This window comes from Blautia sp. HCN-1074, assembly GCF_037890165.1.
Classification (GTDB): Bacteria; Bacillota; Clostridia; order Lachnospirales; family Lachnospiraceae; genus Blautia_A.
Map to the genome: position 1 here is coordinate 115,343 of NZ_JBBKBP010000008.1, position 55,699 is coordinate 171,041.

The window sequence follows — 55,699 nt, forward strand, 5'->3', positions numbered from 1 at the left end:
TTGTGGCAAGATCGGATAATGGAGAGTATAAGGAAAGTACAATAGAGCTGACTCTCGGAACCAGACCGGATAACGAATAAAAAATATATGGTATCCATATGAAAATTCAAAAAGGCATCGCCGTATGGTGGTGCCTTTGTTACTGTTCACTCCGTTCTCAGTAACGTGCCTTTTTCTGAATTTGGTTGTTTATAAAAGTTTTATTTTGTGATAGAGACAGAGTATGGTATAATCCTATATAAGCAAATCAAAACCACTGACAGGCGTCTATTAATGAACTGGGTATAATTTGCTTTTGAATGTGAATAAACATGGAAAGGAGTCATTATGAGCGAGAACTATAATGATGATGAAATAATAGATAACGATACAGATGATGGAGAAGAGAAGAAAGATAAAGCAGAGAAATTCTGTTTCCTTTGCCGCAGACCGGAGAGTAAGGCTGGCCCGATGATTGAACTGCCGAATAATATCCACGTCTGCACAGATTGTATGCAGAAGAGCTTTAATTCTATGAATCAGCAGTTCAATGACGGAAAATTTAATTATTCAGATCTTCTGAATATGCCTAATGTAAGCATGATCGATCTGAGCAGTTTCCAGAATCCTGTTCAGCAGCCGAAGAAGGCCAGGAAGAAAAAGAAAGAGGAGAAGCCGGTTCTGGATCTTAAGAACATTCCGGCTCCACATAAAATCAAAGAAACTCTTGACCAGTATGTGATCGGTCAGGACAAGGCTAAGAAAGTAATGTCTGTGGCTGTTTACAATCATTATAAGCGTGTGGCGACGGACACTATGGATGAGATCGAAATCGAGAAGTCCAACATGCTGATGATCGGACCTACCGGATGCGGTAAGACCTATCTTGTAAAGACACTCGCGAAACTTCTTGATGTACCGCTTGCTATCGCTGATGCAACGTCTCTTACAGAAGCCGGATATATCGGTGATGATATAGAGAGTGTTGTTTCCAAGCTGCTGGCGGCGGCAGACAATGATGTGGAGCGTGCAGAACATGGCATTATTTTCATTGATGAGATCGATAAGATCGCGAAGAAAAAGAATACCAATCAGCGAGATGTCAGTGGTGAGGCTGTGCAGCAGGGAATGCTGAAACTTCTTGAGGGAAGTGAAGTGGAAGTCCCGGTAGGAGCAAACAGCAAAAATGCGATGGTGCCGCTTGTAACGGTAAATACACGTAATATTCTGTTTATCTGTGGCGGCGCTTTCCCGGATCTGGAGAACATCATCAAGGAAAGACTGAATAAACAGGCATCCATTGGCTTCTATGCAGATCTTAAAGACAAATATGACAATGATCCACATATTCTTCAGAAAGTAACCGTGGAGGATATCCGTAACTTTGGAATGATACCGGAATTTATCGGACGACTTCCGATTATTTTCACTCTGGATGGCCTGACTGAGGATATGCTGGTGAAGATTCTGAAAGAGCCTAAGAATGCGATACTTAAGCAGTATCAGAAGCTTCTGGCACTGGATGAAGTAAAACTGGAGTTTGAAGACGGAGCACTTCACGCGATTGCAGCAAAGGCATTAAAGAAAGATACAGGTGCCAGAGCACTTCGCGCGATTCTGGAGGAATACATGCTTGATATCATGTATGAGATTCCAAAGGATGACAGCATAGGTGAGGTAGTGATCACGAAAGAATACATAGAAGGAAATGGGGGTCCGAGAATCCTTCTTCGTGGTCAGGAACCTGTACTGCTGGAGGGCGTTCACTGATTGTAAATATCCGTTTGGCTGTAGCCGCGAAACAACGGGTAATTATAGATGAATAAGCAACTGTAAATTAATTTGGAAAGGGGCAGATATTATGGCAGCAGAAATTATTGACGGATTGGTTAAAACACTTTCAAAAACAACCAAAGAAATCGGAAAGGCCACCAAAGAATTAGGCGCCCGCGCAGAACAGGGCATCGAAGCACAGAAAATCAGAAATAAGATTGCCAGTGAAGAACGCATCATTGAGAAGATTAAGGTGGATATCGGTGATGTCATTTACAGAAGACACTCTCAGGGTGATGGAATTGACAGTGAACTGAGCGCTTTGTGCCAGGAAATCGACCAGCACTATCTGAAAGTCAGAGAATACAAAGACAGTGCTGCTAATATAAAAGGGCAGAAGATCTGTCCTTCCTGCGAGCGGGAAGTTGATATCAATGTAAGCTTTTGTCCATATTGCGGAACTCCATGTCCGACTCCGGAACCGGCAAAGGATGTAGAGGGTGACACGGTATCTTCTGAGGAAGACTCTGAAGATGGGAGTTGTGGGACTGAGAAAGCGCAGGAAGAAGTACAGCCAGAAGAACCAAAAACAGAAGAGTCTGCAGAAGCAAGTTCAGCACAGGAACAGCCAGTGGAGGAATCAACAGTGGAAGAAGAGACAGTGGAAGAACCGGAAGCAGAAAAAGTAACAGAAGAAGATACAGATAAATAACAGAAGAAAGCCGCTGCCAGAGAAATGCATTTATTAATTTCGATACAGCGGCTTCCCGTATGTGTCCCTAAGTACAGCGAATATTAAGTAACCTGAGTTTGTTGTTGCTCATTCCGTGTCCGGCAACACACTTCGCAATGCACAGTAACCTGAATTTTACAAAACTGTAAAAAAATTACATTATAATTAAAAATGTATTGCAAAAGACAGGGGTATATGATAACCTTATATCGTATCAGAGAGTACAAAAACCGTTACTGGGAACGAAGTAAACAGTAACCCAAAAATCAGGAACAGGAGAGGTAAAGATGAAAAACAGAAAATTATATCAGTTATTTGTCGCAAGTGTGATCAGTGCAACAATGATGACCTCAGGTGTTTGTGTCAATGCAGCTGATTTTGATGACGATACATCTGCAGTGGCAGAACAGACAACTGATGCAGGAGAAGAGATTCCGGATGTAGATGATACTTCTGAATTTCAGTCAGATGCAGCAGAGGCAACTGCCGCAGTAGCTGTCAATTCTACAAATTTTCCGGATGCGAAATTCCGTCAGTATATTTTAGACAATATTGATACTAACAAAGATAAAAAACTTGCTGCTTCAGAAATCAGCGCTGTTACCAAAATCGATATAACAGGATTAGGCGTTGCGAATCTGAAAGGCATTGAGAGATTTACAGCTCTTACAGAACTGTATGCTTCCGGCAATAAGTTAAAAACGGTAAGTCTGACAAAGAATACCAAACTGACTGCCATAAATCTGAGTAAGAACAGCTTAAGCGGAACATTAGACCTCAGCAAATGTACAAGCCTGCAGACAGTAAGATATTCGAACAACAGTCTGACAAAAGTAACAATGCCATCAAAGAAATATCTGAAGAACTTAGATTATATCGATGCAAGTTACAACAAATTTACAACTCAGACAAATGCAGGACTGAATATCGGAGACAGCGAGGCACTTCCGAATCTGTCAGAGGTTGATGCATCTCACAATGCGATTACATCCTTTAACTGTGCCGGATTTAAAGGAATCCTGGATCTGCGAAATAATAAGATCACTACATTGGCATTATCCAATGCGACAGAAGGATGTCAGGCAACATCACTTTTCCTTGATGGAAATACATTAAGCAAAACATCTTCCGTAGATTTCACACCGGAATGGATCAGTGAGCCACAGCAGTTCAGCTGTGATTCAAAAGTGGCATCTAAAATAAAGATGGTTAAGGCGAAAGCTTCAGCAGGCACATCATGGAATCAGATATCATTAAGTATTGGCTCCAGCTCTGAGGATGCTACTTATAAGCTTGAGAGAAAAGCAGGAAATGGCGCATATACAACGATTAAAACATGGGGCGAAGGAGAACTTGACGATCCTGAATTCGGCGAGACCTATGATGACACAACAGTTACTGCAGGAACAAGTTATACATATAAACTTACAGCGACTGTAAAGATTAAGGATAAGAATAAAAATGATAAATCCTGGTCTAACTCAGTAGAGGTGAAAGCAAAAGCTGCATCAGCGAAACCAACAGTTACTGTGAAATCATCTAAAAAAGGATATGTAACTGCCAGCTGGAGTGCTACGGATGTAGAAGGATACGATGTATATTATGGAACATCAAAAACTTCTATTAAAAAAGCATTAGCGAAAGGAACAACCAAAAAGAGTGCATCCAAGAAACTTACAAGTGGAAAGACTTATTATTTCAGAGCACGCGCTTATAAAACTGTAAATGGAAAGAAAGTATATACAGACTACAGTTCTGTAAAGAAAATAAAAATTAAATAAATGACATTTAAGAGCCGGCAGATGTGAAAGCAGATATCTTTTACAGAGCCGGCTTTTTGTATCACAGGAACATTACGGAGTAATTTCCATGATATAAAAAGCCCTCCGGGCAGGATTGTTTCTTACACTGCTCTCAGACAGCCGGCGAAAGCGGAGCATTGATATCCGCCTGAAGGGAATAGGAGGGATATTTTTGAGGAGACTTTTTAAATTCGGGTATAAGATAACCATTTGTTTTGTAATGATGCTGATACTGCAGACAGGAATGATAACAGCAGTATATGGTGCTGCCAAAAAACCGGAAACCCCTGTGCTGAGTGGAAAGGCCGGTGGAAATGAAGTAATGATTACATGGAATAAAGTAAAGCGGGCTTCCGGATATCATATTTTTTTATACTATAAAGCCTATGGAAAGTATAAATGTGTGGGCAGAATTAAAGACAAGAATATCACGAGTTTTAAACTGACAGGTTCTACAGATAAAATATATACATATAAAATACGTTCCTATCTGAAATCGGGCAGTGAAACTTTGTATAGCCCGTTCTCAAAAACATTAGAGATAAAAACAGCACCCGGAAAACCAGTTATTACCAGGACACAAGTAAAAGAAGAAGGAGTTTCTGTGCAGTGGAAAAAAATCAATTCAGCACAGGGATACCAGGTGTTCAGATCAGAAAAAATGAATGGTGGATATAAGAGAATCAAAGTGATTTCCGGTAACAGTACATTTAGTTATCTTGACACAGAAGCTGTCTGTGGAAAGACTTATTATTACAAAATACGGGCATATGTAAAAAATCAGGGAAATGTAGTATGCTCTGAATCAAGTGATTCTGCAAAAGCGGTTCAGCGGACAACGATCATGATCGGAGATTCAAGAACAGATATGATGAAAGATGTTGTTGAGAATGATAAGATTACATGGATCTGTGAAGTTGGTATGGGATATAAATGGCTCAGAGATACAGCACTGAAAGAATTACAGGAACAGATGAAAGGAAATGAGGACATTTTTATCTGGCTTGGTGTAAATGATGTATATAATATTTCAAACTATATCAGCCTGCTAAATGAAGAGGTACCAAAGTGGAAAGCAAAAGGAGCGAATGTGTATATTGTGGCGGTGGGACAGGTGACTAAGGATCCTTATGTGACAAATGAAGAAATCGAAGAATTTAATTCCAGGATGAAAAATGAAGTTGCCAATGTGAAATATCTGGATCTCTATTCTTATTTAAAGAAAAATGGATATCGAACGACAGATGGAACGCATTACGATAACGAGACTACATGGAAGATATACAGATATCTGATGTCTTTTGTATCATGAGAGAGCCTGTTATATTGCCTTCATTCAGACAAACCTGTTGCAAATGTGATGCATATCTTGCAGAAAGTCTTTTTTCAGGCATGCTCTGGTGTAGATAGTATGCAGATTACAGAAATGATTTTTCAAACATATTCTGGTATATAAAAGAAAAATGGGAAGTCTTGTTAAAAGACTTCCCATAAATAAAAAAATAATGCAGAAGATGGGACTTGAACCCACACGATATTGCTACCACAGGCACCTGAAGCCTGCGCGTCTGCCAATTCCGCCACTTCTGCATTTCTTATTTATCAATCGCTCTCTCGCGACTGCTCATTTATAATAACCGATACATGGATAAAAGTCAATAGGTTTTTTGAAATTTTTTTAATTTTTTTTACAGTAGCTTCAAAACAGACAATTTCTGAGTTTAACCAAATCAAGTAAGTCCCCTGCATCAATTGCGAAGAGCAATAAGCAGTGGGTGGGGACTTGCTTGTATCAGAAGGGGTACAAGCCCCTTCTGATAAACTGCGAAGCAGTTATTTGGTTATGAGCAAGTAGCGAAAGCGGATTGCGAATATCCGATTGACATTGGAAATCTGACAATACAAAAAGTTTTTTGGCGCAAACTTAATTATTTTTAGCGTCTCATAAGGTTGAAAAAAGCACTTTGCTGTGATACAATCTTGAAGATTTAGGAAAAAATAAGTGATAGACACAATATAAAGATAAGAAAGGGAGATTGTATGAAAGCATTTCTGATATTAGAAGATGGCCATGTGTTCAAAGGTACAAGCATTGGTTCAACGAGAGACGTTATCAGCGAAATCGTCTTTAATACTTCCATGACTGGTTATCTGGAAGTAATGACCGACCCTTCCTATGCAGGACAGGCAGTATGTATGACTTATCCCCTCATTGGGAATTACGGAATCTGTTATGATGATCAGGAGTCATCAAAGCCATGGGTGGACGGCTTTATTGTCCGCGAATTATCCCGTGTCCCAAGTAATTTCAGAAGCGTGGACACGATTCAGCATTTCTTAACAAAGCATGATATTCCAGGTATTGCCGGAATTGATACCAGAGCCTTGACGAAAATCCTTCGTGAGAAAGGTACCATGAACGGTATGATCACCGTCAATGAAAATTATGATTTAGATACAATTATCCCCCAGTTAAAAGCATATACAACAGGTAAGGTAGTAGAGAAGGTAACATGCCGCGAGAAAGAAATCTTAAAAGGCGATGGCCCGAAAGTAGCACTTCTTGACCTGGGAGCAAAGAGAAACATTGCACGTTCCCTGAATGAAAGAGGATGTGAGGTTACAATTTATCCGGCACTGACACCTGCGGAAGAGATTCTGGAGGCAAACCCGGATGGCATTATGTTAAGTAATGGCCCTGGAGATCCAAAGGAATGTACTTCTATTATAAAAGAAATAAAAAAATTATACGATTCTGAAGTTCCGATCTTTGCAATCTGTCTTGGACATCAGCTGATGGCACTTGCAACAGGTGGAGATACCCATAAGATGAAATACGGACACAGAGGCGGAAACCATCCGGTCAAAGACCTTGCAACAGGACGTGTTTACATTTCTTCCCAGAACCATGGCTATGTAGTAGATGCTGAGGGACTTGAAGAGAAAAACATTGCAAAACCTGCATTTGTTAATGTCAATGACGGCACAAACGAAGGTATGGCATACGAAGGAAAGAACATCTTTACTGTACAGTTCCATCCTGAAGCATGCCCGGGACCGCAGGATTCCAGCTACCTGTTTGACAGATTTATGGATATGATGGGAGGAAATAAATAATGCCAAGAAATAAAGACATTAAAAAAGTACTTGTAATTGGTTCCGGCCCGATTATCATCGGCCAGGCAGCAGAGTTTGACTATGCAGGAACACAGGCATGCCGTTCCCTGAAAGAAGAAGGCATTGAGGTTGTTCTTCTTAACTCCAACCCTGCAACCATCATGACAGATAAAGATATCGCTGACAGAGTTTATATCGAGCCTCTGACAGTAGAAGTAGTAGAACAGCTTATCCTGAAAGAGAAACCGGACAGCGTCCTTCCTACACTGGGCGGCCAGGCAGGATTAAACCTTGCCATGGAGCTGGATGAGAAAGGTTTCCTGAAAGAACACAATATAAGACTGATCGGTACCACAGCTCTGACCATCAAGAAAGCAGAGGACCGTCAGGAATTTAAAGATACCATGGAGAAGATCGGTGAGCCAATCGCAGCATCCAAGGTTGTTACAACAGTAGAAGATGGTCTTGCATTTACAAATACCATCGGCTATCCGGTAGTTCTCCGTCCTGCTTACACACTCGGTGGAAGCGGCGGCGGTATCGCCCATAATGAATATGAACTCCGTGAAATCCTGGAGAATGGTCTTCGTCTTTCTCGTGTAGGTGAAGTTCTGGTAGAGCGCTGCATCGCAGGATGGAAAGAGATTGAATATGAAGTAATGCGTGACAGCGCAGGAAACTGCATCACAGTCTGCAACATGGAGAACATTGACCCGGTTGGTGTCCACACAGGTGACTCTATCGTAGTTGCTCCGTCTCAGACACTGGGAGATAAAGAATATCAGATGCTCCGTACTTCAGCCCTGAACATCATCACAGAGCTTGGAATCACAGGCGGATGTAATGTTCAGTACGCTCTGAAACCGGACAGCTTTGAATACTGTGTAATCGAGGTTAACCCGCGTGTAAGCCGTTCCTCTGCACTTGCAAGTAAGGCAACAGGTTACCCGATCGCAAAGGTTGCAGCAAAGATTGCCCTGGGTTATACACTGGATGAGATTCCGAATGCGATCACAGGAAAGACATATGCAAGTTTCGAGCCAATGCTTGACTACTGTGTAGTTAAGATTCCGAGACTTCCATTTGATAAATTTATCACTGCAAAGAGAACCCTTACTACTCAGATGAAGGCTACAGGTGAGGTTATGAGTATTTGCCATAACTTCGAAGGTGCCCTGATGAAAGCAATCCGTTCTCTGGAACAGCACGTAGACAGTCTGATGTCCTATGATTTCACACAGCTTACAGACGAGGAACTTCTTGCAGAGCTGGAAATCGTAGATGACCGCAGAATCTGGAAGATTGCAGAAGCAATCCGTCGTGGTATGCCGCAGTCCATGCTTCATGACATCACACAGATTGATATCTGGTTCATCGATAAGATTGCAATCCTTGTAGGTATGGAAAATGCTCTTAAGACCAGAAAGCTTACAAAAGAGCTTCTCCTTGAAGCAAAACGCATGGAATTCCCGGACTACATCGTTGCACGTCTGACAGGCAAAACGGAAGAAGAGATTAAAGCTCTCCGTGAAGAATATCAGATTAAAGCAGCATATAAGATGGTTGATACCTGTGCCGCAGAATTTGCGGCAGCAACACCATATTACTATTCTGTATACGGTGATGAGGGTACAGAGAACGAAGCAATCGCAACACCGGACAAGAAAAAAATCCTTGTACTTGGTTCCGGTCCGATCCGTATCGGTCAGGGTATTGAGTTCGACTTCTGTTCCGTGCACTGTACATGGGCATTTGCAAAAGAAGGCTATGAGACCATCATCATCAACAACAATCCGGAAACAGTTAGTACAGACTTTGATATTGCAGACAAACTGTATTTCGAGCCTCTGACACCGGAAGATGTTGAGAATGTAGTAAATATTGAGAAACCGGACGGAGCAGTTGTACAGTTCGGTGGTCAGACAGCTATCAAATTAACAGAAGCACTGACAAAGATGGGGGTTAAGATCCTCGGAACATCTGCTGAGAACGTAGATGCAGCAGAAGACAGAGAACTTTTCGACGAGATTCTTGAAAAATGCGAGATCCCGAGACCAAAGGGACAGACAGTATTTACTGCTGAGGAAGCTAAGAAAGCGGCAAATGAGCTGGGCTATCCTGTTCTGGTTCGTCCTTCCTATGTACTTGGCGGTCAGGGCATGAGAATCGCTGTAAGCGATGAGGATGTAGAAGAGTATATCGGTGTGATCAATCAGATCGCACAGGAGCACCCGATCCTTGTTGATAAATATCTGATGGGTAAGGAAATCGAAGTCGATGCTGTATGCGATGGCGAGGATATCCTGATCCCTGGTATCATGGAGCACATTGAGCGTGCCGGAATCCACTCCGGTGACAGTATCTCCGTATACCCGGCAAAGACCATCAGCGAAAAAGCAAAAGAGACAATTGCAGAATACACCAGACGTCTTGCAAGAGCACTGCATGTTATCGGTATGATCAACATCCAGTTCATTGTTCTTGGAGATGATGTATATGTAATCGAGGTTAATCCTCGTTCCAGCCGTACTGTACCGTACATCAGCAAGGTAACAGGAATTCCGATCGTTCCTCTTGCAACGAAGGTAATCCTTGGATACAAGCTGAAAGATATGGGCTATGAACCGGGACTTCAGCCGGAAGCAAAACACTATGCGATCAAGATGCCTGTATTCTCATTTGAGAAGATCCGTGGCGCTGATATCAGTCTTGGACCGGAAATGAAATCTACAGGTGAGTGCCTTGGTATTGCTGAGACATTTAACGAAGCACTTTATAAAGCATTTATCGGAGCTGGTATCCGTCTTCCGAAACACAAAAACATGATCATCACTGTTAAAGACGAAGACAAACAGGATATCATCCCGATCGCAAGAAGATTCGAAGCACTTGGCTACAGAATCTATGCTACACTGGGAACTGCAAAAGTCCTCAAAGAAAACGGAATCAAGGTAATCCGTACAAATAAGCTGGAGCAGCCTGCACCAAACCTTATGGACCTTATCCTTGGTCATAAGATCGACGTTGTCATCGATACTCCGCCACAGGGCGTAGAGCATCAGAAAGATGGTTTCGTCATCAGACGTAACGCCATCGAGACAGGTGTCAATGTCCTTACTTCTCTGGATACAGCAGAAGCACTGGCAACCAGCCTTGAGAATACAGACCTGAATAATTTATCTCTTATTGATATTGCTACGATCGCAAGGCGATAATTTTACAGCAGATAAATGATATAGTATAAAATGAAAAGACAGCAGTTGCATTTTCTTTGTGGAAGATGGCAGCTGCTGTCATATTTTATCTTATATGAGGATTGCTATAGTACGAAAATTGCAAATTACAGTTGTGCCGGCATCATGGTGTGTAATATAATCATATAAGCAGATAAAAGAAAATAGATGAATGCTGTAAGAAAGGAAAGATTATGGATTTTATTGAACTGTTAAAGGTCATTTTCCTTGGGATTGTGGAGGGAATCACAGAATGGCTCCCGATCAGCAGTACCGGACATATGATCCTGGTGGATGAGTTTCTGAAACTGAATGTGACAGAGGATTTTAAGAATCTGTTTTTCGTAGTGATCCAGCTTGGCGCGATTCTCGCGGTTGTAGTTCTCTACTGGAACAAATTGTGGCCGTTTTATATCAGACCAATTTCAAAGAAGCAGCAGGCAGTGCTTAACAGGCATGGTGCAGTGTCCAGAGGAATTCTTACTTTTGTGGAGAAATTCTGTGATAAAGAGAAATGGGTGCTCTGGTTTAAAATTATAGTAGCCTGTATACCGACGATTGTTATCGCACTTCCGTTTAATGATGTCATTGAAGAGAAATTTAATAACTATGTAGTAGTTGCCATTGCACTGATCGTATATGGTATCCTCTTCATTGTCATTGAGAACTATAACAAGAGAAGAAGACCAACCTGTACAAATCTGGAAAATCTGTCATTTAAGACTGCATTCATCATCGGTCTGTTCCAGGTACTCTCCGTAGTTCCGGGTACATCCCGTTCAGGTTCCACTATTATCGGAGGTATTCTTGCAGGAACCTCCCGTACAGTAGCAGCAGAATTTACCTTCTTCCTGGGAATCCCGGTCATGTTCGGAGCCAGTCTGCTGAAAATCCTGAAATTCGGTTTTTCCTTCACAGGAACAGAGGTGATGATCCTGATCGTGGGAATGGTAGTGGCATTTGTAGTTTCCATTATCGCGATTAAATTCCTGATGGGATACATAAAGAAACATGATTTCAAGGTATTCGGATGGTACAGAATCGCACTTGGTATTCTGGTGCTTGGATACTTTATCGGAAAAACACTTCTTGGTTAATGCATAAGAAAAGCCTTGCTGTATAAGCGGCATGTACGTCATAAGCGTATATCCCGGACAGCAGGGCTTTTTATCATGTTACAGGATTCCTATATGCAGATCATTTCACCGGTATAAGAGGTGTCATAACCTGTCAGATGATGAATCTCAGTTTTGAAATCTTCAGACTGTACAATTTCCACAAGAGCAGAGAACCCCGGATTTTTCACTGATTTCGCAGGAATTGCCAGATACATCTGCATATCAGTTACAGGGACGAAATCAAGTCCCGGAAAATAACGTGCGATCATTTCTTCTCCCAAAGCAACATTCGCTCTGTGCTCAAAAACAGCAGATGCAGATGACATATCAGAGACAGCTTCATTTCTGTATCCGCTGATCTTTTCAGAAGAGATTCCCCGTTCTTTTAACAGACGGTCCAGATAAACCCTGCGGGCACTTCCTTTTTCACGATTCATAAAAACAACTTTCGGATTCGTCAGGTCCTCTACAGAAGAAATTTTTTCAGGATTTCCGGCCTGTACATAGAAGCCGACAGAGTATTTATATAAAGAAAGAAGTACCAGAGGGATTCCGGGAACCAGGTGACGGATATCATCTACATCCAGACTGGTAGCAGCGATATGTGCCTTTTCGAAATACAGGGAATAAAGTCCGTTATAGTCATTCATATGAGACTGCAGGACAGGAAGCCCATCAGGATGAGCGGACATTTTGCCGAGAAGAAGTTCCAGGGTAGCAGAAGTCTGGCCGCCTAAAATGATACCACTGGAATGAAGCAGATAATCCCTCTTCAGCAGAGAACTCTCAGGTTCAAAATTAACAGAAGTGTACGGAATATCCTGCCCGCTTCCGAAATTGCCGGAACTGCTTCTGTTAAGATACTGTGTCAACTGTTCTTCACTGACCCTGAGCTGTTTTCCGATTTTGGAAGATTCCAGCTCACCGCGCTTGATAAGTTCATAGACCGTCGTCTTTTTGATCTTCAGACGGTCTGCGACCTCCTGAGCTGTGTAAAGTTTATTCATCAATACCTACCATGACATTAGTAGCCTTGATCACTGCATAAGCATCAGAACCTACTTTCAGGTTTAATTCTTCAACTGCTGCACAGGAGATGGTTGCTGTAATAATGTTTCCGCCGCCGATATCAATAGAAACGATGGAGTTTACAGCTCCGTTATTGATACTTACTACTTTCCCCTTTAACTGATTGCGTGCACTTAATTTCATGATAATTACCTCACTGTTTATTATTTTTTTCTATAGATTTATCTGATACCCGATCAAAGGCCGGAAAGTTGTTTATGCCGGTAAAAATAAGGCTTTCGACCTTTTGTCATTTACATGATAACATATACAAATAAAATTGACAAGAATACAAAAGTTTTGTACAATAGATACAAAATGAAACAAAACTGAACAAAACAAAACGAAACTAAATGAAAGACGGTAAAAATATGAGAAAGAAATTAATTGCAGCAATGATGGCAGGAGTACTGAGCGCAGGAATGCTCAGCACAGGAGTTTTCGCAGCGGATACAGACTTAAAAGGTGAAGTCAACACATTCATCGCAGCGAGCTTAAGCAATGCAATGGAAGAAATCCAGAAAGACTTCAATGAGACATATCCTGATGTTGAAATCCTCTACAATGCAGACAGCTCAGGTACATTACAGACACAGATAGAAGAAGGCGCACGCTGTGATATCTTTTTTTCAGCAGCTGATAAACAGATGAATGCTCTGGTAGACGAAAATTTGGCTAAGAAAGATACTGTAGAAGATATCCTTGAGAATAAAGTCGTTCTGATCAAACCTAAGGATGGAGAAACAAAAGTTACAGGATTTGAGAACATTACAGATGCAGCCAATATTGCACTTGCAGGTGACAGTGTTCCGGTTGGACAGTATGCCAGAGAGATTTTTGACAACCTTGGAATTACAGATGAAGTAAATAAGATGGAGATCAATGAAGGTAAAAATGTATCTGAAGTTCTTGCTGCAGTAAGTGAAGGAAGTAATGAGATCGGTATCGTTTATGCTACAGATGCAGCTTCCGTTGCAGATAAAGTAGACGTTATCGCAGAAGCTCCGGCAGATGCACTGAAGACACCTGTTCGCTATCCGGTAGGCCTTATCGAAGACAAAGAGGCATCTGAAGATGATACAGCAGCTGCAGAAGCATTTCTTGAGTACATCAAATCTGATGACGCTATGAAAGTGTTTGAGAAATATGGCTTTACAGCATACAAAGTAGATGATATTTCCGAAACAGATGATAAAGATGCAGAAACAACAGAAGAAACAGATGACACAGAAACAAATGCTGAGACAGAGACAACAGAGGAAGCTAAATAAGAATGAGTGAATTTCTGGCAGAAATAAACTGGAGTCCTTTATGGATTTCACTGAAAACAGGTTTCGCGGCTACTGTGATCGCGTTCTTTCTGGGGATATTCTTTGCGAGACTGGTAATGAAGATGAAACCTGTTTCCAGAGGCATACTGGATGGTATCCTGACCATGCCTCTGGTACTTCCCCCGACAGTGGCCGGTTTCATCCTGCTTCTGCTGTTCAGCCTGAGACGTCCGTTGGGGGCATTTCTGCTGGATAATTTTGACATTAAGATCGTACAGACCTGGAAGGGCTGCGTGATCGCAGCATCTGTAATTGCGTTTCCGTTGATGTACAGAAATGCACGCGCTGCATTTGAACAGGTGGATGTGAATCTGATCGCAGCAGGCAAGACACTTGGTATGAGTGACAGAAGAATCTTCTGGACAGTTGTCATGCCGACAGCAGGACCCGGAATTGCTTCCGGTACGGTGCTTGCATTTGCCAGAGCAATCGGAGAATACGGCGCAACATCTATGCTTGCAGGAAATATTCTTGGCAAGACAAGAACTGTTTCTGTCGCCATTGCTTCTGAAACTGCGGCAGGAAATTATGGAATGGCCGGTTTCTGGGTAGTTGTAATCTTGATCATTTCATTTGTGATCGTTGCGGCAATCAATATTGTTTCCGGTAAGGGAATGAAGATGGGCAGGTGGATGTAATGGCAGTCAGTGTGGATATTGAGAAGAAACTTCATGGCTTCACTCTGAAAGTAAAGCTGGAGAGTGATGGTTCTCCAATGGGAATCCTTGGAGCATCCGGAAGCGGAAAAAGTATGACTCTGCGCTGTATTGCAGGAATCCAGACACCGGACTCAGGAAGAATTGTTGTAAATGATAAAGTTCTTTTCGATTCAGAAAAAAAGATCAATCTGAAACCGCAGGAGAGGAAGGTTGGCTATCTTTTTCAGAACTATGCACTTTTTCCTACCATGACTGTAGAGAAGAATATTGCATGCGGATACAGAGGGGATAAGAAACATCTTAAGGCAAAAGTGGCAGATTACATAGAGCGCTATCAGCTTAACGGGCTGGAGAAACGTTATCCGGGACAGCTTTCCGGAGGTCAGCAGCAGCGTGTCGCACTGGCACGAATGATGATCGGAGAACCGGAAGTCATCCTTCTGGATGAACCGTTCTCAGCACTGGATGGATATCTGAAAGATATCATGCAGCGTGATATGCAGAACTTTCTTAATGAGTACACAGGTGATATGATTCTGGTCACTCACAGCCGTGATGAGGCTTACAAGTTCTGCGGACATCTGACAATTCTGGACAGCGGTCAGGCGCTTACTACAGGAGAAACAAAGAAACTCTTTGAGCGCCCCGGTATTCTGCAGGCAGCCAGACTGACAGGATGTAAAAATTTCTCAACTGTACAGAAGATGGGAGAACACAGCATTTATGCAGTGGACTGGGATCTGATGTTGCAGACCAAAGATGTGGTGCCGGATGATGTTACCCATGTGGGAATCCGCGGTCACTGGATGAAAGGTGCATCTGAAGGCGGAGAGAACCACATGGAAGTGGAAGTTATGGAATATATTGAAACGACCTTTGAACATCAGTATTTACTGAAGAACAAGAAAGGCGGAGACTGTCAGCCGGTCTGGTGGATGTGTCCGAAAGGAGATTTCGAAGAAGACCCGCAGGCAAAAGTCCCGAAATATATCTGCTTTCCGACAGAGCATCTGATGTTGCTGAAAGATATAAAATAAGAACTATAAAAGTCAGTGGAGACTCGTAAGCATCGCAGAAGACTTACCTGATTTGGTTAAAAATGAAAAGTGCTGTATCTTCATTTCCAGGAAAGAAGATACAGCACTTTTTGCAATCTGAATTATGACAGATTACTGTTGAAAAGATAATCAATATAAGACACAGCTTCTGATAAATGAGGGGAGTTGGAAATCACTCCCAGATAAACAGTGCCGTTCATGCCTGCATTTTTTAAATAGACAGATTCGGAAATATCCAGTCCCATGGGATATTCCTTTGTCTCAGCTGAGTAAGTAACAGAAGGGTCCAGATATATATCTACTGAATTATCGTTCAGGATTTTTGTATTTGTCTGAAGAAATGGAGAAACTTCCTTATATAATCCGGGATTTTTTTGCTGAAGCAGTTTCTCAAGATCGCAGAGATAACCATTTTGGGAAAAGGCGTCAAATGCTTCTTTGTTCATGAATACAACATCAAGTGATTCACTGTCAATTGCTCCAAGGATCTTCATACGGGAGGCGTAGGTGTATTCGTGGTTAGGATTATTTTCGTTATCTGTAAGATATAAACCTTTGTACAGACGAACCTCATTTCTGGAATCATTAATTTTCTGTGCGTCAAGAAAACCATTTCCAAGCTGTTCGCTCAGTTCTTCATCTGGAACGAAATTTACAAAGGCAGCAGACAGAATCTGATTTTTTTCTGTAAGGTGTCCATACAGAATATATCCTATGATGTATATCACAATACATACAAAAATAATCGGCAGTTTATAATAATCCCAGATATACCTGATTTTTGCTTTTGTGCCTGGCAGACTGGAAATTCTGGTATGAGTGGAAGTCATAAACGAGTCTCCTTTATAAAAATCATGTACGTAAAGGGCTGGAAGTTTCTGAAATACTTTTTTCCTCCAGAAGTTTCATAATGTTGGAAAGAAGACAGGAGCATAAAAATGCACAGAGTCCTTCGCCAAAGATAATTGCCGGTGTGAAGAAACGGATTACAACCACTGTCATTATAAAATAGATAACCATCATCAAAACTGTACAGAGGAGAAAACGCATTCCTGTGATAATGGAGTTTTTAAACATGGCAGGAATGGAGTTTTCAAAGCGCGCCATTAATGGGAAAATGTAGAGAAGAACAATGGCATAGGCAATTACTGCAACAATAAAAACAGCTGTTATGATGGTCCAGAAAACATTTTCAAATCGCAGATGGTATAACACATAGCCGTCTATGCCAAGGATGATTCCGATTCCCAGTAAAATAAGCCATACGATTGTGCTCTGTCGGAAATTACTCTTAAAGGAATGAAAGAAGTCTTTGGTGATGTTTCCTTCTTCATTTCGTGCCATTTTCAGAGTGACATAAAAAAGTGCAGTTGTGGAAGCACCGGCGGTAACAACAGGAATACAGCAGATGAACCATAAAATGTTCAGGTAAACGCTGAGTGCTGTTTTGGTTATAAACTGCATAACTGTATTATCCGGATTGAAGAAATTTTTCATAATATAATTACCTCCTGTCAGATTGGGAGCTGGATCAGTCTCCGGTGGAGTCTCGATAAATGAGGCTGGTTTCTGTGTATATGGTGCGATAGTTCAGAGACGGATTTTTGATCCGGGATATCAGAAGATGAACAGCGGAAAATCCCATGATCTGGCTGTGAATGTGGATGGTAGTCAGAGGCGGCATAACAATCTTTGATTCCGGAGAATCATCAAAACCACAGATATAAACATCTTCAGGAATGGAATATCCCAGTTTGCGAAGCACATGCATGGTATCAATGGCAACAAAATCGTTGGCACATATGATTACTTCCGGAAGCTTTTCTAATTTCACGAAACACCGGGTAAGATAATCCTGATAATCTTCGGAACCGGGATTTTCTACCCCTTCTTTGTTTTCCAGCATGCAATAATCTTCATTATAATCCAGCCCAAGAAGAAACATGGCGTCACGAAATGCCATATAACGTTCCCAGAAGGACTGGCAGTGAAAACGTTCTCCTACAAAACCAAAACTCTTTTTTCCTCGTCGGATCATTTCCTGTATAAAACTGTAGATACAGGACTGGTTATCCATATAAAGCCGGTCTGCCTTTAAGGGGGCAGCAAGACCTGCGACTGGTGAATCAACAAAGAGAACAGGAATATCCAGATTGCAGACCATCTGACTGTAGGCGTGATCGAAAAGTTCATAACAGATGATTCCTGAAGTTCTGGAAGCGTCGAAGGTGACCGGAAGCTTCTGGCTCTTTAATTCATTTCCCAGAATACGGTGCATGGAAAGGCTGTATCCCATCTGAGAGATTTCTCTCTGGAATTTGTCAAGCATGGTAGAAGAAAAGTGGGAATCTCCCAGAAACTTCGTTGTCAGCAGTGCGATTTCCTTATTATTAGACTGTGAATCAGAAGCATTGTTCTGATTTGTGATATCTTCCAGTGTTGCAGCGTAGGAAAACTGTTTATATCCCATTTCTACTGCTTTTCTGAGAACCTTTTCTTTTGTGGCATCAGCCAGGATGCCGGTATTATTGATTGCTTTTGAAACTGTATTTCTGGATAGGCCGAGGGCATCGGCAATATCCTGTATGGTTACTCGTTCAGGCATAATTACCTCCTGTTTTTTAATAATTTTATGGAGTTATTTCTTATATATATAACTATTGTAATGTAAAATGGATGAAATGTCAAATGATAAATGTAAAAATGTAAAATAAAAGAATGTCACAAATGTAACAGAATATAGATAAAAAGTATAAATATACAATAGGAAATAAAAATATAGTTGTGCAAAGTGTAAAAGCTATATTGACAAATGTAAAAATATATGGTAAAACAATGTTATAAATCAAAAAGATGATTTTACAGATGAACAAACGATGATTGTAAAAAAGTCAGAAGAATAGTTACAAATGTAAAATTATCAGGAGAAGGAGAAAGGAGGAGATTCTGAAACTATGAGTGGAAAAACTATGAGTGTTTCAGAAAAGAAACAAGGAGAGAAAAAGCAGGGACTTCATAACACACTGGTCTATGTGAAACAGCACTGGCAGCTTTATGTGATCTTTCTGTTTCCGGCACTTATCCTGACTCTGATATTCAAGTATATACCGATGGGCGGAATCCTGATCGCATTCCAGAGGTATAACCCGATCAGAGGAATTATGGGAAGTGAATGGGTAGGACTGACATATTTCAAACGGTTTTTGTCATCTCCGGATTTTATGAGATATCTGGTAAATACACTGAAACTTAGTATTTACGGATTATTGTGGGGATTTCCAATACCGATCCTGCTTGCATTTCTGTTAAACAGAATTGAGAGTAAAGGAATTAAGAAAAAAGTCCAGCTTATCCTTTATATGCCAAACTTTGTTTCTGTAATTGTACTGTGCGGTATTGTAAGAATTTTTCTTTCCGTAACAGGTCCGGTAAACCTTTTACTGGGCACAAGCATTAACTTTATGACAATGCCGGAGGCATTCAGATCCATTTATATTATCAGTGGTATCTGGCAGGGTGCAGGATGGGCGTCCATTATGTATACGGCTTCACTTTCCAATGCAAGTCAGGAACTGAAGGAAGCGGCCGTCATTGATGGTGCCAACATTTTCCAGCAGATTAAGGCTGTAGAGTGGCCGGCGATCAAAGATATGGTAGTCATCCAGTTTATTCTCCAGGCCGGTAACATTATGAGTATTGGATTTGAAAAAGCATATGCACTTCAGACAGACCTGAACCTGCCTTCTTCAGAAATCATTGCTACATATGTATACAAAAAAGGTCTGTTGGATGGAGATTACAGCTTTTCTACAGCTGTAGGTCTGTTTAATACAGTGATTAATGTAATCCTGCTGATCATAGTAAATAAAGTTGTTGCAAAAATGAATGACGGTAAAGGTTTATAGGGAGGAAGAATATCATGAAGAAAAAAAGCAGATTTGCCAGATACTCCCTGCAGGATAAGGCATTATTATTAACAGGATATATTTTATTAGGACTTTTTGTAATTGCGATCGTAGTTCCAATGTGTTATATCGTAGTAGCATCCTTTATGGACCCGATCACTCTTCAGAATAAAGGAATTACCTTTGATTTCAGCAAATGGACACTGACAGCTTATCAGAGAGTTATTTCCAATGCACAGATCTGGATCGGGTTTAAAAATGCGGTAGTTTATTCAGTTATTTTTACAATTGTATCTGTACTGATCACACTGTTTGCAGCTTATCCTATGTCCAGAGCCGATTTTAAGGGAAGAGGATTTTTCAATGTTATCTTTATGATCACTATGTTCTTTGGAGGCGGATTGATCCCTACATACTTGCTGATCAGCAACCTGGGACTTCTGGACAGCATGTGGGCGGTTATCCTGCCTGGTGCTTTCAGCGTATGGAATATGATCATTGCCAGAACATTTTATCAGGGAATTCCTTCTGAACTTCGTGAGGCAGCAGAAGTAGATGGTGCCAATGAGATGGTATATTTCTTTAAGATCCTTCTTCCGGTATGTACACCGGTTATTGCAGTGCTGGCATTATGGCAGTTTGTAGCAATGTGGAACAGTTACTTTGATGCAATGATCTATCTGAATGATTCTGCAAAACAGCCATTGCAGCTGGTTCTCCGTTCTATTCTTATCCAGAACCAGCCGGAGTCAGGAATGATCTCAGATATGCAGAGTACCGCAGCAAGAGCACAGCTCGCAGAACTTCTGAAATATGCAACAATTATTATATCAAGTTTACCATTGTTGGTAATGTATCCGTTTTTCCAGAAATATTTTGATGCCGGTATTATGGCTGGCTCTATCAAGGGATAAAGAGAGGAGAAGAGTATGAAAGCAAAAAAAATAAAAGCATTTATGGCAGCAGCACTGGCAGTTTGTATGGTAGCTTCCATGACAGGATGTGGAAAGAGTAAAGTGGCACTTAATGACGGAGAATTTCAGGAAGTAGACAAGGCAGAACTGGAATTTCCACTGAAAGAAAAAACAGAGATTTCCGGTATGACAAGCTATCCGGCAAACACAGAGTCTGACCCGAATAAGAGAACCATCTTCAAACGTCTTCAGGAAAAAACAAATGTTGAAGTAAAATGGAATGCAATCCAGTCAGACCAGTGGAGTGATAAGATCTCTCTTGCAATGGCAAACCCCAAGGAATTATCGGATTTCGTATTTTCAGCAGGTTTCAGTGACAGTGATCTTCTGAAATATGCAGACCAGGGAATCATCATTGCTCTGGAAGATTACATAGATGCTTATATGCCGAATCTGAAAGCTGTTTTTGACAAGTATCCGGAATACAGAACCATGTGTACAGACACAGAAGGACATATCTGGGCACTTCCATGGATCGAGCAGCTGGGTTCAGGCAAAACAGCAATCCAGACAGTGGGAAATATGAGCTTTATCAATAAGAAATGGCTGGATTTCCTGAATCTTGAAGTTCCTGAAACTGTAGATGAATTTGAACAGGTTCTGATCGCATTCCGTGACCATGCCTCCGAACTTCAGGAAGAATTTGGTATTGATGGAAGTATTATCCCAATGTCCTGTATCGTAAATGACGGAGATCAGGACCCATCTATCCTGATCAACGGATTTGGAGAAGGATACGGAGATGCAGATAAAACCAGACACATCGCAGTTACAGACGATAAGAAAGTCATCTGCTCTGCCACACAGGATGGATACAAAAAAGGTATCGAATGGCTGAACAAACTCAATGACGAAGGTCTGATCGATCCGGAAGCATTTACACAGGAATGGTCCACTTATGTATCCAAAGGAAAGTCCGGAAGATACGGCGTATGCTTTAGCTGGGATGTAGCAAACATTGACAATCTGGAAGACTGGGTTCCGCTTCCTGTTCTTACAGCAGATACCAGAAACCTGACACCGCAGAATGGTTCCTTTACAAGTGGATTTGACCGTGGACGTTGTGTTGTAACAGCAGTTGCCAAGAATCCGGCACTTGTATGTGCATGGTTAGACCAGATGTATGATCCGATACAGTCCCCGCAGAACAACTGGGGAACTTACGGCGAAGATGATGACTTTGATATCTTCGAAATGAGTAAGAACGCAGAAGGCGGAGATATGCTGAAACATGCACCTCTTGGAGATGCTTCCCCTGTAGAAGTAAGAGAGGCAGAGTCTGTAGGAGGACCGCTGGCAGTTCTGGATGAATATTATGATAAATATGTAACCTGCCCGGATGATGCACAGTATCGTCTTGACTGGATTGAAGACTACTTTACTCCGGACATGCACACAGAATATGTATATCCGAACGTATTTATGAACAGAGAAGATACAGAAGAATTGTCCAACCTTCAGGCTGATATTCAGAAAACGATCAATGCAAAGAAATCTGACTGGATCATGAACGGATTTACAGATGCTGACTGGGATGAATATCTCAAGAGTCTGGATTCCTATGGACTGGAAGATTATCTGAAGATTTATCAGAAGTATCTGGATGCATATTATGCTGAACAGAAATAGAAACCTGTTCCTTTGATGGCACTGTCAGGCAATTTGCCTGTGGGAAAAATAATGAAAATGTGAATGATTTCTCCCGGTCAGATAATGTCCGGGAGAGACAGCGAGAGGTTAGAATTTATGAAGAGTATTTTAGATAAGGCAAGAGAATACGAAGCAGTGAATGGTCGGAAAATACCCTCAGAGAAAAGACCGGCTTTTCATATAAGCCCATATGTAGGATGGATGAATGATCCAAACGGTTTTTCCTGGTATAAAGGACAGTATCATTTATTTTACCAGTATAATCCATATAAAACACAGTGGGACAGTATGCACTGGGGACATGTGGTCAGTAAAGATCTGCTGCATTGGGAATATCTTCCGGCAGCTCTGGCTCCGGACGAAGAATACGATAAGATTGGATGCTTTTCGGGCAGTGCAGCAGAACTGCCTGACGGACAGCAGCTTCTGATCTATACATCTGTAGATCATGAAACTCTGGAAGATGGCACTGTAAGAGATATACAGACACAGTCAGTTGCTGTGGGAGATGGAACAGACTATAAGAAATATGAAAAGAATCCTGTACTTACCGGACAGGATGTGCCGGAAGGCGGAAGTAAGGTGGATTTCCGTGATCCAAAGATATGGAAGGGAAAGGATGGGCTTTTTTACTGTGTGGTCGGCAACCGTCCTTCAGATGGAAGTGGACAGATTCTCCTTTACAGCAGTGAAGATGGATTTCAGTGGAAGTTTGTAAGTATACTTGCAGAGAATAAAAATCGATATGGGAAAATGTGGGAATGTCCTGATTTCTTTAAACTGGACGGCAAATATGTTCTTCTGACCAGTCCGCAGGATATGCTGGCTGAAGGAATGGAATATTACAGTGGAAATGGAACCCTTTGTATTATCGGTGAAATGGATCCTGATACGCATACATTAAAAGAAGAGAACCATCAGTCTGTTGACTATGGCATTGATTTCTATGCAATGCAGACTGTAGAAGCACCGGACGGACGTCGTATCATGATTGGATGGATGCAGAACTGGGATACTCTTTCTCATCGATGCGAAGAGTCAAAATGGTTTGCGCAGATGAGTCTTCCCAGAGAATTATCTGTGAAGAATGGAAGACTGTATCAGAAACCGGTACGGGAACTGGATGCAATCAGAAAGAATAAAACGGAATATAGGAACGTTGTAGTCAAAGACAAGCCGGTTATGCTTAAAGGGGTACAGGGACGTACTATAGATATGGAACTTGCCATCAGCCCGGAAGACAAAGAAACAGGTTATGGAAAATTTATAGTATGTTTTGCGCAGAATGAAAAATTCCATACAGAATTAAGTTTTTGTCCTGAAGATTCGGTGTTAAAGCTGGATAGAAAACTTTCCGGAAGCAGAAGAGCAGTAGTTCACGAGAAAAGCTGTCTGGTAAATAGAAAGACAGATGAATTAAAACTTCGTATGATTCTGGACAGATATAGTGTGGAAGTATTTGTGAATGACGGTGAACAGGTAATGTCCATGGTAATCTTTACAGAACAGGAAGCAGATGGAATTTCCTTCCAGGCGAATGGAAAGGTAAAAATGGACATTACAAAATACGATCTGGTATAAAATATCAGAAATTGCAGAAGGATAAAGGAATTCCTGTAATGGGAATTCCTTTATTATATTATAGAGAGTTATAGAGAAAATTATTCTGCTTATTATACAAAAGCAAGTAACGATAGCAATCCTCGTAAATATTTGTCTGCTTCGAAAAGTTACTTGCTTTTAGGATTATGACAGATGATTCTTGGAATATTTAATATAATCCACAACCATCATCGCCAGTTTAAATGTCAGTGCATCCTCAAACGCGCGGATATCCAGTCCGAATTTTCTCTGAAGCTTCTCAAAGCGGTACACCAGAGTATTTCTGTGTACATAAAGCTGTCTGGAAGTCTCAGAGAGATTCAGGTTATTTTCAAAGAAGGTACGGATAGTGATCAGGGTTTCTTCGTCAATAGAATCCAGAGTTTCCTCTTTGAATATCTCGTCGATAAACATTTCGCATATGGAAATAGGAAGCTGGTAGATCAGTCTGCCGATTCCAAGCTGGTTATATCCGAATACATTCTTATCTGCGTAGAAAATCTTGCCTACTTCAAGGGCTGTATGTGCTTCTTTGTATGCATCGGGAAGCCGGGAAATATCCTCTGCCAGATTACTGTAGGCAACCCATGCAAAAGTCATTGCTTCTGTGTTTAACATATCTACAAGCATATATGCAATTGATTCCAGATCTTCATAAGTTTCTGTGGACTGTAATTCTCTGATGATGATAATCCCTGTATCATCAATAGCAGTGATGAAATCTCTGGTACGGGCAGAGAAAATATTCCGGATCGTAGCGAGGGCGTTTTCATCTTTGGTCTGTTTGGTTTCTACAAGAAATACGGCACGCTGAACAGAAGTTGCAATGTGCAGTTTCTTGGCGCGGTTAAAGGCATCTACATCAGAATAACTACCAAGGAGAAGATTCTGCATAAAGGTATTCTTGTCGCTTTTTTCTGCATAGGCAGCCAGGAGACTCTGTACCTGGCATACGGCCAGCTCTCCGATAGTAGCAGTATTCTCTGCTTTTCCCCATACGATCAGAATGTAGGAGACAGAATGATTCTCCATGATCTTATACAGGCAGTAGCTTGTATTGGAAACACACAGGGCACTGCTTTGGCGAAATTCTTCCAGCTTTGATTCTGCAGGAAGTTTTTTGTCACAGGTAGAGAGAAAGATATGGTTATCAGAATCCAGCAGACAGAAATCAAGCTGGCTGATATTCTTCCAGTCTGTCAGGCATTTCTGTAAAATCTGTTGTATTTTCATTAGGTCAGTCCTTTCTTTTGGGGTATAAGTCAGCTTATAGCAATCCTTGTAAATTGTCCGATTGAGGTAATCAGGCAGACAATTCTATATTATAACATAAAAACCCGGGGAAAACTCCCCGGGTTTATTAAAAGATTCCTGAAATTAGTTGCAGATTGTAAGTTCTGTTTCTTTATCAAAGAAATGAGATTTTTCCATATCGAATGCGAATTTGATCGGATCGCCAGTCTTAGCTGTTGTACGAGGATCAACTCGTGCTGTAACCTGAGTTCCGTTTACATCGAAGTATAAGAATACTTCAGCTCCGAGAAGCTCGTAAACTTTAACTACGGATGTCATCGGTGCGCTTGGAGAAGCTTCGATGAACATCTGTGAATCATGGATATCTTCCGGACGGATACCAAGAACAACAGTTTTTCCTACATAACCGCCATCTTTAAGAGCTTTTGCTTTAGCAGCCGGGACAGCCAGTTCATGCTCGCCGACTTTAGCGACAAGGCTGCCGCCTTTTTCTGTGATAACAGCGTCCAGGAAGTTCATCTGCGGAGATCCCATGAATCCTGCAACGAATAAGTTGCCTGGTTTCTGATACAGGTTCTGCGGTGTATCTACCTGCTGAACAACACCATCTTTCATAACAACGATTCTGGTACCAAGAGTCATAGCCTCTGTCTGATCATGTGTTACATAGATGATTGTAGCGCCCAGTCTCTGGTGGATTTTGGAAATCTCGATACGCATCTGTACACGAAGTTTAGCATCCAGGTTGGAAAGAGGCTCATCCATAAGGAATACCTTAGGATTACGTACGATAGCACGTCCCATAGCAACACGCTGTCTCTGACCACCGGAAAGAGCCTTCGGTTTACGATCAAGAAGTTTCTCAAGGTCAAGAATTCTTGCAGCTTCACGAACTGCTTTATCAATCTGATCTTTCGGAACTTTACGAAGTTTAAGTCCGAATGCCATGTTATCATATACTGTCATATGAGGATACAGAGCGTAGTTCTGGAATACCATTGCGATATCACGGTCTTTAGGCTCTACATCGTTCATAACTTTGTCACCAATCTTTAATGTACCGCCGGAAATTTCTTCCAGACCGGCAACCATACGAAGTGTAGTAGATTTACCACATCCTGAAGGTCCTACGAAAATGATGAATTCTTTATCTTCGATTTCCAGATTGAAATCTTTAACTGCCTGGAAACCATTTGGGTAAGTTTTGTTAATGTGCTGTAATGATAAGCTTGCCATGATTATTCCTCCAAAATAGATTCATATTGTTTTTGCTGATTGATTACTCGTTTTTTTCATCTGTAGATAGTATAGCGAAAAGGAGGGGGGATGGCTAGGGAAGAATCGTACAAAGATTTTTTGGGTTTTTTGACATTCTGACGAAAAGCCGGAATCAGTATCCGGGGATTCCGTCAAACTGTCAAAAGACATGAGAAAAACGCAGGACAAAATGACGAAATTCTGTCTGCGTTTTTCTGGATTTGTGTCAGATATCAGGAAGCATTTTGTGCAAATTCTGTATTGACCAGTTCTTCATATGGAGTGCGTTCCTTCAGTTCTCCTGCGTCCTCCAGAATGTCCTGAAGCAGCTCAAATCCCTCCTGCCCGAAGACCAGATTCTCTTTCCAGGTATCCTGATCATAATAACGCTTTACGATGGCCGTGATGGTATCCAGATCCGTCTCCGGGAACTGTGGCTCGATCACTCTGGCGATTTCCTCCGGAGTATGCTTCTGGACGTAATCCATGCCTTTTTGAAGGGCATTGGTAAATTTCTGCATGATATCCGGATTCTTTTCCATATAACTGGTTTTCGCACTGTAGGAAGTATACGGTACATAACCGGAATCCACACCAAGGGAGGCAACAACATAACCGGCTCCCTGCTTTTCAAGTGCAGTGGCGGACGGTTCAAACTCCACTGTAAAATCCGCCGAATTATCCCCTGTAAAAGCAGCAGCAGTAGCACCGAAGTCGATGCTCTGATCAATAGAAAGGTCTTTCTGAGGGTCAAGGCCATTCTGCTTCAGAATATATTCAAATACCATTTCCGGCATGCCACCTTTTCGGCCGCCAAGAACTTTCCTGCCCTTCAGATCTTCCCATTTAAAATCCGGCATTTCTTCTCTTGCCACAAGGAAATTTCCGGCCCGTTGGGTAAGCTGTGCAAAGTTTACAACAGGATCAGTAGCTCCTTCCTGATAGGCATAGATAGATGCTTCTGCTCCCATAAATCCGATATCCGCCTCGCCGGATATGACGGCAGTCATAGTTTTATCTGCCCCAAAGCCAGTTATAAGCGTCATATCAAGCCCCTCATCTTTAAAATATCCCTCTTCGATTGCCACATACTGCGGTGCATAAAAGATGGAATGGGCTACTTCATTTAAGGTAACTTTTGCAAGCTTCGCCTCATCTTTCTTTGCAGCAAACACTCCCAGCGGCAGTGCAGTCACCGCCAGAACGACTGCTGTCGCCAGTGAAATCCATTTTTTATTTTTCATGCAGACACTCCTTTACCGACTTCTTCTGTTAGAGTATGCATAATTAATTAATTGGTGACCAGGGGGGACATACAAAGTATCGCAAAACACAGCCTCCATGATTCCTTTTGTTAGGATATGCCCCCAAAATCAACTGCTAATCACGATCAACTTTCCCATTAGTTAAAAAATATGAATTTTATTTAATAACAATTCAATTGTGTCCAATTTTCAATCATGCTATGATTTAATCACAAAAGCTTTTGAAATTTCAATCAGGAGAGAATTAGGATGAATATTGGAAGTGTGATAAAAAAATATAGAAAAGTGTCTGGTTTCACCCAGGAGGAAATGGCAAACCGCTTAGGAGTAACTACCCCAGCGGTGAATAAATGGGAGAACGGAGTTTCCCATAGTTAAAGATACCACACCAAATATGATGAACCCACGCTTATACACTACCAGCTATAATAAGCCGTAAGGACAGCAATTTGACACTGCTGTCCTTTCTTTATATAAAATTGCAGTACACAGAAAAAAGCTGTAAAATAATAAATATATTTGTCCTTGTAACAATTCTCGGACATTTGCCTGTTATACTATCTGCAAAAAGAAAAGGAAGTGACAATATGAAGCAGATTTTAATTGTCGAAGACGATAATCTTTTGAATAAAACGCTTACTTATAATTTGGAATTGGACGGTTACACAATAACTTCTGTTCTGAATGCAAGGACAGCCGCTGAATCATTAAAAACAAACATTTTTGATTTGGTATTGCTGGATATAAATTTACCAGACGGAAATGGTTATGACCTATGCCGTCTTATCAAGCCAGAGCATCCTGATACAGTAGTTATATTTCTAACTGCCAACGATCAGGAAAGCGATCAGATACGAGGATATGAAGCTGGTGCAGTGGATTATATCACGAAACCTTTTTCGATTAGTGCTTTGCAGCGAAAGATCAAAGCCATGTTCGCTATGTTGGAACATCACAAACCAGCTAAGGATATTTACGAGGATGGTAGCCTGTTTCTGGATTTTTCGGAACAATTTGCAAGTTTGAACGGGAAACCATTAGCGCTTTCTGCGATGGAATATAAAATGCTGAACCTATTTCTTAAAAATCCGAAGCAGGTACTTACCCGCCAACAACTTTTGGAAAGGCTGTGGGACATTGATGAAAAATATGTAGATGAACATACCCTTACTACTTCTATCAGCCGCATTCGCAGTAAGATTGAAGCGGATGGCGACACATATATCAAAACGGTTTACGGTATGGGGTATCAATGGACAGGAGGCGAAAAGAAATGAAACTGAATAACCTTTCTGCTAAGAAAATTTGTAGACTGATTAGTGCTGGCATGGTTTTCTCTATGCTGGTAATTACCGGTATTCTCGGCGGTATAATGCAGGATATACGAATTTTCATAGCAGGTGGAACATTGACACTCTGTGCATTTTTCTGGATTTGGCTATTGGTGCTGTCTTTTGGAAAACGCCTTTCTCATTTTACTTCTAATTTGTGCCGGACGCTGGACAACATGATTGATGGAAACGAGGAATTACAAAAGTCAAATGATAGTGAAACTCTTTTTGCCCGTATCAACCACCGCTTAATCCGGTTGTATGAGATTATGCAGGAAAATCGGCACAAGGTAGACATGGAACGACAGGAGCTTCAAATGCTGATTTCTGATATTTCGCATCAAGTCAAAACGCCTGTCAGCAATTTGCAAATGGTAACGGACACACTTTTAACAAAGCCTGTTTCAGAAGAAGAACGGATGGACTTTTTGCAAGGCATACGCAGTCAGACTGATAAACTGGATTTTCTGTTCCAAGCACTGGTTAAAACATCCCGGTTAGAAACCGGAGCAATACGATTAGAAAAGAAAGACAGCAGCTTATTCCATACGCTTGCACAAGCTATGAGCAGTATTGTATATGCCGCAGAGAAAAAAGAAATTGCTGTATCCGTGGATTGCCCGGAAAATTTGATAATCTCCCATGACAGCAAGTGGACAAGCGAAGCCCTTTTCAATCTGCTGGACAATGCAGTAAAATACACTCCGTCAGGTGGAAAGATTTCTGTATCAGTGGTTCAGTGGGAAATGTACGTAGAGGTCAAAGTGACCGACACCGGCAGGGGCATTTCAGAAAGCAATCAGGCTGCCATCTTTCGGCGCTTCTATCGTGAGGAAGAAGTACACGATCAACAGGGTGTGGGAATAGGTTTGTATTTGGCTCGTGAGATTGTAACAAGGCAAGGGGGCTATATCAAGGTCGTTTCAGAGCTGGGGCAAGGCTCAGAATTTTCTATTATGCTTCCTGTAAGGTAAGATACAGCCACTTTTTTTGAAATGTCCGAGCGTTGTAACATTTCATCTCGATTTTCGATAAAAATTTTTCCTACCTCGGACATTTGTGTAACATTTGTGGTTTACAATGACTTCATCAACAGGTAGAAAGCCTTGAAAGGAGCATTTGAATATGAGCATTTTACAAACAATCGACTTAAAGAAGTATTACGGCACAGAACCAAACATTACTCGTGCCCTTGATGGTGTAAATTTTACTGTGGAACAGGGAGAATTTGTTGCCGTAGTTGGAACTTCCGGCAGCGGCAAGTCTACGTTACTCCACATGATGGGAGGACTTGATACCCCCACTTCCGGCAGCGTGATTGTACGGGGGGAAGAACTTGCGAAAAAGAATGATGATGAATTGACAATTTTCCGCCGTCGTAACATAGGGTTTATTTTCCAAAACTACAATCTGGTTCCGATTTTGAATGTATATGAAAACATCGCCCTGCCTGTGGAATTGGATGGTGATACCGTAGATAAGAAATTTATGGACGAAGTTGTGTATATGCTGGCTTTAGAAGATAAGCTGGAAAATATGCCAAACAATCTTTCAGGCGGTCAACAGCAGCGTGTAGCGATTGCACGAGCTTTAATTACAAAGCCGGCGATTGTCCTTGCTGACGAACCGACTGGAAATCTCGACAGCAAGACCAGTGCAGATGTGTTAGGGCTTTTGAAACGTACCAGCGGAGAATTTAATCAGACCATTGTAATGATTACTCACAATAACGAGATTGCCCAGCTCGCAGACCGCATTGTGCGGATTGAGGATGGCAAAATTGTAGGTTAAAGGAGGTGGGAATTATGAATTATCCTTTTGAAAATGATACAGAGAGAATAGAGAAAAGGATTGCTGAAAAGAGTGTATTCTCTGAAAAGAATAGGACATTTCTAATCAGAGTTATCATCTTGATTGCGGCATTTCTGTTGAGCTTTTCTGGTATTCTTTTGTGCAATGCAACGCTTAGTACGCAGCAGATCGCCCATGTAAATAATACAACTGAAGCAGTAGGAACTGTTTTAGGAATTGTTATTGTACTTCTTTGTACGGCAGGGCTGGCTGTCAAAAATATTCTTTATGTATCTGTACTGCAACGAGTACATGAATTTGCACAATTACGGGCAATCGGCGCAACATACCAGCAAATTAAATCAGTGGTCAAGAAAGAACGTGACAAAATAGCAAAACCTTGCATTGTGTTGGGAACAGTCATCGGTTTTCTGGTAAACATAGTTTTACCACTTCATTTTTACTGGATACCAAGCATTGTATGTGCGGTAATCTCCGGCATATTTATTTGGATTATCACAGCTTTGGCTTTTCAAGCACCAGCGAAAATGGCTGCATCTACATCACCAATAGAAGCACAACATACACAGGCAACAAACTATTTTAGAAGTGTTGGGGCAAAGCGTAAACTTACGCCTATAAGAATCGGGTGGATGTATTGTAGAGCCAATAGAAAGAAAGCTGCCTATACATTTTTATCTCTCATTATGAGTGGGATTTTAATGTTCGGTGTTTTTTCAATATTGAATGCGATAAATCCCGAAAGACTTGCGTCACAACCTTACCAGGGAAATAGTGATGTATTTGTACTACTAAATTCAACGGCTGATGAAGAATCCACCTATGATTTAATGAAATCTACACCATTTACAGAAGAAAAAAAGCAAAAATTGTATAACATTTCAGGTGTAAAAGATGTTTATGAATTGTATATGCTGGACGGCATTCTGACAAATTCAGAGGGGGAAAAATTTGAACTGTCCATTGAAAATGCTGTAAATCCAGAAACATTTAAAAATGAAATTGTTGAGGGTATGCAACCAAGTCATGAATTACAGAATGGAGCAATTCCTGTTGCTATCAATAGACAGTCTCCTTATTATCAGAAACTGAATATGCAGCTTCAAGTTGGAGATTATCTGCCGTATATCATAGATACAGGATATGGTCAAAAAGAAGTGGAGTTAGTTGTAAGCGGATTTGTAGAAAACAGCGATACTGGGCTTGTTATTTATACAAGTGGTGAAAATATGAAATCACTGTCAGAAATGAATTGTACGCTTGCATGGTATATTTGTTTGGATGATAACGGAAAAGACGTAGCAACAGAGATAATCAAAGAAATTTTTATAGATGACGACAGAGTTGATGTGTCTGTTTTGGCTGATGATGTTATGGCATTGGAAGATTACTTCCATAATGCGAAAGTCATCATTACAGTTTTGGTGGTGCTTATTAGTCTGTTTTCATTTATAAATATGCTGAATACCAGCATTACAAATGCCATTGCCAGAAGACACGACTATGCACTACTGGAAGCTACAGGTATGACAAAATTGCAGTTGCGAAAAGTACAGCAGTCGGAAAGTTTCATCTATCTGGTTGGAAGTTTTATAGGAAGCTGCATTTTAGGCATACCAATCGGATTGCTGCTTTGTACCCAAATATCAAAAATTCCCGGACTTTCATACTTTGAATATCACTTCCCAGTTCTTTTTGTGCTTTTATACTTTGCTGCGGTTGTGATGGTCTATCATGTAGTATCAGTATATCAAAAGAAATCTTTGCAACAGCACTCAATTATAGAGCGCATTAGAACGATAGGCTAAGTTTTAATAATCCGTCAGCTCCACAATTACATTACTCTGCTGATACAGCCAGTCCGTAAATTCTTTCGGGCTGGCTGTTCCTGTTTTTACAGCCTTTTTTCTCTGCAAGGCTTCTTTCTTAAAGTCGGAAAAGGCAGCCTGTATTTTTTCCAGACGGTCAGCCGGAAAGCCTGCGGTATTTTTTACCCGGTTTATTTTGTTGCGCCAGTTCTGGCATTCATTTTTATAAAGCAGGTCATAGTTATTTTCTCTTGCCCTTTCGTCAAATTCCCGCTTGTTTTGAAGCGCCTGTGCTTTTCGGCACTTGTCGCTGCACAGTTCATACCGCTGGCTCTTTGCCAGAAAATATTTCCCACAGACCTTGCACTGCCGGAAGCAAAGCCCCCAGTCATTCAGCCGGTTCAGATAATAGGTAATCAACGGGTAGAGGGACGCATAGGCAGACACACATTCTTCTGTGCGCCGGTTGTCCGGAAACCAGAGGTCAAGCCGGGTATCTTCTGATGGTGCGCCTTTGAAATAAAGGCTGCCAGCTTGAAAATGTTTCGGTTTTCCTGTCTCCCTGTCAAAGCTCATGGATTCGTTTTGGAATACCCCGGTCAGTCTGCTCATTTTATCCATGAAGCGGTCACAGGCAGTGTTACGGTCACGGGGTTCTCTGGCAAGCAGATAGCTGTTCCAGATACGGAACGCCACATACATTTTCAGAGGGTCATTGCTAAGATATTTTCCCCAGAGAAATTCGCTTGCCGCCTGTTCCAGCTCCGGCTGTTTCCATCGGTTGGAGTGGAGGGCTTGCCGCAGCGGAGAAAGCCCGTATAAGTTCCAGTCTCTGTCCGTGTCACGCTCAAAGTTTATCAAAAAAGTTCCCAGCGGGCGTGTCATATCACAAAGCACCTCTGCGTTTTGGCTCCCGTTCAGCCGGAAGCGGATCTGCTGTTCTTCCCCAATCAAAATCCGCTCTTTCATTTTCTTCCTGTCCAGCGTCAGGACAAACAAAATCCTCTCAAAACATGGCTCATGCCGTATAAACTGATTCTCCATCCCTATCCCCTGCCTTTGTCTATGGTAATTATATAATTTAGTTATATCCGTTACACTCATGGTATCGCAGAAGCATTGTTTTGTCAAGGATAGTCCGCTATGATGATTGCAGTTGGTAATTTCGTACCGCACAGTACCTTGACAAGTGAATGACCGTCCAAAAGGGATATGACCGGCAGGAGAAGTGACGCATCCGGCGCACCAATGCAGGGAAACACCGCAGGAATGGGGCAGGAAAACGGCTTTTGGGGAGAACGGCAACAGGAAGCATTTTAACCTATTTGATTTATGGGAGGAACAGAATGAACGATAAAAAGAGATTGAACAGCTACGAGGATTTACCGCTGGTTCTGGATGTGGCGGACATTCAGCGGATTATGGGAATTTCAAGAGCGAGCGCCTATGAGCTGGTACACACACCCGGCTTTCCAGCGTTCCGCAGGGGCAGACTTATCAAGGTCAGCAAAATTGCTTTCTTTGAATGGATGGCAAAAGGCTCCGAAACCGTACCGGGAAGCGACAAATAAGCGTGAGGTATCATTCCCTGACTTGCAATACTGCCGCACTTTCCAAAGGGGCATACAGAGGGAAAAAAACTTAAAAATGATACCGAGACGCTACATCAAAACAGCCTATCTGCGTACATCAGATAGAAACGGAGAAAGGAGCCGGTTATGGCAAGAATGAGTAACAAGCGGCGGTTGGAATGGTCTTTCTTCTTAAATGACCGCAGCCGTATCACTTACAACGAACTGTGCCGGAAATGCCAGCACGAATGTAAACAGAGCTTCCGGGCGGTTGTGGTTGACTGCCCGAAGTATCTTTCCAAGCGTTCCAAGAAAAAGGACAAGACTGCCGGAAACGGCAAAATCCCTTAGGAACTAAGGGCGCACTTCTATACATAGTCTAAAGACCATGTATCGTGCGTCCTGCGGAGCTTACCTCTGCCGCTGATAAAATCAGCAATCCGAGGTCTGCGTTCGCTTCGCTCCGACAAGGTGGCTACACCCCCTTGCGCCGCTAAAGCGGCTATCCCCTGTGTACCCGCCGCAAAGAGAAATCCGCTCTGCGGTTTTCCCTTTTCATCGGGTTTTATAGAAGCACTGACACACGGACTGTCTGCGGATGGTCTTTCTTTATCTTATCAGCAAAGGATGTGAGAACATGGAAAAATCTTTGGAACAGTTGAAGCAGGAATATGAAAAAACCACTGTCCTGCTGGAACAGGAAAAACGGAAAATGCAGCGTTTGAAAAACCGGCAGGCGTATCTGGAAAGCGGTTCCCGGAAACAGAGGACGCACCGGCTGATTACCCGTGGGGCAGCTATTGAGAGCATTGCACCACAGACAAAGGAGCTATCCGAAGCGGAATTTTATTCCCTCATGGAAAGCATTTTGAATCTGCCGCAGGCGGAGCATTTCATCCGGTCTGCCACAGAGAACCACGCCCGTATTTCCGGGCAGGAGAAAGGCGGTGACTAAGGATAGCACTTTATCATTTTTCAATCGCACAGATCAAGCGCAGCGCCGGTCAGAGCGCCATTGCCAGCGCAGCCTATCGAGCCGGGGAGCGTCTTTACAGCAGCTACTATGGAGAAGTCAGCGACTACACCAAAAAGGGCGGCGTGATCGCTTCGGAAATCATGCTGCCGCCCCATGCGCCGGAAATATATCTTGACCGGGCGACCCTCTGGAATGCTGTGGAGAACTGCGAGAAACATCCAAAAGCACAGCTTGCCTATTCCTTTGATATTGCCATGCAGAATGAATTGACGCTGGAAGAAAACATGGAGCTGGCGAGGAAGTTCGTACAGGAGCAGTTTGTGACAAAAGGCATGATTGCCGACCTTGCTTTTCACAGCCCGGAGAAAGAGGACGGCGGCATCCCTAACCCGCATTTTCATGTGATGACAACCATGCGCCCTTTGAACCCGGATGGCACATGGGGACAAAAACAGCGTCGGGAATATCTTCTTGATGAAGATGGAAACCGAATCCGGGATAAAAACGGCGATTATATGTTTAATGCTGTCCACACAACAGACTGGCACGAGCCGGAAACACTGGAACACTGGCGGGAGCAGTGGGCGGCTGCCGTTAATACAAAATTTGAGGAAAAAGGACTGGATGTGCGTATCGACCACCGTTCCTATGTGCGGCAGGGGCTTGACCTGATACCTACTGTCCACGAGGGAGCTAATGTCCGGCAGATGGAAGCAAAGGGCATCCGCACCGAGAAAGGGGAACTGAACCGCTGGATTAAAGCCACCAACCGGCTCATGCAGGATGTGAGGAAGAAGATCAAAGCCCTGTTTGTCTGGATGGCAGAGGTAAAAGAAGAACTTTCCAAACCACAGACACCGAACCTTGCCGACCTGCTGATCGCTTATTACAACCAGCGCAACGCAGGGGCATGGAGCAATAAAGCCAGAACCGGAAACTTAAAGCAGTTTGCCGAAGCCGTCAATTATCTGACGGAAAACAAGCTGCTCACATTAGAGGATTTGCAGGAGCGTCTTTCCTCTGTCAGTGAAGAATTTGAAGCATTAAGCGGCTCCATGAAAAAGAAATCTGCCAGGATAAAGGAATTGCAGGAATTGATACGGGAGGGCGAGAATTACCAGCGGCTAAAACCTGTTCATACGGAATTGAACAATATCAAGTTTAAGAAACAGAGGGAGAAATTTGAAACATCCCACGATGCGGAGTTACGGCTGTTTTATGCCGCCCGCCGTATTCTGAAAGAAAAACTGGACGGAAAACCCATTGCCCTGAAAGCATGGAAACAGGAATACGCACAGTTAAAAACAGAGTATGCCGAACTGTCTCCGCAGCACAAGCCACTCCGGGAGGAAGTCATACGGCTACGGCAGGTGCAGAACGCCGTAGATACCGCACTGCGCCGGAGGGAGCAGCCACAGGCAGTACAGAGAAAGAAACATGAGATGGAGCTATGATATAACCGGCAGCTTTACCGCTACCAGTATTTTTATGGAGGGAGCATTTGAATGTATTTGAAGCGGTGAAACAGTCTGTTACCACCCGGCAGGCTGCTTCATTCTATGGAATCCGGGTGGGGAGAAACGGCATGGTCTGCTGTCCATTCCACAATGACCGCACGCCCAGCATGAAAGTGGACAGCCGCTTTTACTGCTTCGGCTGCGGGGCTTCCGGGGATGTGATCGACTTGGCCGCTTTGCTGCATGGATTGGGGAAACGGGAAGCTGCGGTCAGGCTTGCGGAGGACTTCGGCGTTTCCTATGAGAAATCCGGCAATGCGCCGCCAGATAGGAAGCGTCACAACAGGTCACAGCCCCGACAAAAATCAGCGGAGCAGAGATTTCAGGAAACGGAACGGTATTGTTTCCGGGTGCTATGCGATTATCTGCGCCTGCTGGAGCATTGGAAAACAGCACACGCCCCACAGCCGCAGGATGCCATCTGGCATCCTCTTTTTGTGGAAGCGTTGCAGAGGATAAGCTACACAGAATACCTTTTGGATATTTTGTTATACGGAGAAATAGAAGAAAAAGCGGCATTGATCGCCGCACAGGGAAAGGAGGTGTTGCGGCTTGAACAGCGAATTTCAGAGCTTGCCGCCGGAAACGCAGGAAGCGGTCAAAAGGACGATGGACACAATGGAACCGGCGCAGACACCGGCAGAAATCCGGGAAACATTAGAGGGGACGCAGAAAGGCGGCGTGAAGAACAGCATCCGAAACTGCCTGACGGTGTTCCAGCGTGACCCTCTGTTTCGCGGGGCGCTGCGCCTGAACCTTTTGACGGAGCAGATTGACATTGTGAAGCCGCTGGGCTGGGAGCGCACCAGTACCACGCTGACCGACATGGACATGAACTACCTGCTTTTGTATCTGGAAGAAAATTACGGGCTTACCAGCGAGAAAAAGGTGCAGAGCGCCATCAAGATTGTTGCCAATGAAAACCGCTACCATCCAGTCAGGGATTACCTGAACAGCCTGCAATGGGACGGCACAGAGCGCATCCGTTACGCCCTGCATCACTTTCTGGGAGCCGATACGGACGAATACACCTATGAAGCCTTGAAACTGTTCCTGATGGGAGCCATCCGGCGGGTATTCAGACCGGGGAGCAAGTTTGAGGTCATGCTCTGTCTGGTTGGTGGTCAGGGAGCCGGGAAATCTACCTTTTTCCGGCTGCTGGCAGGCAGGGACGAATGGTTTTCAGACGATTTGAAAAAGCTGGACGATGAAAATGTGTACCGCAAGCTGCAAGGGCATTGGATTATCGAGATGTCGGAGATGATTGCCACAGCCAACGCCAAGAGTATTGAGGAAATCAAGTCATTCTTAAGCCGCCAGAAAGAAACCTACAAAGTGCCGTATGAGACACATCCGGCAGACCGGCTGCGGCAATGTGTATTTGGAGGGACGACCAACCGGCAGGACTTTTTGCCCCGTGACCGCACCGGCAACCGGCGCTTTCTCCCCGTGACGGTGTACCCGGAACGGGCGGAGGTTCACATACTGGACGATGAAGCGGCGGCGAGGGCGTATATCGAACAGATGTGGGCGGAAGCCATGACGGTTTATCGCAGTGGGAAGTATAAGCTGTCATTCAGCATGGAAATGAACCGATACCTGAACGCCCACCAGCAGGACTTTATGCAGGAAGACACACAGGCCGGCATGATCTACGCCTATTTGGAGGACTACACCGGCGACAGGGTATGTTCCAAGCAGCTTTATGAGGAAGCGCTGGGGAACTTAAATTCCCCGGCAGACTGGGAGACACGGGCAATCTGCGAGATTATGAATACCGGCATTGCGGGCGGCATCATACAGGGCTGGGTAGCCTACAAAAGCCCGAAGCGGTATAAGAAATACGGTTCTCAAAAAGGCTGGGAGCGTGTCAACCAAGCTCCGCCGGAGGGGGACGGTTTTCAGGAAATCACGGAAGAAGAAGCCCGGCAAATGGAACTTCCATTCTGAAAAGCCACCGGTTGACAGTTTGGTTGACGCTTTGGTTGACAGCCGGTTGACGGGGAAAAGCCTGATATTTGGGGCATTTCTCTCCTTTGTCAACCATGTCAACCAAGAAATCAAAGAAAAAGTAAAAAGTAATAATAGAGCGCCTATGGATTGTTTTCAAAGTCTTTTCTGCCGGTTGACACGGTTTGGTTGACACGGAGACAGTCTGCGGCTGTACACCTGTCTGACATTCCCTTGTCGGGCATATTTCATTTATGGAGGTAACTGCCTATGGCAAAAAGCAAAAACGAGAGCAATAACAAAAACAGCGGCACCCTGCTTACCGAAAAAGACGGCACCCAGTATTTTGTCATGGGGAAAGTCCGTATCAAGGTATCGGAGCATTTCGCACAGGATGGGAAGCCGCTTGACAGCCTGCTGGAAGATGTGATCCAGCACGCTGCCGCCGCTTCCTGAAAAAATACGGAATAACGACTGTCAATCAGCCCACGCTTATGATATACTTGTACCAGCGAGTATTGTATAAGCGTGGGTTGTTTCTTTTAGAAGGAGGATTTTTAACCGTGAAACAACCATACAATACAACGATTTATAACACTGCACTATATTTGAGATTGAGCCGTGACGATGAATTACAGGGGGAAAGCGGCAGTATCCAGACCCAGCGCATGATGCTTAGACAGTATGCCGCAGAGCATGGGCTGACCGTTGTAGACGAGTACATTGACGACGGATGGAGCGGGACAAATTTCGAGCGTCCAAGTTTCCAAAGGATGATTGATGACATCGAAGACGGGAAAATCAACTGCGTTGTCACAAAGGACTTATCCCGTCTGGGAAGAAACTATATCCTGACCGGTCAGTACACGGAAATCTATTTCCCCAGCAAGGGAGTACGCTACATTGCCATCAATGACAATGTGGACACCATCAACGGAGAAAGCGAGCTTGCACCGTTCTTAAACATCCTGAATGAAATGCACGCCCGACAGACCAGCAAAAAGGTCAAGGCTGCCATGCACACAAGATTTGCCAATGGCGCACACTATGGAGCCTATGCACCGCTGGGCTATGTAAAAGACCCGGACAAAAAAGGTCATCTTCTGATCGACCCGGAAACACGCTGGATTGTAGAGAAGATTTTTGACCTTGCTGTACACGGGAGGGGTGCCGCCAGCATTACACGGATTCTGGTGGAGGAAAAAGTACCTACCCCCGGCTGGCTGAACTATGAAAGATACGGGACTTTCGCCAATATCTACGCCGGTGCGCCCGCAGAAAAAGCCTATGCGTGGACGATAGCACAGGTCAAGAGCATTTTGAAAGAGGAAACCTACATCGGTCACAGCATTCACAACAAGCAGAGCAACATTTCATTCAAGAACAAGAAAAAGGTGCGGAAGCCGCAGGAAGAATGGTATCGTGTGGAAAATACCCACGAAGCCATCATTTCTGAAGAAGTGTTCCAAAAAGTTCAGGAGCTGATTGCAAGCAGACGCAGGAAACGCAGAAACGGTACGACACAGATTTTCGCAGGATTGATAAAATGTGCAGACTGCGGATGGTCTTTAGCCTATGGGGAAAACAAGCAGAATAAGAACCCATACGGGTACTACCATTGCAGCAAGAACGGGCAGGGATTACGCCAGTGTTCCATGCACTATATCCGCTATGATGTACTGTATGCCTATGTGCTTGCAAGACTGCAATACTGGTCTATGCTGGCACAGAAAGACGAGGACAAGCTGCTGAAACGCCTGCTCAATGCCAGCGACAGGGAAAGAAACTCTGCGAAGAAAAAGCAGGCTGCGGAGCTGAAAAAGGCAGAGAAGCGTAAAGCCGAGGTTGACGGGCTGTTTGCTAAAATGTATGAGGACTGGTCTGCCGGACGCATAACCGAGTATAACTTCAATATGCTGTCCGAGAAGTACCAGAACGAGCAAAAGGAGCTTGAAACAAAAATAAGACAGCTTCACGAAACGATGGAAGCCGCCGTACAGACCGCAGCGGATGCTGAAAAGTGGATTGCCCTGATGAAACAGTATGTCAACCCTGTGGAGCTGACCGCCGAACTTCTGAACACTCTAATTGAAAAAATAACCGTCCACGAAGCTGTCAAGGGCGAGGACGGAAGCCGTGAGCAGGAAGTAGAAATCTACTACCGCTTCATCGGCAAAATCGACTGACCTTTCTTTTTTACCAAACAATATCTTTAATTAAGGGAAACGGGGAACTCCAATCCAGATATTGAACTGTTAGCACCTATTGCAAGGCTGCTACATATTTCCCTTGATACCCTATTGTCTTTTCATGAAAATCTGACAGACGTTGAAATTACAGAACTTATTCAAGAAATGGACAAAATGTTTTCGGTAGAAGGTTACGAAAAAACCTATCAATGGGCAGTAAATATCATAAAAGATTACCCTAACTGCAACATGCTAATCTGGCAGGTGGCGGTGATGCTTGACTCGCGAAGAATCATAGGTCAGTGTGAGCACCCCGATAAGTACGACGAACAGATTAATTTCTGGTACGAAATAGCACTAAATGACAAGGATGAAAAAATCCAGCACCATGCGGCAGATTCTCTGTTCGGATTCTACTTGCGAAAAGGGAATTATGAAATGGCAGAAAAATATCTGAATTATTTTTCCGACTATGATCCCATGAAAAAACTAAAACTTGGACAATTATACATGGAACAGGAAAAAACAGAAGAAGCATATGAAAAGCTGGAAAATGTCGATACAATCTGTGATTTTCAGAAATCAAGATTATATAAACATATAAAATTTCAAGACGCAGAAAATCCATATGCTGAAGAAATGAAAAAAGAACTGATTGCAGGCTTCTAAAATGAAGAAGACTTTGCTTATATGAAAGGCTATAAACCCTGGAAAAACTATTAGCAAAGTATTGATTCTGATTATGTTTATTGCAAAATAAAAAGCTCTATCCATTCGGAACAGAGCATTTATAGATGAAAGAAATTATTTGGCAGGCGTCGCGGCTCCTGCATCTCTTTTAACACCTCAAATAATCTTAGATTTATAATAACCGGAACCTACCAACTTGTAAACAATAAATATACTATCATGTGAACAGTAACTTTCTTTGACAGAACACATTACAAAGATAAAAATAGATATTGACAAGGAGTAATTGAACCAGTATTATATAAGTACAAAGAAGTCTTTTTCCGGAGTGAGAAAGATATTATTACTTATTCAAAGGAAAGGGGCTCTGGACGAGTTCCTTTTTACATTTCATAAAACTTGATTGTAAAACATATACTATGAACACAAAGTAGCTCTGGATAGGATATTCAGAGTTGTAAAAACGGCGGAAATATCATTGCTGGTATTTCCGCCACTTCTTTTATAGATTCTCCGCGCTATTTAAAGTGATTTTTGTAAGCATCTTATCATCTGTGCTGTCTTTTTTCTCTGCAAATGCTGTCACAGGAAGTGAAGTCACAGCAAGCACAACGGCAGCTGCCAGCGTGATCCATTTTTTATTTTTCATGCAGATACTCCTTTAACAACCGTAGCAAGAATTCCCTCACCTCTATAGGGACGCCACTGAAAAAGTCTTTATTTTGCATAAAGCAGTACAATATAAAGTGTTTTTATTTGTTTTAATCTACTATATAATGTGTATAAAAATAGTTTTTCAGTGGCGTCCTATAGGTGATGGGATGAATTGCACATTCGAGCATGTCTGCTCAAATTCATAAAAAATCACAAAAACACTTGTTCTGATACAATAAATATATTATAATAGAAAAAAAGAACAATATGCTCTTGAAAATTGGACGGTCGAAATAAGCAATAAGTGAGTGTACATAATAATTCTCATTCTGTGTTGTTAGCTGATCATGGTTATGAAATATAGCAGAAAGATGCTGGACGATAAAATGTTAGAGAGAGCAAAAGAAATCTTTGAAATATAGCACCTGTTGGAACAATCCATCAGTATATAGAAAGTCAGGGTGAGAAAGATAAACCGGGCAGTAAAAATAAGGATTTATCCCAATAAAGAACAGATAACTCAGATAGAGAAGACAATCGGCTGCAGTCGTTTTCTCTATAACCGGATGCTTGCGGATAAGATCCGTTATTATCAGGAAGAAAAAAAGATGCTGAAAAATACGCCGGCCGGATATAAAAAAGAATATCCATGGCTGAAAGAAGTGGATTCTCTTGCGCTGGCGAATGTACAGTTAAATCTGGAAGGGGCTTTCCGAAAATTTTTCCGGGAACCGGGAGTGGGATTTCCGCATTATAAATCAAAAAAACATTCGCGGAAATCCTATACAACGAATATGGTAAATGGGAATATCTGTCTGCAGGACAGGTTCCTGAAGCTACCAAAGATGCAGCCAGTAAAAATAAAGCTCCACCGTATAATACCGGAGGGATGGAAGCTGAAATCAGTGACTGTGAGCAGGGAACCGTCCGGAAAATATTTTGCCAGCCTGCTGTTCGACTGTGAAAACCAAACAGTGGAGAAAAGACAGGCGGAAAAATTTCTGGGGATTGATTTTGCCATGCATGGGATGTGTGTATTTTCCACCGGTGAAAGGGCTGGATATCCCATGTTTTACCGGAATGCAGAGAAAGAACTTGCCCGGGAACAGAGAAAGCTTTCCAGATGTGAAAAGGGCAGCCGTAACTATCAGAAACAGAAGAAAAAGGTTGCATTATCTCACGAAAAGATAAAGAACCAGAGGAAGGATTTCCAGCATAAGCTCAGTCACAGTCTTGCAGAAGACTATGACGCGGTATGTGTGGAGGATCTGAACCTGAAGGGGATAGCCGGAGGCCTGCATTTCGGAAAAGGGATACAGGATAACGGATACGGTCAGTTCCTTTCCATGCTTGGATATAAGCTGGAAGAACGTGGAAAATATCTGATAAAAGTAGACAGATATTTTGCATCCAGTAAGATATGCAGCGTATGCGGACATAAGAAGAAAGAGCTGGCATTATCAGAACGGATATACCTATGCGAATGTGGAAACCGGATGGACCGGGATGTGAATGCGGCGGTCAATATTCTGAAAGAAGGAAAAAGAATATATAAAAAATGTGCATAATAGCACAGAAAAGATCCGTAACCGGATAAAAAAGAACCGCGGGACACGCGGGGATAGCCTGTTTTAGCTTTGCCCTGAAGGGCAATCGAGCAGGAAGCCCCCACTTCAAAATCTGTAAGATTTAAGTGGCGGGAGCATGTCACGAGATTTCTGCTCTTAGAATATGCTGCAAATCTCAAATGGTGTATGCGCTAACTGTTGTCATGCATGGAAATATGTGTTAAAATAACCACCGAAACTGGTTCGAAACCCTCCCAGTATAAAAAACTAGGCAAAGTAAAAAATATTGCGGTCGTTTATGAGTTGTCATAAGCGGTCTGTTTGCTGATGCTTTTGTTTATTGAGGGATAAACAAAAGTATTTTTTTTGCTTTGACAGAAAGGAATTAAATGAAAAAAAGAAAAGTAATTATTGATTGTGATCCGGGGATTGATGACAGTCTTGCGATTATGCTTGCACTGAAATCACCGGAAATCGAAGTGATCGGAATCACCATTGTGTGTGGAAATTCACCGGTGGAGATGGGATTTGGAAATGCAAAGAAAATCCTGAAGCAGATGAACCGTCTGGACGTTCCTGTATACATTGGGGAAAGTACTCCCTTAAGGCGGGATTATGTGAATGCTCTGGACACTCACGGAGAAGACGGGCTTGGCGAAAGCTTTCTGCCTGAAGTAACCGGTTATCAGCAGCAGATCAGTGCTGTGGATTTTCTTGCTGATATACTGAAAAAAGAGAAAGTATCCATAATCGAACTGGCACCTATGACCAATCTTGCCAGACTGATCCAGAAAGATAAAGAAGCATTTTCCTGTATTGAGGAAATTGTTTCCATGGGCGGCAGCTTTAAAAGTCATGGGAACTGTTCACCTGTTGCAGAATACAATTACTGGTGTGACCCGGACGGGGCTTCCCTGGTGTATGAGACACTCCATCAGAATGGTCAGAAAATCCATATGGTCGGGCTGGATGTGACGAGAAAGATTGTGCTCACGCCTGATCTGCTGGAGTATATGTGCCGTCTGAACAAAGAAACAGGAGAATTTGTAAAGAAGATTACGAAATTCTATTTTGATTTCCACTGGGAATGGGAGCATATCATTGGCTGTGTGATCAATGATCCCCTGGCAGTGGCATATTTTATCAATCCGGAACTCTGCAAAGGTTTTGATTCCTATGTACAGATTGAAACAGAGGGGATTTCTCTTGGACAGTCTGTTGTGGATTCTATGAATTTCTATCGGAAAGCATCAAATGCAAGGGTGCTGACTGAGGTAGATGTGTATGGATTCTTTCAGATGTTTCTTTCAAGGATCCTTGATCAGAAACCGGAAGAACTGGATATTTTACAAGATTTAATACGAGGAGATTTAAAATGAAAACTGAAAAAATAAGTGTACAGAAAATCTGTATGATCGCTTTTGCTATCTGCATTAATTTTGTGGGAGGACAGATTGCTTTATTTCTGAAGCTTCCTATTTATCTGGACAGTATTGGAACAGTATTTGTGGCTGCTGTCCTGGGACCCTTTTATGGAATGCTGCCTAATCTGCTCAGCGGCCTGCTGATGGGAATGACTGTAGATATTTATTCCCTGTATTACGCTCCGGTAGGAATTCTTCTTGGTTTTGTGACGGGTCTTGTGTACAGAAAATTCCAGCCGAAAAAGTGGCAGATATTTCCGGCTGCTCTTGTGATCACACTTCCATCTACCATAATCAGTTCCTGTATTACGGCGTTTTTATTTGGAGGAATCACTTCCTCCGGATCCACTGTTCTTGTGCAGCTTCTGGCAAAAACACCTCTTGGAATGGTAGGGAGCTGTTTTGTGGTTCAGTTTATCACGGACTACATTGACAGGGTTCTGTGTATTGCAGTAGCAGCAGTTCTTATTACAGCGCTGCGTAAAAGCATGAAGGAGAATTTTGCCTGATGAAAGTTCTGATCACAGGCACAGCATCCGGGATCGGAAAAGGCTGTGCAGAATTTTTCCTGAAAGAAAATCATGAAGTCTATGGATTTGATAAAAATTTATCCACGATCCAACATCCGAAATATACTCATTTCTGTCTGGATATCAGAGACAAAGGCTCTTATCCGGAAATCGGACCGGTAGATATTCTGATCAATAACGCAGGGGTTCAGAATGGAGATGATATTGATGTAAATCTGAAGGGAACGATTTCTGTTACAGAACATTACGGCATTCATCCCAATATTTATTCTGTTATTATGATCGGATCAGCAAGCGGACATACAGGGTCTGAATTTCCGGAATATGCGGCAAGCAAAGGAGGAGTCCTTTCCTATGCGAAAAACGTGGCCATGAGGATAGCTCCTTATCAGGCCACATGCAACAGTCTGGATTTCGGCGGGGTTATGACTGAACTGAACCGACCGGTGATGGAGGATGAAAAGCTCTGGGATCAGATCATGGAGCTTACACCTCTGAAACGGTGGATGTCTGTGGAAGAGGCAGCAGAGTGGATTTACTTTATGGCGGTAAAAAACCGCTTCTGTACAGGCCAGAACATTCTCATTGACGGTCTGGAGGCCGGAAACTGTAATTTTATCTGGCCATAGAGTGAAGGTAAAAAATCGTGTTTTGAGAAATCATTTCTGGAATCTGCTGTTATTTTGTGCCTGAATATGATAAAATGGGAAAATAATGATAAAGATATTTCAAAGATAGAGAAATTATTTAACTGGAGGCGCAAAAATTATGGATATTAAAGAACAGATTCATGGATTAACAGAGGAGATGCTTACCAATCTGGGAAGGCTGGTTGCCATTGATTCTCAGCTTGGCACTCCCACAGAGGGAAAACCCTTTGGAGAAGGTCCTGCCAAAGCACTGGAAGAAGGCCTTAAGATTGCACAGGAGCTTGGATTTAAAACAGTCAATCTGGACAATTACTGTGGTTATGCAGAGATGGGTGAGGGTGATGAGATTGTTGGTATTGCCGGACATCTGGATATCGTACCTGTAGGCGGCGACTGGAGCTATGATCCTTTTAAACTGACGCGAGAGGGTGATTATGTTTACGGTCGTGGAACAACAGATGATAAGGGACCTGTTCTGGAAGCTCTTTATGCAATGAAGCTTCTCCGCGATTCAGGTGTGAAGCTGAACAAGAGAGTACGTCTCATTATGGGATGTAATGAGGAAACAGGTTCCAAATGTATGGAACATTATAATGAAGTGGCAGAAGAATTATCCTGTGGTTTTACCCCGGATGCCAGCTTCCCGTGTATTCATGGAGAAAAGGGACTTCTGCAGATGATGGCTTATTCCAAGAACACGAAAATCATCTCTGCAGATGGAGGTTTTGTTTTTAACGCAGTATGCGATTCCTCCACAATAGTTGTTCCTGCCGAAGAAGGACTGAAGGAGAGACTGGAAGCTGTACTTGCAGAGACAAAGCTTCAGGAATATAAGGTAACAGAGGAAAGTGGACAGATCAGTATTTATGCAAAGGGAGTTCCAGCACATGCCAGCACACCGACTCTTGGTGTCAATGCAATAGGTGTTACTTTTGAATGTCTCGAGAAAGCAGGATTTAAGGATGATTTTGTGGAATTCTATAATACACATATCGGCACATCCTGCGATGGTGAAGGCATTGGACTGAAATTTGCAGATGAGTATGGCGAACTTACTCTTTGCAACGGTATGATCAAAACAGAGAATGATGTGATCTCCTGTACAATTGATATCAGAGTACCTGTAACACTGAAATCAGATGAAGTCCGCAGGATGTGTGAGAGCAGGCTTGAGGATGAGAATGGACGTATAGAGATTCTGGGAATTGGCGATGCCTTATTCTTCCCAAGAGAATCCCCACTGGTAAATGCTTTATACAAAGCTTACACAGATGTAACAGGCGATACAGAGAACAAGCCGATGGTGATCGGTGGTGGAACTTATGCAAAGTCTCTTAAGAATATCATTGCATTTGGACCTGAGAAACCTGGAATTGATTATCGTATCCACAGTGCAGATGAATTTATCCTCGTATCCGGAATGGAAGAGGCAGTTCTGGTTTATATGGAAGCAATCAAGAACCTTCTGGCAATCTGATGAAAAATATATAATCATATTGAGTAGATATGGGCAGAGAAGTGTCAAGAAACTATTTCTTGACACTTCTTTTTGCTTCATGCTATACTCAATTACACAAACTGTTCTGTGTGAAAGTGATTTCCATAATGTCTTTTTGAAGGTGGTGATATGAATATGAACTTTCAAGATCAGATACAGCAGATTTTTGGAACAACAGATATTCATGAACTGAAGCAGATATCCAGAGATGCTGACAATTACAGATGCTTGAAGGCAGATATGAATAACAGCAGTATTTCTGAAAAGAAGAAAAATACCGGAAGGAAAAATTCGTTTACAGAAGAGCAGCTGGCACATATTTTGGCATTGCAGAACCGGGGAGAAAAAATTACAGATATTGCCAGACAGTATCACGTTTCCCGTCAGACGATTTACAGTCAGATAAAGCGAGCCTATAATTTTTCTGATGATCCGGATGTGAAAATGCGCATGAATTTTATGAATCATGATGATCTGTGTACAACGATAGATATTGATTTCAGGCATGAAAAAATCAAGATTAAAAACTACACAGACCAGATCATTTTCCGTGCATTTGGAGTTGTAACTGATCCGGATTGGGATGATTTTGAATATTTTCTCGAAGAACGCTGTTTTCCCAGAACACGCGATCACAGGAAGGATATTCTGAGAGAGATGGGGCTTCCATTTTATGATCCGTTATTAATTATTGAAAAAACACAGGGGCGTATGTCAGATGATCATCAATGGATTATGATTCTGAAAAAGAAGGCAGATGCGTAAATATGCATATCTGATGGAAAAATAGAGGAGCAAACTATGGACTTACGAGTACTACACTATTTTCTGACAGTAGCGAAAGAACAAAGCTTCACAAAAGCAGCTGAACAATTACATATCACCCAGCCAACGCTTTCCAGACAGCTTGCTGCTCTGGAAGAGGAACTGGAAACCCCGCTTTTTAAACGTGGAGGGCATCACATCACGCTTACAGAAGAAGGCATTCTTCTGAAGCGCAGAGCACTGGAGATTATAGATCTCGAAGAACGTCTGCTTGATGAGTTCAAGGGTAATAAAGAATTAATCGAGGGTACGATCACAATTGGATGTGGAGAGTTTGCCGCAGTAGAAACACTTGCGAAGATATGCGAACAGTTCCGGGAAAAATATCCTATGGTTCAGATCGCGCTTCATACTGCAACAGCAGATGTAGTGAGCGAAATGATGAACAAAGGTCTGATAGACATCGGACTTTTTCTGGAACCAATAGACACGGAAGGGCTTGACTATGTCAGAATCAAAAACAGTGACCACTGGGTAGTAGGAATGCGCCCGGATGATCCTCTTGCACAGAATGAATATATTACAAAAGAGAATCTTATCGGAAAACCACTGATTTTTCCGGAACGAGTTAATGTTCAGAGCGAGATTGCCAACTGGTTTGGAAAAGACTTCCAGAAGATTCATATTGCCTTTACAAGCAATCTCGGAACTAATGCTGGCGTTATGGCGATGCAGGGACTGGGATATCCGATCTCTGTAGAAGGAGCTGTAAAATACTGGCGGAATGATCTGATCGTGCAGAAAAAACTGTTTCCGGAGATTAAAACAAGTACCGTAATTGCATGGCGAAGACACATTCCACATTCCAGAGCTGTAAACAAATTCATTGACGAGATTAAAACATTTCAGACCAATGCTTTTCAGGCATAAAAAATGATGCAATATAAGTATTAGACATAATTAAATAAAGAGATTAAAATGATGTGCAGGATATGAAAAAAGTATTCTGCACATTTTTTATCATAAAAACTTACTAAATTTCTGATTATCTTTTTATAAGTTGGTAAATGCCGATATATCCCGTATTTTAGGGCTTTATCGGTATTTTCTTTTTGGAAGATACCTTGCATAAGCTGGCATTTACCAGCATGAAAATGCAACCAAAAGTAGTAAATGAGTAGTAAATATAAGCTCCGATATTAGCAAGCCAGTCTTTCCAGTTCCGCTTTTGCAGATTGAAATGTACCGTGTGCGTAATAACCAAGTGTCATGGTTATGTTGGCGTGTCCCATGAGATATTGCAGAGTGTTTGGGTTCATTCCTTTATTTGCCATATTCGTACAGTAAGTATGTCGGAATGAATGTGGTGTGATGTTCGGTAACTTGTCCGTGTGATACTTGTTATACTTCTTAATTAGTCCTCGCACCATGCCCTCATAGTTTCCTGCAACTTTAGGCAAGCCCTCACGGTTTAAGAATAGGAAATTGCTGTAACCACCTACAATCAGCGGTTGTGCCTTTCCTCTGTTCTTTAGTATTCTTTGGATTGCTTGATAAGCCCGTTCTGTCAATGGAAGTTCCCGTTTTCCGTTTTTGGTTTTTGGCGTTTCAATATAGTAGCCGATTTCGCTGTCTTTCAATAACTGGTGGTCTATATTGAGTATTTTGTTCTGCATATCAATATGCGTCGTCAGTCCGCAAAATTCAGAAATACGAAGTCCCGTTTCCAACAGAAGCACAACCTCATCATAATACTTGCTGTAAATCTTATCCTTTTCCATAAAGGCAAGCAGGCGTTCTTCCTGCTCTGGTGTAAGGATAACTTTATGCTCTGTATCATCTTCCAGAACATCACTTAGTTTAAATTCAAATGGGTTCTTTCTGATACAGTCGTCTTGTATCGCCATGTAAAATGACGCTTTCAAGGAACGCTTATAGTTATCAATTGTTTTATAGGCATATCCTTTTTCACTCATTCTGATAGCCCATTCTTTAGCGTCCGACTGCTTAACAGTATCAATCGCCCTCATACCCAATGGGTCATTTTTCAGAGCGTTCATAAGATACTGTCGTCCCTTTTCGGTAGCCCTCTTGATGTTCTTTCTTTGGCTGTTCTTTTTCTCGTAAAGCTGGCAGACTGTCATTTTACCGCCGACTGTGTCGATACTGTCGTTAAGGTCTTTTTTTATCTGTGCTTCTTTTTCCCTCAATGAAATATCATCACGCTTTCCAGCAGGTGTCTTGTCTGTCGGTACAAGTTTCCAAGAATAGATAAATTGTGGCTTTCCGTATATATCGGTATATTTATAAACGTATCTTCCGTCTTTTCGCTGGCTCTCTCCATTACGCAAATTGCGATTTTTACTGTCTTTTCGTTTTACATTAGACATAGTGTAAAGCTCCTTTCCGTCATGGAATGAGCCGTGATACGCTATACTTTATTATACCATATCTACGGCTCAATGACATTAGATTTCGTCCAATGTATCTATGATTTTTTCAAATTGTTTTCGCTTAATCTGAATACGATTACCGTTCACGATAACCCAGCCAGCGTCAATATTTTCTTCGGCTAATTTACGCAATTTTTTTTCGCCAATGCGGAAGTATTTAGACGCTTCTTCAATCGTCAGCGTATATTTTTCCCAGATAGGCACATCAGTATTGTTCATAATCTATGCACCCCCTTTACTGTGTGTTGTTTTTTACAAGCAGACAGACGGCTTTGGAAAGCTCCATTAGTATCTCAACTATTCCCATTCTTGTGGGCAGAACCGCACCATGCGGACGTATCATTATTCTGTGAGGATAGGTCATGGCAAAACGACTTTTCCAACAGTCGCTCTCGGATCACTGCGTGGGTCGCTCGCTTTCTTTTGGAAAGGTCGTGGCGTACAGTCCCCGTGGCTCGCTATCTCACAAACGTATCCGTCTGCTTTATTCAGTTGTCAAAGAGCTGTGGCGAAAGCGTGTTGCTTTCATGTAAAAGCAGGGCATAGCAGGAAAGAGGGGGACATTAAACCATGCTCTGCTAAAAACTGCTTATTCTTCTTCGATTTCTAAGGCAATATCAAACCCTAAAATCATTTTGATAAGTGCTTCTCGGATAAGTCCCTTTAACTCCATATCTACAACAATATAGACATTGCCGTATTCATCATAGAGTGGACGCAAACAGCACTTTGATATGTACGGGTCATAAAATGCCAGTATTTTTTCAATCGCTTTTTCGTCCCCGTCCATTGCTTGCGAAAGCAAATAGTAGGACGGCTTCTTAAATGTTTGCTTCATTTTACTGCTTCTCCTTTAGTATTTTTTTCATAGTTTCCAAAGCATGATGTCGGTTTCTAAATACACCGCTTTGCGTAATCTTTTGTAAGTTGGCAATTTCACTTTCTGTCATTTCCAAGAAGTAATACATTAACAGAGTATTTCTCTTTCTTTCTGGAAGTTTTTTCAAGGCTTCTGCCAGCTCATCATCAAGGACACGAATATCAATGCCACATACTGAAAAGATTGTATAATCTGTTTCGTAGTCATCCCACACAGCAAAATTTTCAACGAAAATTTCTGGAAGTTCACAGAATGGAATTTCTTTATCTTTTCGTCGTTTCAATCCTTGTTGGTAGTCCTTTACAATATGACGGACAACTTTCTTCAAACAACTTTCAAAGCGACATTGAACTGTTTTCTGGAAGTCAGACGGTTTCATCAATCTCACCCCCTTTCCACTATGATTTGAAAAGTGTTTATCCCTCTTTCCGCACCATATAGGGAATGAAAGGTGTGATTTAATGACCTCTTTTGAAAAATTTTTAAATTTTTTTCGGGTATGAAAAAAGCCCGCACAAAACATATAGTCTGTACGAGCCTTTAAAGCTAAAACATATTCAATTTTTAATAGTGTGCTATTAGGTGGAATTTGATTGCAAAGAATTGTACTTAAAGCTTTCCATAATGCAAGCCCCCTTAAAGCACCGTATCAATGTTGGCATGGTTTTCAAATTACTCTGAAAAATTATGAACTGTTCCTTTTGGAAATGTAATGGTCAGTCTTGTATATTCTTTTTCCGTAGAAGCAATATCCAATTTCAAGCCCAACCTATCGCATAATTTTTTCGATAGATACAGTCCCATACCCGTTGCATTTGCCTTGTTTCTATTTGAACCCGTAAAACCTTTTTCAAATACACGGGATAAATCAGACGCTTTTATTCCACAACCATTATCTTCAATCACAAGCAATATATTTGTACCATTGTCTTGACTGTATATCGTCAGCTTATTTTCTTGCTTATCAAAATACTTAATCGCATTTTGCACGATTTGAGATAGAATGAATGTCAGCCATTTTTCATCAGTATAAATGACATTTTCTATGTCATGGATATTGATAATTGCTTTTCTTTCCATAAGCGAATGACGGAATTTCAGAATGACATTATGTATCACTTCGTCTAACTGCAACTGTTTTACAAAATAGTCTTTTTCCGTATTTTCGCTTCTTGCATAGTAGAGCATTTGTTCCACTAACTGAAATATTTTGTCTGTTTCTTTTTTTAATGTGTAATTTTTTGTATTGTCAAACGTCAAAGACAATGCTCCTATCGGTATTTTTATTTCATGGGCGAAACTTTCCACATATTCTTGATAGTCCTGCTTTTCTTCTGTGATTTTGCCGATTTCATCATTCATAGATTTGCAGGCTTTTTTTAGTGCGTAGTAATAGGCTTCATTTTGAAATTCTTTTGGCTTTGGTAAAACGTCTGCAATATAATAGGTTTCTTCCAGTCCATCTACTAAATCAATAATATGTTGTGAAGCGTTACGTTTCTTCCGATACAAACACCATTGAAAAAGCCCTTGTATGCTGATGAACAGAATTACCAGCAATACAACAAATAGCATATCTACACCGTAGAAAATCAAGAGAAATGCTACTAAGGCAAGAAAGAAAAGCTGAAACAATATCTCTGTTATTTTTTCTTCTAAGAATGTAAAAAAACTCACAGTTTCCAACCCTTTCCTCGTATATTTTCCAATAAATGAACAATACCGATTTCTTTCATTTTCTTTTTTAGACGAGTCATATTAACCAGTAATACATTTTCGTCTAAATAATATTTGTCGTTCCACAGCTTTTCCAATAGTTCTTCTTTGCTAATAACTTTATCTTCGTTCATAAAGAAGTAGTACAAAATACGAAATTCATTTCTTGTCAGTTCAATGCTTTGCTCTTGATATTTCAAAATGGATAAGTGTAAATCAAGGGTACAATCTTTTTTGACAAGCTCACGGAAATTGTTTGGGTTTGACAACTGCAATGCACGCTTGATCTTCTCAAGAAGAATAAGCGTATCATATGGCTTTGTGATAAAATCAATCCCACCCACTTGAATACTTTTCAATTCGTCAGCATTTGTATCTCTGCTTGTTACAAAGATAATCGGTACTGGCATGACTTGTTTTATTTTCCTGCATACTTCATAGCCATTCTCATACGGCAGGTTAATATCAAGCAGAACCAGTTCTATGGAATATTGCTTTAATTCATCTGTCAGGTTTCCAAAGTCAGTCAATAAAACTGTTTCATATCCTTGTGTGTTCAATAATTTAGAAAGCTCCAAACGAGTGATTTCATCATCTTCGATAATTGCTATTCTCATTTCAACACCCCCTTGATTTACCATTATAATAATTCCACAGCAGGAGAGCTAGAAAAATCTAACTCGCCTCATTGATATTTCGTTTGAAACCGATATACGTTGCTATCCAGTAAATACTATAAATTAGGAAGAAGATAATTAAATTCAAGCCAAAGTACATTAGATAAAGGTGTTTATCTCCCAAAATTTGTTGATACACATTATTCAATGACGACATCATCACGAAAGAACATAATATTGCTGATATTGCAGGGACACAAAATAATATCAATAATTGTTTTCTGATTGTCTTAAATAGCGACTTGTCATTTATTCCTAATCTTCGCAAGGTCAGGTAGCGATATTTGTATTTAGTAGAGTCGCTCAATGATTGAACTGCCAAAATTGTCCCTACTGCGGAAATCAAGATAAATGCAATATACATAAACAGACTGACTACTATTGCAACCATTGCTTTTTGTTGTTCTATTTCTGCACCTCTTACGTTTACTCTATACGATTCGTCATTTATTTCTCCATTTTCATCAACCTTTACTAATTGATGTTGCATATCTTCTTTTATCTTATTTTCTAATTCTGCGTCTGTATCTTCTTTTGTATCTATAATCAAATGATTTTCTGATACTTCAAGTCCTTGAACATATTTATCTGGAAGTACAACAACAAATCTGCCAGTATTAGTTATAGAGTTCCAATAAGACTTAGTGTCATATCCTTTTAATTTCAAATTTTTATTTGCTACTGTTATGGTTTCAATATCTTTGTTATCTTCAACCTCATATGCAAACTTGCTATTTGTAACTATATAGTATTCGTTATCATTTAAAGAAAGCAACGGCATCTTTCTTAATTCTAGTAATCTATTATAATCACTTAACTTCAAGACTGGGTCAAAATCATAATATTCTGATTGGAAAAAATTTTGTACCTGATGATTCGGCTCTTTATAAATGTCGTACTCAATGGTATTATCAATCGTATATTCTTCTTCAATTACTCGAATATATTCATCAAATACCTGCTTATCATCAAAGAGTTGTACATCATATGGTGCATTTAAATTCACGCTGATATCATACGAAGCTTTGTTGATACTAGAATAATTCAGAGCCAGCAGTGAAATTAAAATCAACATAGACAATGTACCAAATGTGAAGCTCATTGTTCTTGCTTTAGAAGCAAATGTTCTTGCTACAAACAGATTATCATTTTGATATTTCATTTTTTTATTCTTTAACAAAACAGTCAAGAACATATCTGCACAAGTTGTAGATATACCATAAATGCTGATAATCAACATGATTACGCTTACCATCAAATAG

Annotated in this window: 51 protein-coding genes, 1 tRNA gene, 2 pseudogenes and 1 riboswitch (1 of these 55 only partly in view); of the genes and pseudogenes, 36 read left to right on the top strand and 18 right to left on the bottom strand. The window is 41.7% G+C overall.

Features of this window, described 5'->3' with window-relative positions; genetic code table 11:
- From WKT11_RS09130 to WKT11_RS09150, 5 genes are all read left to right on the top strand, one after another.
- Positions 1–80, top strand: the 3' portion of a protein-coding gene (locus WKT11_RS09130; protein ID WP_117676149.1) for a S1C family serine protease. Its footprint begins 1,336 nt before the window's first position; the window shows 80 of its 1,416 coding nt (coding positions 1,337–1,416); the start codon falls outside the window, past its left edge; its stop codon occupies positions 78–80.
- Between the two features lie 247 nt (positions 81–327).
- Positions 328–1,749 carry an ATP-dependent Clp protease ATP-binding subunit ClpX gene (gene clpX / locus WKT11_RS09135; RefSeq protein WP_117676147.1) on the top strand — a complete coding sequence of 474 codons (1,422 nt, stop codon included), beginning with the start codon at positions 328–330 and terminating at the stop codon, positions 1,747–1,749.
- Between the two features lie 91 nt (positions 1,750–1,840).
- A complete protein-coding gene (locus WKT11_RS09140) occupies positions 1,841–2,464 on the top strand; it encodes a DUF7575 domain-containing protein (protein WP_117676145.1) in 624 nt (207 codons plus the stop codon).
- 308 nt (positions 2,465–2,772) lie between these two features.
- The gene (locus WKT11_RS09145; RefSeq protein ID WP_117676143.1) at positions 2,773–4,266 is read left to right on the top strand and encodes a leucine-rich repeat domain-containing protein; all 1,494 of its coding nucleotides are present in this window, start codon (positions 2,773–2,775) and stop codon (positions 4,264–4,266) included.
- A gap of 193 nt (positions 4,267–4,459) precedes the next feature.
- Positions 4,460–5,599 (top strand): hypothetical protein, encoded by a 1,140-nt coding sequence (locus WKT11_RS09150; protein WP_181977691.1) that lies wholly within the window; start codon positions 4,460–4,462, stop codon positions 5,597–5,599.
- Positions 5,600–5,793: 194 nt separating this feature from the next.
- On the opposite strand, the gene WKT11_RS09155 is transcribed toward WKT11_RS09150, so the two are convergent.
- Positions 5,794–5,877 (bottom strand) — tRNA-Leu (locus WKT11_RS09155).
- A gap of 450 nt (positions 5,878–6,327) precedes the next feature.
- Between WKT11_RS09155 and WKT11_RS09160 the strand changes: the two genes are divergently transcribed.
- The 3 genes from WKT11_RS09160 (at position 6,328) to WKT11_RS09170 (ending at position 11,734) form a co-directional block, all read left to right on the top strand.
- The gene (locus WKT11_RS09160) at positions 6,328–7,404 is read left to right on the top strand and encodes a carbamoyl phosphate synthase small subunit (protein ID WP_022380222.1); all 1,077 of its coding nucleotides are present in this window, start codon (positions 6,328–6,330) and stop codon (positions 7,402–7,404) included.
- Positions 7,404–10,619, top strand: coding sequence for a carbamoyl-phosphate synthase large subunit (carB, locus tag WKT11_RS09165; protein ID WP_117676140.1), 3,216 nt, complete (start codon positions 7,404–7,406; stop codon positions 10,617–10,619). The genes WKT11_RS09160 and carB overlap by 1 nt, the downstream gene beginning before the upstream one ends.
- Positions 10,620–10,831: 212 nt before the next feature.
- Positions 10,832–11,734 (top strand): undecaprenyl-diphosphate phosphatase, encoded by a 903-nt coding sequence (locus tag WKT11_RS09170; RefSeq protein WP_117676138.1) that lies wholly within the window; start codon positions 10,832–10,834, stop codon positions 11,732–11,734.
- Positions 11,735–11,823: 89 nt separating this feature from the next.
- Here WKT11_RS09170 and WKT11_RS09175 read toward each other — a convergent pair whose 3' ends face one another.
- Both WKT11_RS09175 and WKT11_RS09180 read right to left on the bottom strand, forming a co-directional pair.
- On the bottom strand, positions 11,824–12,762 hold the full coding sequence (locus WKT11_RS09175) for a substrate-binding domain-containing protein (RefSeq protein WP_117676137.1): 939 nt from the start codon (positions 12,760–12,762) through the stop codon (positions 11,824–11,826).
- The gene (locus WKT11_RS09180) at positions 12,755–12,967 is read right to left on the bottom strand and encodes a TOBE domain-containing protein (RefSeq protein ID WP_008706085.1); all 213 of its coding nucleotides are present in this window, start codon (positions 12,965–12,967) and stop codon (positions 12,755–12,757) included. The genes WKT11_RS09175 and WKT11_RS09180 overlap by 8 nt, the downstream gene beginning before the upstream one ends.
- A gap of 209 nt (positions 12,968–13,176) precedes the next feature.
- Between WKT11_RS09180 and modA the strand changes: the two genes are divergently transcribed.
- Genes modA through WKT11_RS09195 form a run of 3 tightly spaced genes read left to right on the top strand, consistent with a single transcriptional unit; the run spans position 13,177 to position 15,850 of the window.
- Positions 13,177–14,094 (top strand): molybdate ABC transporter substrate-binding protein, encoded by a 918-nt coding sequence (gene modA / locus WKT11_RS09185; RefSeq protein WP_340283914.1) that lies wholly within the window; start codon positions 13,177–13,179, stop codon positions 14,092–14,094.
- 2 nt (positions 14,095–14,096) lie between these two features.
- On the top strand, positions 14,097–14,792 hold the full coding sequence (modB, locus tag WKT11_RS09190) for a molybdate ABC transporter permease subunit (protein ID WP_117676135.1): 696 nt from the start codon (positions 14,097–14,099) through the stop codon (positions 14,790–14,792).
- Positions 14,792–15,850, top strand: a complete 1,059-nt coding sequence (locus tag WKT11_RS09195; RefSeq protein ID WP_181977689.1) for an ATP-binding cassette domain-containing protein — start codon at positions 14,792–14,794, stop codon at positions 15,848–15,850. The genes modB and WKT11_RS09195 overlap by 1 nt, the downstream gene beginning before the upstream one ends.
- Positions 15,851–15,972: 122 nt before the next feature.
- On the opposite strand, the gene WKT11_RS09200 is transcribed toward WKT11_RS09195, so the two are convergent.
- Genes WKT11_RS09200 through WKT11_RS09210 form a run of 3 tightly spaced genes read right to left on the bottom strand, consistent with a single transcriptional unit; the run spans position 15,973 to position 18,476 of the window.
- Positions 15,973–16,701: a hypothetical protein gene (locus tag WKT11_RS09200; RefSeq protein WP_117676131.1), complete on the bottom strand. Its 729-nt coding sequence runs from the start codon at positions 16,699–16,701 to the stop codon at positions 15,973–15,975.
- Between the two features lie 22 nt (positions 16,702–16,723).
- Entirely contained in the window at positions 16,724–17,368 is a 645-nt protein-coding gene (locus WKT11_RS09205) for a YesL family protein (RefSeq protein WP_117676129.1), read from the bottom strand.
- A gap of 34 nt (positions 17,369–17,402) precedes the next feature.
- The gene (locus tag WKT11_RS09210) at positions 17,403–18,476 is read right to left on the bottom strand and encodes a LacI family DNA-binding transcriptional regulator (RefSeq protein WP_117676127.1); all 1,074 of its coding nucleotides are present in this window, start codon (positions 18,474–18,476) and stop codon (positions 17,403–17,405) included.
- A 364-nt stretch (positions 18,477–18,840) separates the two neighbouring features.
- Here WKT11_RS09210 and WKT11_RS09215 point away from each other — a divergent pair, with 364 nt between their 5' ends.
- The 4 genes from WKT11_RS09215 to WKT11_RS09230 all read left to right on the top strand — a co-directional run bounded on the left by WKT11_RS09215 (position 18,841) and on the right by WKT11_RS09230 (position 23,981).
- Positions 18,841–19,776 carry an ABC transporter permease gene (locus tag WKT11_RS09215; RefSeq protein WP_117676216.1) on the top strand — a complete coding sequence of 312 codons (936 nt, stop codon included), beginning with the start codon at positions 18,841–18,843 and terminating at the stop codon, positions 19,774–19,776.
- 14 nt (positions 19,777–19,790) lie between these two features.
- The gene (locus WKT11_RS09220; RefSeq protein ID WP_117676125.1) at positions 19,791–20,690 is read left to right on the top strand and encodes a carbohydrate ABC transporter permease; all 900 of its coding nucleotides are present in this window, start codon (positions 19,791–19,793) and stop codon (positions 20,688–20,690) included.
- 15 nt (positions 20,691–20,705) lie between these two features.
- The gene (locus WKT11_RS09225) at positions 20,706–22,379 is read left to right on the top strand and encodes an extracellular solute-binding protein (protein WP_117676123.1); all 1,674 of its coding nucleotides are present in this window, start codon (positions 20,706–20,708) and stop codon (positions 22,377–22,379) included.
- A gap of 117 nt (positions 22,380–22,496) precedes the next feature.
- Entirely contained in the window at positions 22,497–23,981 is a 1,485-nt protein-coding gene (locus tag WKT11_RS09230; RefSeq protein WP_117676121.1) for a glycoside hydrolase family 32 protein, read from the top strand.
- A gap of 165 nt (positions 23,982–24,146) precedes the next feature.
- Here the strand turns inward: WKT11_RS09230 and WKT11_RS09235 are convergent, their stop codons facing one another.
- The 3 genes from WKT11_RS09235 to WKT11_RS09245 all read right to left on the bottom strand — a co-directional run bounded on the left by WKT11_RS09235 (position 24,147) and on the right by WKT11_RS09245 (position 27,757).
- Positions 24,147–25,235, bottom strand: coding sequence for a PucR family transcriptional regulator (locus WKT11_RS09235; protein WP_117676119.1), 1,089 nt, complete (start codon positions 25,233–25,235; stop codon positions 24,147–24,149).
- 144 nt (positions 25,236–25,379) lie between these two features.
- Complete coding sequence (locus tag WKT11_RS09240) at positions 25,380–26,492, bottom strand: ABC transporter ATP-binding protein (protein ID WP_117676117.1); 1,113 nt, start codon at positions 26,490–26,492, stop codon at positions 25,380–25,382.
- Between the two features lie 254 nt (positions 26,493–26,746).
- Complete coding sequence (locus WKT11_RS09245) at positions 26,747–27,757, bottom strand: ABC transporter substrate-binding protein (RefSeq protein ID WP_117676115.1); 1,011 nt, start codon at positions 27,755–27,757, stop codon at positions 26,747–26,749.
- Positions 27,758–28,027: 270 nt separating this feature from the next.
- Here WKT11_RS09245 and WKT11_RS09250 point away from each other — a divergent pair.
- From WKT11_RS09250 to WKT11_RS09270, 5 genes and pseudogenes are all read left to right on the top strand, one after another.
- A pseudogene (locus WKT11_RS09250) lies at positions 28,028–28,147 on the top strand (helix-turn-helix domain-containing protein); the annotation flags it as partial.
- Between the two features lie 218 nt (positions 28,148–28,365).
- Positions 28,366–29,055 carry a response regulator transcription factor gene (locus WKT11_RS09255; protein WP_019162604.1) on the top strand — a complete coding sequence of 230 codons (690 nt, stop codon included), beginning with the start codon at positions 28,366–28,368 and terminating at the stop codon, positions 29,053–29,055.
- Complete coding sequence (locus tag WKT11_RS09260; RefSeq protein WP_009260048.1) at positions 29,052–30,083, top strand: sensor histidine kinase; 1,032 nt, start codon at positions 29,052–29,054, stop codon at positions 30,081–30,083. The genes WKT11_RS09255 and WKT11_RS09260 overlap by 4 nt, the downstream gene beginning before the upstream one ends.
- A gap of 151 nt (positions 30,084–30,234) precedes the next feature.
- A complete protein-coding gene (locus WKT11_RS09265) occupies positions 30,235–30,900 on the top strand; it encodes an ABC transporter ATP-binding protein (protein ID WP_009260049.1) in 666 nt (221 codons plus the stop codon).
- Between the two features lie 14 nt (positions 30,901–30,914).
- On the top strand, positions 30,915–32,729 hold the full coding sequence (locus tag WKT11_RS09270) for an ABC transporter permease (protein WP_029732304.1): 1,815 nt from the start codon (positions 30,915–30,917) through the stop codon (positions 32,727–32,729).
- Between the two features lie 3 nt (positions 32,730–32,732).
- Here WKT11_RS09270 and WKT11_RS09275 read toward each other — a convergent pair whose 3' ends face one another.
- Positions 32,733–33,773, bottom strand: coding sequence for a DUF6076 domain-containing protein (locus WKT11_RS09275; protein WP_009260052.1), 1,041 nt, complete (start codon positions 33,771–33,773; stop codon positions 32,733–32,735).
- Positions 33,774–34,075: 302 nt separating this feature from the next.
- Here WKT11_RS09275 and WKT11_RS09280 point away from each other — a divergent pair, with 302 nt between their 5' ends.
- The 9 genes from WKT11_RS09280 to WKT11_RS09320 all read left to right on the top strand — a co-directional run bounded on the left by WKT11_RS09280 (position 34,076) and on the right by WKT11_RS09320 (position 41,601).
- Positions 34,076–34,300: a helix-turn-helix domain-containing protein gene (locus tag WKT11_RS09280; RefSeq protein ID WP_005362423.1), complete on the top strand. Its 225-nt coding sequence runs from the start codon at positions 34,076–34,078 to the stop codon at positions 34,298–34,300.
- 147 nt (positions 34,301–34,447) lie between these two features.
- Positions 34,448–34,651: a hypothetical protein gene (locus WKT11_RS09285; protein WP_004614949.1), complete on the top strand. Its 204-nt coding sequence runs from the start codon at positions 34,448–34,450 to the stop codon at positions 34,649–34,651.
- 286 nt (positions 34,652–34,937) lie between these two features.
- Positions 34,938–35,255, top strand: coding sequence for a DUF3847 domain-containing protein (locus WKT11_RS09290; RefSeq protein WP_008816380.1), 318 nt, complete (start codon positions 34,938–34,940; stop codon positions 35,253–35,255).
- A gap of 2 nt (positions 35,256–35,257) precedes the next feature.
- Complete coding sequence (gene mobQ, locus WKT11_RS09295; RefSeq protein WP_445291935.1) at positions 35,258–36,730, top strand: MobQ family relaxase; 1,473 nt, start codon at positions 35,258–35,260, stop codon at positions 36,728–36,730.
- A gap of 47 nt (positions 36,731–36,777) precedes the next feature.
- Entirely contained in the window at positions 36,778–37,518 is a 741-nt protein-coding gene (locus tag WKT11_RS09300) for a CHC2 zinc finger domain-containing protein (protein WP_035110550.1), read from the top strand.
- Positions 37,403–38,743 carry a virulence-associated E family protein gene (locus tag WKT11_RS09305; RefSeq protein WP_009321442.1) on the top strand — a complete coding sequence of 447 codons (1,341 nt, stop codon included), beginning with the start codon at positions 37,403–37,405 and terminating at the stop codon, positions 38,741–38,743. Before WKT11_RS09300 ends, WKT11_RS09305 begins: the two co-directional genes overlap by 116 nt.
- A gap of 270 nt (positions 38,744–39,013) precedes the next feature.
- Positions 39,014–39,199, top strand: coding sequence for a hypothetical protein (locus WKT11_RS09310; protein WP_004849804.1), 186 nt, complete (start codon positions 39,014–39,016; stop codon positions 39,197–39,199).
- A gap of 107 nt (positions 39,200–39,306) precedes the next feature.
- Positions 39,307–40,929: a recombinase family protein gene (locus WKT11_RS09315; protein WP_008791695.1), complete on the top strand. Its 1,623-nt coding sequence runs from the start codon at positions 39,307–39,309 to the stop codon at positions 40,927–40,929.
- A 168-nt stretch (positions 40,930–41,097) separates the two neighbouring features.
- On the top strand, positions 41,098–41,601 hold the full coding sequence (locus WKT11_RS09320; RefSeq protein WP_340283936.1) for a hypothetical protein: 504 nt from the start codon (positions 41,098–41,100) through the stop codon (positions 41,599–41,601).
- Between the two features lie 523 nt (positions 41,602–42,124).
- On the opposite strand, the gene WKT11_RS09325 is transcribed toward WKT11_RS09320, so the two are convergent.
- Positions 42,125–42,271 carry a hypothetical protein gene (locus WKT11_RS09325; RefSeq protein WP_242859363.1) on the bottom strand — a complete coding sequence of 49 codons (147 nt, stop codon included), beginning with the start codon at positions 42,269–42,271 and terminating at the stop codon, positions 42,125–42,127.
- A 466-nt stretch (positions 42,272–42,737) separates the two neighbouring features.
- Here WKT11_RS09325 and WKT11_RS09330 point away from each other — a divergent pair, with 466 nt between their 5' ends.
- From WKT11_RS09330 to WKT11_RS09360, 7 genes are all read left to right on the top strand, one after another.
- A complete protein-coding gene (locus WKT11_RS09330) occupies positions 42,738–43,844 on the top strand; it encodes an RNA-guided endonuclease TnpB family protein (protein ID WP_340283939.1) in 1,107 nt (368 codons plus the stop codon).
- 232 nt (positions 43,845–44,076) lie between these two features.
- A riboswitch (PreQ1 riboswitch) is annotated at positions 44,077–44,121 on the top strand.
- Between the two features lie 112 nt (positions 44,122–44,233).
- Positions 44,234–45,223: a nucleoside hydrolase gene (locus tag WKT11_RS09335; protein ID WP_117677276.1), complete on the top strand. Its 990-nt coding sequence runs from the start codon at positions 44,234–44,236 to the stop codon at positions 45,221–45,223.
- Positions 45,220–45,777 carry an ECF transporter S component gene (locus tag WKT11_RS09340; RefSeq protein WP_008706068.1) on the top strand — a complete coding sequence of 186 codons (558 nt, stop codon included), beginning with the start codon at positions 45,220–45,222 and terminating at the stop codon, positions 45,775–45,777. The genes WKT11_RS09335 and WKT11_RS09340 overlap by 4 nt, the downstream gene beginning before the upstream one ends.
- Positions 45,777–46,427 carry an SDR family NAD(P)-dependent oxidoreductase gene (locus tag WKT11_RS09345; protein WP_117677275.1) on the top strand — a complete coding sequence of 217 codons (651 nt, stop codon included), beginning with the start codon at positions 45,777–45,779 and terminating at the stop codon, positions 46,425–46,427. The genes WKT11_RS09340 and WKT11_RS09345 overlap by 1 nt, the downstream gene beginning before the upstream one ends.
- Before the next feature lie 139 nt (positions 46,428–46,566).
- Complete coding sequence (locus tag WKT11_RS09350) at positions 46,567–47,925, top strand: M20 family metallopeptidase (RefSeq protein ID WP_117677274.1); 1,359 nt, start codon at positions 46,567–46,569, stop codon at positions 47,923–47,925.
- 156 nt (positions 47,926–48,081) lie between these two features.
- Complete coding sequence (locus WKT11_RS09355) at positions 48,082–48,711, top strand: helix-turn-helix domain-containing protein (protein ID WP_117677279.1); 630 nt, start codon at positions 48,082–48,084, stop codon at positions 48,709–48,711.
- Positions 48,712–48,747: 36 nt separating this feature from the next.
- Positions 48,748–49,641 (top strand): LysR family transcriptional regulator, encoded by an 894-nt coding sequence (locus WKT11_RS09360; protein WP_117677273.1) that lies wholly within the window; start codon positions 48,748–48,750, stop codon positions 49,639–49,641.
- 269 nt (positions 49,642–49,910) lie between these two features.
- Here WKT11_RS09360 and WKT11_RS09365 read toward each other — a convergent pair whose 3' ends face one another.
- From WKT11_RS09365 to WKT11_RS09395, 7 genes and pseudogenes are all read right to left on the bottom strand, one after another.
- Positions 49,911–51,101, bottom strand: coding sequence for a site-specific integrase (locus WKT11_RS09365; RefSeq protein ID WP_055261597.1), 1,191 nt, complete (start codon positions 51,099–51,101; stop codon positions 49,911–49,913).
- Positions 51,102–51,179: 78 nt separating this feature from the next.
- A complete protein-coding gene (locus WKT11_RS09370; protein ID WP_004613735.1) occupies positions 51,180–51,383 on the bottom strand; it encodes an excisionase in 204 nt (67 codons plus the stop codon).
- Between the two features lie 370 nt (positions 51,384–51,753).
- A complete protein-coding gene (locus WKT11_RS09375) occupies positions 51,754–52,002 on the bottom strand; it encodes a helix-turn-helix domain-containing protein (protein WP_004613734.1) in 249 nt (82 codons plus the stop codon).
- Position 52,003: 1 nt separating this feature from the next.
- Positions 52,004–52,423: an RNA polymerase sigma factor gene (locus tag WKT11_RS09380; RefSeq protein ID WP_044998991.1), complete on the bottom strand. Its 420-nt coding sequence runs from the start codon at positions 52,421–52,423 to the stop codon at positions 52,004–52,006.
- Positions 52,424–52,716: 293 nt separating this feature from the next.
- The gene (locus tag WKT11_RS09385) at positions 52,717–53,721 is read right to left on the bottom strand and encodes a HAMP domain-containing histidine kinase (protein ID WP_021739835.1); all 1,005 of its coding nucleotides are present in this window, start codon (positions 53,719–53,721) and stop codon (positions 52,717–52,719) included.
- On the bottom strand, positions 53,718–54,377 hold the full coding sequence (locus WKT11_RS09390) for a response regulator transcription factor (protein WP_044964120.1): 660 nt from the start codon (positions 54,375–54,377) through the stop codon (positions 53,718–53,720). Before WKT11_RS09390 ends, WKT11_RS09385 begins: the two co-directional genes overlap by 4 nt.
- Before the next feature lie 58 nt (positions 54,378–54,435).
- A pseudogene (locus tag WKT11_RS09395) lies at positions 54,436–55,699 on the bottom strand (ABC transporter permease); the annotation flags it as partial.

What these genes read in the sequence shown, in the direction of transcription:
- WKT11_RS09325 (WP_242859363.1), bottom strand. Translation starts at nt 42,271, where the DNA reads ATGAAAAATAAAAAATGGATCACGCTGGCAGCTGCCGTTGTGCTTGCT.
- WKT11_RS09210 (WP_117676127.1), bottom strand. Translation starts at nt 18,476, where the DNA reads ATGCCTGAACGAGTAACCATACAGGATATTGCCGATGCCCTCGGCCTA.
- WKT11_RS09365 (WP_055261597.1), bottom strand. Translation starts at nt 51,101, where the DNA reads ATGTCTAATGTAAAACGAAAAGACAGTAAAAATCGCAATTTGCGTAAT.
- WKT11_RS09215 (WP_117676216.1), top strand. Translation starts at nt 18,841, where the DNA reads ATGAGTGTTTCAGAAAAGAAACAAGGAGAGAAAAAGCAGGGACTTCAT.
- clpX (WP_117676147.1), top strand. Translation starts at nt 328, where the DNA reads ATGAGCGAGAACTATAATGATGATGAAATAATAGATAACGATACAGAT.
- WKT11_RS09240 (WP_117676117.1), bottom strand. Translation starts at nt 26,492, where the DNA reads ATGGCAAGCTTATCATTACAGCACATTAACAAAACTTACCCAAATGGT.
- WKT11_RS09275 (WP_009260052.1), bottom strand. Translation starts at nt 33,773, where the DNA reads ATGGAGAATCAGTTTATACGGCATGAGCCATGTTTTGAGAGGATTTTG.
- WKT11_RS09370 (WP_004613735.1), bottom strand. Translation starts at nt 51,383, where the DNA reads ATGAACAATACTGATGTGCCTATCTGGGAAAAATATACGCTGACGATT.
- WKT11_RS09280 (WP_005362423.1), top strand. Translation starts at nt 34,076, where the DNA reads ATGAACGATAAAAAGAGATTGAACAGCTACGAGGATTTACCGCTGGTT.
- WKT11_RS09310 (WP_004849804.1), top strand. Translation starts at nt 39,014, where the DNA reads ATGGCAAAAAGCAAAAACGAGAGCAATAACAAAAACAGCGGCACCCTG.
- WKT11_RS09350 (WP_117677274.1), top strand. Translation starts at nt 46,567, where the DNA reads ATGGATATTAAAGAACAGATTCATGGATTAACAGAGGAGATGCTTACC.
- WKT11_RS09360 (WP_117677273.1), top strand. Translation starts at nt 48,748, where the DNA reads ATGGACTTACGAGTACTACACTATTTTCTGACAGTAGCGAAAGAACAA.
- WKT11_RS09380 (WP_044998991.1), bottom strand. Translation starts at nt 52,423, where the DNA reads ATGAAACCGTCTGACTTCCAGAAAACAGTTCAATGTCGCTTTGAAAGT.
- WKT11_RS09175 (WP_117676137.1), bottom strand. Translation starts at nt 12,762, where the DNA reads ATGAATAAACTTTACACAGCTCAGGAGGTCGCAGACCGTCTGAAGATC.
- WKT11_RS09355 (WP_117677279.1), top strand. Translation starts at nt 48,082, where the DNA reads ATGAACTTTCAAGATCAGATACAGCAGATTTTTGGAACAACAGATATT.
- WKT11_RS09305 (WP_009321442.1), top strand. Translation starts at nt 37,403, where the DNA reads ATGGACACAATGGAACCGGCGCAGACACCGGCAGAAATCCGGGAAACA.
- modB (WP_117676135.1), top strand. Translation starts at nt 14,097, where the DNA reads ATGAGTGAATTTCTGGCAGAAATAAACTGGAGTCCTTTATGGATTTCA.
- WKT11_RS09180 (WP_008706085.1), bottom strand. Translation starts at nt 12,967, where the DNA reads ATGAAATTAAGTGCACGCAATCAGTTAAAGGGGAAAGTAGTAAGTATC.
- WKT11_RS09160 (WP_022380222.1), top strand. Translation starts at nt 6,328, where the DNA reads ATGAAAGCATTTCTGATATTAGAAGATGGCCATGTGTTCAAAGGTACA.
- WKT11_RS09220 (WP_117676125.1), top strand. Translation starts at nt 19,791, where the DNA reads ATGAAGAAAAAAAGCAGATTTGCCAGATACTCCCTGCAGGATAAGGCA.
- WKT11_RS09195 (WP_181977689.1), top strand. Translation starts at nt 14,792, where the DNA reads ATGGCAGTCAGTGTGGATATTGAGAAGAAACTTCATGGCTTCACTCTG.
- WKT11_RS09270 (WP_029732304.1), top strand. Translation starts at nt 30,915, where the DNA reads ATGAATTATCCTTTTGAAAATGATACAGAGAGAATAGAGAAAAGGATT.
- WKT11_RS09320 (WP_340283936.1), top strand. Translation starts at nt 41,098, where the DNA reads ATGGACAAAATGTTTTCGGTAGAAGGTTACGAAAAAACCTATCAATGG.
- WKT11_RS09230 (WP_117676121.1), top strand. Translation starts at nt 22,497, where the DNA reads ATGAAGAGTATTTTAGATAAGGCAAGAGAATACGAAGCAGTGAATGGT.
- WKT11_RS09255 (WP_019162604.1), top strand. Translation starts at nt 28,366, where the DNA reads ATGAAGCAGATTTTAATTGTCGAAGACGATAATCTTTTGAATAAAACG.
- WKT11_RS09245 (WP_117676115.1), bottom strand. Translation starts at nt 27,757, where the DNA reads ATGAAAAATAAAAAATGGATTTCACTGGCGACAGCAGTCGTTCTGGCG.
- WKT11_RS09290 (WP_008816380.1), top strand. Translation starts at nt 34,938, where the DNA reads ATGGAAAAATCTTTGGAACAGTTGAAGCAGGAATATGAAAAAACCACT.
- WKT11_RS09235 (WP_117676119.1), bottom strand. Translation starts at nt 25,235, where the DNA reads ATGAAAATACAACAGATTTTACAGAAATGCCTGACAGACTGGAAGAAT.
- WKT11_RS09225 (WP_117676123.1), top strand. Translation starts at nt 20,706, where the DNA reads ATGAAAGCAAAAAAAATAAAAGCATTTATGGCAGCAGCACTGGCAGTT.
- WKT11_RS09375 (WP_004613734.1), bottom strand. Translation starts at nt 52,002, where the DNA reads ATGAAGCAAACATTTAAGAAGCCGTCCTACTATTTGCTTTCGCAAGCA.
- WKT11_RS09145 (WP_117676143.1), top strand. Translation starts at nt 2,773, where the DNA reads ATGAAAAACAGAAAATTATATCAGTTATTTGTCGCAAGTGTGATCAGT.
- WKT11_RS09390 (WP_044964120.1), bottom strand. Translation starts at nt 54,377, where the DNA reads ATGAGAATAGCAATTATCGAAGATGATGAAATCACTCGTTTGGAGCTT.
- WKT11_RS09335 (WP_117677276.1), top strand. Translation starts at nt 44,234, where the DNA reads ATGAAAAAAAGAAAAGTAATTATTGATTGTGATCCGGGGATTGATGAC.
- WKT11_RS09140 (WP_117676145.1), top strand. Translation starts at nt 1,841, where the DNA reads ATGGCAGCAGAAATTATTGACGGATTGGTTAAAACACTTTCAAAAACA.
- carB (WP_117676140.1), top strand. Translation starts at nt 7,404, where the DNA reads ATGCCAAGAAATAAAGACATTAAAAAAGTACTTGTAATTGGTTCCGGC.
- WKT11_RS09205 (WP_117676129.1), bottom strand. Translation starts at nt 17,368, where the DNA reads ATGAAAAATTTCTTCAATCCGGATAATACAGTTATGCAGTTTATAACC.
- modA (WP_340283914.1), top strand. Translation starts at nt 13,177, where the DNA reads ATGAAAGACGGTAAAAATATGAGAAAGAAATTAATTGCAGCAATGATG.
- WKT11_RS09340 (WP_008706068.1), top strand. Translation starts at nt 45,220, where the DNA reads ATGAAAACTGAAAAAATAAGTGTACAGAAAATCTGTATGATCGCTTTT.
- WKT11_RS09265 (WP_009260049.1), top strand. Translation starts at nt 30,235, where the DNA reads ATGAGCATTTTACAAACAATCGACTTAAAGAAGTATTACGGCACAGAA.
- WKT11_RS09170 (WP_117676138.1), top strand. Translation starts at nt 10,832, where the DNA reads ATGGATTTTATTGAACTGTTAAAGGTCATTTTCCTTGGGATTGTGGAG.
- WKT11_RS09345 (WP_117677275.1), top strand. Translation starts at nt 45,777, where the DNA reads ATGAAAGTTCTGATCACAGGCACAGCATCCGGGATCGGAAAAGGCTGT.
- WKT11_RS09200 (WP_117676131.1), bottom strand. Translation starts at nt 16,701, where the DNA reads ATGACTTCCACTCATACCAGAATTTCCAGTCTGCCAGGCACAAAAGCA.
- WKT11_RS09285 (WP_004614949.1), top strand. Translation starts at nt 34,448, where the DNA reads ATGGCAAGAATGAGTAACAAGCGGCGGTTGGAATGGTCTTTCTTCTTA.
- WKT11_RS09260 (WP_009260048.1), top strand. Translation starts at nt 29,052, where the DNA reads ATGAAACTGAATAACCTTTCTGCTAAGAAAATTTGTAGACTGATTAGT.